The organism is Paenarthrobacter sp. GQ52, assembly GCF_059759005.1.
On record NZ_JCAXEJ010000003.1, the window covers coordinates 171603 to 229273 of the forward strand.

Consider the following 57671-nt stretch of genomic DNA (forward strand, 5'->3'; position numbering starts at 1 on the left):
AGGTTTCGAAGTGCGCGTGGCAACCTGTCGAGTTACCCGTGCTGCCCGAGTATGCGATGAGTTGCCCCGCCGATACTTGCTGGCCGTTTGCTACGACAATGCTGCTGTTGTGGTAATAGATGGTGGTCAGCGAGTTGCCTTGCACCACACCATGGGACAGTTTTACCCGCCATCCGCCGCCGTCGGCCGAGTTCCAGCCCGAGTTGAAGACCTCGCCCGCCGCCGCTGCGTAGACGGGCGTGCCACATGCCGCACCGAAGTCGATGCCGGTGTGCATGTAACCACCGGTGCCATAGAAATCAATGGTGCCTGGTGGCGTTGCACGCCAGCCAAATCCGGAGGTGATGGGGACAGCACTTGCGAAGGGGTGCCGAAGGCCGAACGCCGACGGCGAACCAGCTGGCGGAGGAGAATACGGCGGTTCCGGAGGTGCAGGCCTACCTTGCGCTGCTGCTGCAGCAGCAGCCGCGGCCGCAGCCTCTTCGGCAATCCGGCGCTGTTCCGCTTCCCATGCTTCCCTCAGCTTCCGGTCACGCTCCACGATCTCGGCGGCCACCGTATTTTGTTCGGCCTTCACCCGGGCAAGATTGGCTTCGATGCCCGGCTTGGCGGCCTGCAGTTGCCCGTTGAGGCGGGTGGTGTCTTCAATGAGCTTGTCGACTTCGGCTTTCTTGCTCGCCGCTTCGTCCCTCGCCGACTTTTCCCGGTCAAGTGCGGCGTCCGCCTTGGCCTTCAGGTCCTGGATTTCTTCCTCGACAGCAACAAGCCTCGCTTGGGAGTTCACGTTGGTGGCGTTCTGCTGGGTGAGTTTGGTCATCGCCGCGTTTTGGCTGCGCATGGCCTGGTCAGCCAAATCCATGGACTCGGTCAAGCTTCCGGATTCACTGGAGCCGAACAAAAGTGCAATGTTAGTGGGAACTCCACCGGACTTGTAGGCCTGCGAGGCGATCTGTCCGATCAGCTTCTTGGTGTCAGTGATCTTCTGCTTATCGCTCTCCAGCTGCTCCGTAATTTTGGCCTTGTTCTGCTGGGCGAGCTCAACCCTGGCAGCAAGTGCCTCGACTTCCTTGACCGCACTCGCCACCCGACCCTGCGCTTCAAGCAGAGCCTGCTGGGCGCCAGGAAGCCGCCCCTGGTAGATCACCAGGTCACCGGCAGCCTTTGCGATGTTTGAGTCAACAAACTCGAGCGAAGCCTGGACCCGGGCCGCTTCTGCTTCCAGCGCAGCCTGCTGGTCCTCAAGGCTGTCTGCCTGGGCTGATGGAGCACCTGAAAGGAGACTGACAGCCAGGCCAACAGCAAGAACCGCCCCCAGAAACCGAGCATGGCCCGACGCAAGGCGCCTGCGCAGGGGGTTCGGGTCCAACGTGGTCATCAGGATTCCTTTTCGCTTGTCAGCATGGCGGTTGTTTCAGTCAGGGCGTTCACGGTTAGACCTTCAGGTAACGCCGGAGAGTCAGGAGGGAAGAGATGCCGGCAAGACCAGCGCCAAGGGCAATCAACACCGGCGCGATCACCAGGACCTGCGTGGAGGAGATGAACGGGGTGTTGAGGAACTGCCTCGACAAGTCGCCGTTGAGCCAGAAGTGGGCCATAAGCCAGAGCGTGACGGAGGCCAGCAGCGCTCCCACAACGGCAGCTATGACACCTTCAAGGATGAACGGCAGTTGAATCACCGTCTTTGACGCACCCACCAGCCGCATGATTCCTGTCTCCCGGCGTCGACTGAAGGCCGACAGCCGGATGGTGGTGGTGATCAGGAGGACTGCACAGAAAATCATCACGGCTGCCACGCCAATGGCCGCAACCGATGCCCCGTTCATCCAGGAAAAAATGCGCTCGAGCACCTGCCGTTGGTCACTGACCGTTTCAACACCCGGTTGCGAGGAAAACGTCTCACTGATGATTTCGTATTTTTCGGGGTTCTTCATGTTGATCCGGAACGAGGCCGGCAACTGGTCCTCGGATACGGAATCCACTATCGGCGAGTTGGAGAACTGCTCCTTGAAGTGCGTGTACGCCTCGGCTTGGGACTCAAACTGGAAGTCGTTGATGTACGGCTTGATTGCCGGGGATTCGAGCATTGCCTGGAGGTTATCCTGCTGTTCCTTGGTGGCCGACCCCGAAGCGCAACCGACCGCCGTCGAACCATCATTACAGAGGAAGACAGCTACCTGGACTTTGTCGTACCAATAGCCCTTCATCTGGTTGATCTGCATCTGCAGCATTCCCGCCGCGCCCACGAACGTCAGGGAAACAAAAGTCACCAAGACCACGGAAATCACCATGGAGAGGTTCCGACGCAGGCCACCACCGATTTCCCCGAGGATAAACAAAAGCCTCACAGCTGTGCCCCCTGCGCACGGTTGAGCTCTTCCCCGCTGGCGTCCCGCAGCCGGCGCGATTCCCCAACCACGGGAATCATCGAGGTGTACAGCGCCTTGGCTTCGTCGCGAATGACCTTGCCGTTCTTGAGTTCCACCACGCGGCGGCGCATTTCATTGACGATGTCGTCGTCGTGGGTTGCCATCACTACCGTGGTGCCGTTCTGATTGATCTTGTCCAGGACTCCCATGATTCCCATCGACGTGATGGGGTCAAGGTTTCCGGTCGGTTCGTCCGCCAGCAAAATGCCGGGGCGGTTTACGACGGCGCGGGCGATCGCCACGCGCTGCTGCTCACCACCGGAAAGTTCATGAGGCATGCGACGTTCCTTGCCCTCAAGTCCAACCGTCTTCAGGACCTCAGGTACTGTCTCCCTGATAATCGAGCGGCTTTTGCCGATCACCTGCATCGCGAATGCTACGTTGGCGAATACGTTCTTCTGAGGGAGCAACCGGAAGTCCTGGAAGACAACGCCGATTCCGCGCCGGAGCTTCGGGACGCGCCAACTCGAAATGTTGGCAACATTCTGGCCAGCGACATAAACGGATCCGGACGAGGCTTTGTCCTCTTTCAGGATCAACCGCAGGAACGTGGACTTGCCTGATCCAGAAGCGCCCACCAGGAAGGTGAATTCGCCGCGGTTGATCTCAAGGCTCACAGAATCGAGCGCCGGTCGGGCATTCTGCTCGTAGACCTTGGTGACATTCTCAAATCTGATCATGGCCCTTTAGAACCCCGCCGGACATGACATAGTCGCCCAGTCCAACAGCCGGAGCGCGGGCTTTCGATGGGGGAAGTGAGAGCACCGGCCACTCGACTATACGCACGGTTCAGCCGCTATTCCGCGGCTTTCAAGGGCGTGTCGCGGAATCCAAAGCCCTGGGTGACCCGGGCCGCCTTACACGGTTCCTAGTTGGCCGCTGCATTTCGGTTGCCGGTACGCCAGCGAATGCCGGCGTCGATGAAATCATCTATATCTCCATCAAGCACCGCCGAGGTGTTGCCCACCTCGTGTTCCGTCCGCAGGTCCTTGACCATCTGGTAGGGATTGAGGACGTAGGAACGCATCTGGTCACCCCAGGACGCTTTAACGTCTCCGGCCAAAGCCTTCTTTTCCGCGTCTTGCTGTTCCTTCTTCACCAGAAGCAATCGGGACTGGAGCACACGCATGGCGGCCGCCCGGTTCTGAAGCTGCGATTTCTCGTTCTGCATCGAAACCACAATGCCCGTGGGGATGTGAGTCAGCCTCACTGCGGAGTCAGTAGTATTGACCGACTGGCCGCCCGGGCCCGAGGACCGGAAGACGTCCACGCGGATTTCGTTGTCCGGGATCTCGATGGAGTCTGTTTGCTCGATCAAGGGGATGACTTCTACCGCTGCGAAGGATGTCTGACGGCGCCCTTGATTATCAAAAGGACTGATGCGGACCAACCGGTGGGTTCCGGCTTCAACACTTAACGTGCCAAAGGCGTATGGTGCCTTGACTTCGAAGGTGGCGGATTTCAGACCGGCTTCTTCGGCATAGGACGTGTCCATCACAGTGGTCGGGTAGCCATGGCGTTCCGCCCAACGCAGGTACATCCTCATGAGCATCTCTGCGAAGTCGGCAGCATCAACGCCGCCGGCTCCTGCCCTGATGGTCACTACAGCTTCGCGTTCGTCATACTCGCCCGACAAAAGGGTTGTAATCTCGAGTTCCGCCAGCGCCTTGCGGATAGAGGAAAGTTCTTTGGCCGCTTCCGCCATCGAATCCTCATCGCCCTCGTCCTGGCCCAGTTCCACCAGGACTTCGAGGTCGTCAATCCGGGATGCGAGCTTGGACAGGCGCTCAACGTCGGACTGCCGGTGCGACAACCGGGAGGTGATCACCTGAGCAGAAGCGGGATCATCCCAAAGGTCCGGAGCCCCTGCCTGCTCGCTCAGCTCAGCGATCTCAGCCTTGAGGGCATCGATATCGGTGACGTTCTCGATTGAGCTGTACGTTGCTCGAAGTGCGCGGATTTCCGCGGGAAAATCAATTTCAGCCATGATCTTCCCAGCGTACGCTATCCGTTGACCTCGCTCATGGCGTCCTCGCCCTGCCCGTGGAAGATGCACTTACTGGGTCAGCCGGGAACGGGCCGTTGACCTCGCCTCAATGAGAATCCCTTCGGGGAGTAGAAAGCTGATCACCGGCGGATGCGCCATGGCGGTGAGGACTACCACCGCTGTACCCCCCGGCTCGCTACCCGTCCCCGCTGCCACAGCAAGCTGGTCATGGCGGGAAAAAGCGTTGCTGTCGTCGAGGTAGGAGACGGTCGCGGCCAGGACCCTCGCATCCACCAGCGAGGTAGAAGGAGTAGTACTTCCCCCAATATCCCCCACTGTGTAGGAATCCGCGGCCGCGAGAGCCGCTCCGTCAGCCAGGGACAAGAGCTTCTTGCGCTCCAGATAGATAGCTGAAGCTCCCATGACCACCGAGGCCAGGAGAAGCGACAACAGCACGAACCCCAGGATGAGAACCGTTACCTGGCCATCCTCCCGAGAGTGTCCACTCGATGACCCCACTGTCATTGGTAACGCCCTACAACCTGCGATGCCGAGGCACTGAGTCGACTCGCGTGCAATTGCAGCACGTCCCCGAACGGCATCAAGGGCAAAGACACCTCCAGGCGCACTGTCACGGTTACGGTCGCACCGGCCGCCAAACAACTCCCACGATCACAATCGATGGTGATACTGGCCTTCTCGAGTCCATGGCCGTGGTCCTTGAGGGCCAGAAGAACACTGCGCTCCGCTGCGATCCTTGCGCTGGCGGGATCCCCTTGCGTCACGAAGACTTTAGCTGCCTGGTCAGCAGCACCCACCACAGCAAACGATCCGCCCTGAATCTGGCCTACGGTCACCACGAAATAGACCACGGGGACCATGAGCAACAACGCCAGGAAGGTGAATTCCACCGTGGCGTTGCCCCCTTGGGCTTCCTGTTCCTGATGGGGAGCGTAAGTCGTTGCTGTCCCAAGCGGCTCCGTCCGTAAGCACAAGGCCGCCCGCAGCCTAAGCCGGAAAGCGACGAGTAGTGACCTTGGCGTGTCACCCCGGGAGGTCTGCATGACCCTTGACCTCCAAGGTTTGGGCGGGGCCGATCAGGCCAACCACCGGCAGAGGTGCCCTCACTGTCACTTCCAAGGTTCGGATCCCATCCATCGTGATTTCAGTCGACGTGACATCGCGGGCAAAATCACCGCTCAACGCGGCACCAATCAACTCGGCAGTCCGGGAACGGGCGTCCGCGGACGTTCGATCCGACAACGCCCCGTACCCCGCTCCGGAAGCGGCAGCATCAATAAGCGTGTTCCGAACGTGCAGCACCAGCATTAGTTGAACAATCGCCAGGAAAAACAGGGTCAGCAATGCGCCAACCAACACGAAGTCAACAACCGCTGATCCGCGCTCGTTCACATGTCCAACACTTGCCGGCTTGAAACAATCACCCACGGGGCCCTTGATGTCCATCCCGACGCCCTACTTGCCCACCTTGCTCATTGCTTGATTGAAGAGATCGCCCAACGCCGGTGTGGCGATGGCAAGTAGTCCAGCCACGAGGATCGCTGACATCAGGGTGATCATCACCCAACCAGGGACATCCCCGCGCTCGCGATTTTCCTTGTAGGGCAGTGCCCTCAAAGCAATGGCCACGAACACCCATGAGGGGCAAAGCAGAGGGAGAGAGACAGCGGACAGTTTGTTTGTAACTCGTTTCATGGTTTCCCCAATGTGTTTCCAGCAGGCACTGACGTAGCGTCGCTGGTTGAATGTACGGATAGGACAGATTGATGGCTGTGCGTTAGAGGCTCATTTCCAGAGCCGCGATGGCCGGGAAAGCAGCGAAGACTACGGTCAGAGGAAGCACGCCAAAGACAAGCGGCACCATCATGGCAATCTCTTTTCGGCCTGCAGACTCCATAAGTTCCCGTTGTGCGGCGTCGCGGACGTCTGCCGCTTGCGCCCGTAGGACGTCCGCCAAGGGCGTTCCGCGTTCGACAGCAACCACCAGACCGTCGATGAACCTAACGAGGGGCGGCAATTCCGCCCTTGATGAAAAGGCCTGAAGTGCTTCCGTCAGTGGTTTCCCCGACCGTGTATCCGCCAGGATTGTGGCAAATTCCCCGGAAAGTTCACCATTCGAGCTACGGCTCACCCTGTCCATTGCGCCCATCGCGCTCTCTCCCGCAGCAACAGCGAGCGCCATGAGCTCCGCGAGACTGGGGAAACTCGGACAACATCCTTGATTCCCTCCGTTTGATCCTCAGTCCCAACACAAAATCGCGAAGCAGGTAACCTCCTAGCGCGCTTCCCAGGACTGCGATACAAGAGCCGGCCGGACTGAATCGCCCGGAGGTCGCGCCCGCGATAACCACGAGGACAGCGAGCACGAAAGCGGCGCTGGCCCACAGAAGCTGCTCAGCCCGGAAATCCAAGGTGGATTTTGTCGATCCGGCACGGGCAAGCCTCTTGCCCAGGGCTGTTAAACCGGGATTGAAGCTGGACATAGCGATGATTGCATCGCGAATGACTGGACGGAGAATCCGTTCCAACGGGCCGAAGGGCGTGAGATTCTGTGTTGGCGCGCGGAGCAGGCGCGAATCGAGATTTTGCGACTTCAACTGCGCTTCAATGCGGTCAGAGAATCTCGGTGGCCGCATGAACGGGAGCCGCACCAGCATTAGCCAGCATCCGGCTCCGAGAATCAGGCCGCACAACATGGCGATAGCAACCGAGGTGTTCATTGAAAAACCCGCTCATCCTCTGGCAAGGCACCAACGCGAAGCATCACGGAGTAGCAAAAAACTGAGATCAGCAGCCCTCCCAGTAACACCACCGCGCCCATGCCGGAGTTGAAAGCCATCATGGCTTCTGGCCGGCTTGCCATGACCACCAAAACTATCCAGGGAGCAGCTACAGCAAGCCGGGCAGCATTGATGGTCCAGGACTGCCGGGCCTCAAGCTCACTGCGGGTCCGGGCGCTGTCACGCAGGAACACCGAGAGGGTACCCAGCATGCGCCCAAGGTCTGAACCGCCCACTTCGCGGGTCATTCGCAGGGCCTCTATGATGCGGTCGGCCACAGGGTCTGCCAGCCGACCTTTGAGCCTGTTCACCGCCGCCTCAAAATTCCCGGCAGCTCTATAGTCGGCTCCAAAGTCCAGGAACAATTCCCTTAGCTCTTCCGGTCCATTGTGTCCCAGCTGGATCAACGCCTCCGGCAGTGCAAGACCCGCACGAATCGCGGACCGCAAGTGGTCCACAACATCCGGCCACAGTTGCCGGAGCGCAGTCCTGCGCTTCCGGGCCCGCCAGCGTACAGCCGCAAACGGAATCCAGGAACCGAATATCGCAAAACACGAGGCAACCGGCGGCGACCCTGTCAGAACGTAAAACGCCAGCAGGGCAAACAAGCCGAAGCCGGCGCAGGTGGCAAGGAGTCCGCCGCCCGTTACTTTTTCGATCCCTGCTGACATCAGAAGGAGGTCCAAGCGACGGGGCCTGCTTCTTCTGGATTCAACCGGTGGCTCGACCCATGCGGACCACCAAACGAGGAACACTCCCAAACCACCCACGATCCCAAGCAACGGGGCCATCAGTTCAACTCCAAGAGGGCAGCCACGTCAAAGCCTGCCCTGGCAAACTTTTCCGCTGCCGGCATGGAGTTTGCCCTGGGCTGCAATTGACCTGCAACCAAGCCGAAGACACCAGTGGATTCGATGATCCCGTTTTCCACCCTGCGCCCCAGGGAGAGAATTTCGGTTACCTGCCTACGCCCGGTTGAATGTCGGCCGCAGTGCACCACGAGGTCGATGCAGGATGCCACTGTGGGTACTACGAAAGCGCTGGAGATATTCGCTCCTGCCAGGAGTGGTAGCGTGCAGATCTTAGTGACGGCATCATGTGCAGAATTGGCATGCACAGTGCACATCCCAGGCAACCCGGAATTCAGGGCGATCAGCATATCGAGGCTTTCGGCTTCGCGGACCTCTCCCACCACCAAGCGATCCGGACGCATCCGAAGCGCTTCCTTAACCAGCCGCCGCAACGGAATTTCCCCTCCCCCTTCGAGATTCGCCTGGCGGCATTGCAGCCCGACTACGTCGCGCAGCGGGAGCTGCAATTCAAAGATCTCCTCGACCGTGATGACACGTTCACGGGAACCGATGCTTGCGGCAAGGCAGTTCAGCATGGTTGTCTTTCCCGCCTGGGTGGCTCCCGACACCAGGATGTTGAGCCCGCTGGCTACTGCCGCGCCAAGGAACCTGGCAGCTTGGGGTGTCAGACTTCCAAGCTCAACGAGGTGTTCGAGTCGGTTTGCCCGCGCGATAAATTTCCGGATGTTGACAGCCCAGTGCTGACGGGTGATGTCCGGGATCGCTACGTGCAACCTGGATCCGTCGGGAAGTGCCGCATCCACGAAAGGGGATGAGAGATCCAAACGGCGCCCCGAGCTCTTGAGCATCCTTTCCACGAGATCCCGCACCTGCTGCTCGGTGAGTGTTACGGTCGTCAGCTCGGATTCCCCATTGCGGGCCACATAGATCTCGTGCGGCGCATTGATCCATACCTCTTCGATTCCGGCATCATCCAAGAGCGGCTGCAGCGGCCCAAACCCTGCTACGGCATCGAAGATGTGTTGTCGGGCGGCCTCGAGGTGTCCGAGTGACGGCAGGGGGCCCAGGAGTGCCCGCTCGTCGTAATCGTTGACGGCCTCATCCACGAGGAGCCGAACGTCCTTTGTTTGTTCCAGCGGATCCAGCCCGCGGCGTCGTATGAGTTCCCGGACTTCTCCTTCGACGATTTTTACAGCATCCACATCTCTCCCCATGATCACGAACCGTAAATGAGAGGCGCATCTCGAGTCATTCACGCTAGGCGAGCCAGTCGCTTCGCCCAAGTCACCGAGGAAACACGTGTGGATAAGTGCCATCATCTGTCACACAAGCAACCTGAATCCCACTAGTCACTCCAGTTTCGGAATGTTAGGGTAAAGCCCGTTAGGAGCTGGCCTTTGGTCTCATGCGCAGGCGCCCGCCCTGGAGCTTGTCCGCAAGCCACACCATGCGCCGCTAAGCCGCGGTACAGGGCCGGATGTGAAAATGAAAACTAATTCGATGGACCCGGTCCACCGCATCCCTCTTGCACGTGCCGGCCTGGCGCTAACTGTCGCATTGCTGGCGGCTTGCAGCCTTGGAGTTCCCGCATGGGCGCAGCCTTCCGGACCTCAACCGGCCCCGCATTCCAACACTCAGGAAAGCCCGCCGCCGCAAGGCCCCCGGCCGGCCGGTGACGGCTCCGGGTCCGCGCCGGACAGCGAGTTGCCAACGGATGCGCAGGTGCCCGAGCAGCAAGAGCGGCCGGCCGCCGTCGAACCCTCACCCGTGGTGACAAGCCCAACCGCCTCCGGTCAGCCCGAAGCACCTGTCGCAACACCCAAATCCATGCCCGGCAACGCCCCGGACGCCGAAGCCATGAAAACGGCCATGCGAGCCGCCATTCCAGCCGGTGGTGCAGAAATGGGGCAGCGCTCGCCGAGAGTAATGGCCAAGCAGCAGAAGGCGGCTTCGCAGCCTTCTGGAGCGAAAGCAATCGGCGGAGCCGTGGACTCAGCGTTCCCCATGGCGGCTGACCCGGGACACTGGCGCCCCTCCATCGGCATTGCCGGACAGGACGTCAGTGCCCACCAGGGCAACGTCAACTGGCAGAACCAATGGAATCAAGGTTCCCGATGGGCATACGTCAAGGCTTCTGAGGGCAACTACTACCTCAATGAGAACTACACACAGCAGTACAACGGCTCCCGCAGCGTAGGCATGGTCCGGGGCGCCTACCACTTCGCCATACCCAACTGGTCATCAGGTGCTGACCAGGCCCGGTATTTCGTGGCAAACGGTGGCGGCTGGACAGCCGACGGTTACACGTTGCCTCCCGTCCTGGACATTGAGTACAACCCCTATGCCGGACGGACCATCAACGGGTTTTACTTCGGCAACACGTGCTATGACATGTCCAAGGCGCAGCTCGGACAGTGGGCGGCCGACTTTGGTAACACAGTCAAGGCCCTGACCGGCCGTTTCCCGGTGATCTACAGCACCACTGACTGGTGGAACACCTGCGTGGGAAACTCCACATTCGGAAGCTACCCCCTGTGGATCGCGTCCTACTGGAACAACCCAACCAACTCCCCGGGCAACCTGCCGGTCAGTTGGGGCAACTACACCATGTGGCAGTACAGCAGCACCGGCCCCTTTGAGGGTGATTCAAACATTTTCAACGGCACCTATGACCAGCTTCGGACATTTGCGCGCGGAGTCCCCCGCCCATCCAGCCCCTCCATCCGGTCCGGGGCTGACGTGCTCGCTGCCATGCCCTCCGGACGCCTGGACAATTTCCCCGCAGACGGCCAAGGCCGCATCACGGGCCCGGTAACGATTGGGTCCGGTTGGGGTACTGCGCAGTCCGTCCACGTCGTTGACTGGAACCAGGACGGAGTCCAGGACATCCTCGCCCAGTGGCGGGACGGCTCGCTCCAAGTGTTCCGCGGCGCCTCCGGCGGCGGATTCCTTTCGCCTTTGCTGGTGGGAACAGGGTGGCAGGAGATGTCACTCACGGCTGGGTGGTGGAACTCGAGGGACGGTTATCCGGGTGTCATCGGCCAGGATGGCAAAGGAAACCTTTACCGCTATACGAATGCGGCAGGAGGCGCCCTCAACGGAGGCGTGCTTATCGGAACCGGCTTCGGAGGGCACCAATTCAATCAACTGGACTTCGACGGTGACGGCAACCAGGACATCGTCTCCCGGACGGCCGACGGCATCATGCGTCTATACCGCTCCAACGGTGTGGGATCGTTCCTCTCCGAGTCGAGCCGGGTGATTGGCAACGGCTGGTCCGGCATGACATCGGTGAGCTCCGCGGCGGGTTTCAACGGATCCGGTTCGCAGGGGCTCCACGCCCGGACTGCCAATGGTGACCTGTACTACTATCCGGCAGTCTCCGGGTCCTGGGGCAACCGCTTCCTCATCGGAGTGGGATGGAACGACGCGAACGTGATCAGCGGCGCACCGGTCAACGTTGAGAGGACTCTCGGCGTCGACGCGCAGGACGTCGTGGCCGCACGTCAAGACGGCAACCTGTACCGTTACGCCGGGTCCGGGTCTACTTCCTTGATGCCAGCCGAGCTTATCGGCACGCAGTGGACCGGCCTCAAGGCGGGTTTCCTCGCAGACTGGAACAACGACGACGCTTTGGACATCGTTGCGCAGTGGACCGATGGGCGGCTTAGTGTCTACCCAGGATTCGCGGGCCGGGGCTACGGGGCGCCGATCAGCCTCGGGACCGGTTGGAAGGACTGGACTCTTACAGTTGGTTCGTGGCGGAAGTCTGATGCACGACCGAGCATCGTTGGCTACGATCCCGCTGGTCGCTTGTTCCATATCAGCAATCCATCCGGAACCTCATTAGGCGCCCGGGTTCAGATTGGTACAGGTTGGGCCGGATTGGACATCGCCCAGATGGACTTCGACAAGGACTCCAACATGGACCTCCTGGCCAAGAATTCCGCCGGTGACCTGTTGCTATACCGGTCAAACGGCAGTGGAGCCCTGGTCCAGGAAGCGCCCGGCATAGTGGGAACCGGTTGGAACGTGGTCAACAGCTACGGAGCCATCCGTGGTTTCGCAGGAGTCGGTTCCACCGGAATCCTGGCGCGGACCACCGGCGGCGATCTGCGCTACTACCCGGTAGGACAGAATCGCAGCTGGGGCTCACCCACCAAAGTTGGCACTGGTTGGGGCGGGCTGAGAATCCTCGCACCCGCCTGAAGGTAGACCCCGGCACGCTCCGAGTCCGAAATTCTCCAAGGGCCTGCACACTCCGAAAAGGAGTGCGCAGGCCCTTTCGCATTTGGAAAAACTACGTAAAGGAAACAAATAATGTTTAGGCCAACGGACAGGTCTAAATCCCGGGATTGCGTGATCTAATGAAGGTGGTCTCACGTATTGGCTGTTCAGCGCATTCGGGAAACGGGCTTTGTTTGGGGGCAAGCGAAGGTCACCAATGCGCACAATCAAGGAGTGATCTTTCATGGCGTTTACCGTTTCAACGGCCAAGGTCAGCATTTCGCCGCCGCTTTCCGTCAATCCCTACATGGCGGGGTACGGGACCCTCGACGGCGGCCGGGAGGCCACCAGCAGTGCACCCTACGAATCACTGTGGGTTCGGGCGATCATCCTTTGGGAAAACGGCTCCCCCAACCTGATCATGAGCGTGGATATTCTTGCCCTGCCCAGATCCATCCATCAGCGGGCCCGGCAACGGATCCTGGAGTTGGCAAGCTGGTCCAACGGCGACATCCTGATCCAGTCCACCCACACCCATAACGGGCCGGCCATAGTTGACACCCTCCACCCGTTCATGTGCTATGGACTGTCAGATTTGTCAATGGTGGAGACCTACAGCCAGCACTTGGAGAACGACCTCGTGGACGCTGCCAGTGAGGCGCTCAACGCCTCGCAAACCGCCGTCACCCTGGATTACAAGGTCACTACGGCCAGCATTGCGTACAACAGGGTGGGCCTTCCCTACCTTGAGAACACAGTCCCCGTCATCGTGGCACGCAAGCCAAACGGCAACGCCGCGGCGGTGATCTTCAATTACGCATGCCATCCGGTCGCGGCAGGTATGCGCACACTCTTCGACGGCGATTTTCCCGCCGGGGCGTGCAACTACATCGAAAACACCAACCCCGAGTGTTTTGCCTTGTTCCTGCAGGGAGCGGCCGGAGATCAGAATCCCATGGGAGTACCCAGTTGGGAGTTAAGGGACGAGTACGCCACCAGGCTCGGGGCTGCTGTTGATGTGGCCATGCAGACCCCGGGAAGGATCATTGGCAGCCCCCTCCAGACCAGCTACCGGGAAGTGGATATACCCTTGGATATCACGCCCACGGCAGGCAACATGGCCGCGGTCCGGGCCGCATATGCATCCCGGCTACCCAACCTCGATGGCAATCCCGCTTGGTATGGACGCCACGCCCAGGTCATGATGGGTCGAATTGATAGCGGCAGTTATGAAACGTCAGTCGTTTGTCCCTTCCAGGTGTGGAAGTTTGGAGGCAGCCCTCAACTGAGGATCGGGATCGTCGGTGGCGAGCTGGTGAGCGGCTATGCCGCATATTTCAGGGCAAGGTTCGGCGGTGCAAACGGCGTGATCGTTGGGGGCTACGGAAACGAATCGTGCTACTACGTGCCTAGCGCACAGTTCCTACCGCCCTACTCATCCGGCGGCAGCTATGAGGGCGGCTGGGACCCGGACCATCCCGGGATCGCTGGCGGCTCCATGACCGTTTACGGACACATCGGCCACTTCCGTGGCGGAACAACGGGCGTAGAAGCAACTGTCATCAACACGCTGAACTCGATGTTCGCCTAAGCACCGTATCGTCGAAGGCCTTGGTCCCCGGAGCAAGGCCTTCGGCGAACACGGATCGCCTTTTCGTAGCGGTATCGATACCCGATTCGCAGCCAAATTCATTGACCGGCCTTCGGGTTATGGCAACCATGGAGGTGGAGGTCACCATGCGAACCCTGTACCCGGCCGCTGCGGCGCTGCTACTGCTTGTGGCTGGTTGCTCAGGCGCAACGACACCAACGACGACGCCTTCGGCTGGGGCATCGTCCGGTTCTTCTGCATCGGCACCTCCCACCACAACACCCTCATCATCAGCAGCCTCGAGTCCCGAACCGACGGAACCAGGCGAAGGCAGCGGACAGGGTGTCGGCGCGCCTGATGATTCAGGCCGGTTCTCGTACTTATGTTCAAGCCTGAACGAGGCCGTTCCAGACGTTGCGTACACAAGCCTCGCCGAGGTTTGGGCTTCCTCGGAATATGTCCGGCTGGCTTCCTGCTCGGCAAACTACGAGGGGCCTGTCCCGTTCGAACCCACCGAAGATGAAGCGAGGATCATCTCCATAGCTGAGCCCGGCGTGCCGCCATCCGAAGGACTCGAAGCCTACCTAACTGCATTGTCGCTTTGTAGCCGCGTTAGCGACGAAGCAGCTTCCGAGCTCTTCGGACGCAGCAGCCGGCAGATGCTGCAGGCAGCCAGCGAACTATGTCCCAGGGCGCCGCAAGGAAGAATCATTGGATTTTGGGCGTCCGGCGAAAGAGCCGCGGACGGCGAGTATGCGGTGACGAACGACGGCCTGGTTCCCGGAAAGTTCCATCTCCGAAAGACCCCGCCGGAGGGCTGCACGTGGTCGGTGACGGCCTCTGACGGCAGCACGAAGGCCAGCGGCGGCGCAGCTGAAGGCCAATCGGGAATACTCCTGAAAGAAAAAGACGTACTAACTAGTGACAAATGCGGAATTTGGGAGAAGATAGAGTAATGCAGCCGGCAACGGCTGGGGCGAAAATCCAACTGCATGCGGAGCTGGGGAGCATCCGAATGAAGTGGGGATCCCTCGGTGGACATGCCAAGACGCGCTATCGTCCAGCTTGGCCTAGCCGGTCTCGTTCTTACAGGCTGCTCGGTCAAGGTCGTTGAAAATGTTGAGCCATTCAGGCTGGGCGTGACGAATGCCGGCGATGCCGACAAACCACGCGTCGAAAGACCCGAACCAGTAAAGCGCTATCAATTTGAGTGCCGCGGAATAAATGGAAATCCGCTCATCATCTTGTCGAGCCTTGAAGAGGTCTGGGCCAACACTCAATACAAGAAATTCGCAGATGTCGTGGTGACATATGTGGGCCCTCAACCCCAGGTTTTGGTGGCGGAAGAAAATGCCGCGGTAAATGTCGCTCTGGAAGCGGGCGCCGTTGGCACCCGCAATGATATTTGCCTTTTGATTATCAAAGCCTGCACCAGAAACAATCCGCCAACCATAAGTACGGCACTCTATGGGCTTGGCGGCGTTCCCATCGTCAAGGGAGCGCTCACCCTGGCACCCATGGCACCACAGGCCGCAGTCCTGACCAAGTGGCTGAAGGAAGTGGCGTGATGGAACGGCAGATAAGGCGCGACGGCGGTTGGCGGCTTCGCGGCCACAAGCTCACCACAGCATTGGCTGCGGTTCTTCTGACGGTGGCAGGTATGACAGCGGTGGTCTCCAGTACCCCAGCGCACGCCGACCAACAGAAACAAATTATAGGAATCGGGCTCACCAAGCCGGCTGGAACGGTTCTGGACCCCATCGGCAGGATGTGGGTTTCAGACAGCGTGGCCGGATTCTGCCGGATGTCCGAACCAGTTAATGGCAACGCGGGCACCATTGAGGAAGACACATGCTTGGGCGGAAGCCTGTCCGGAGCCGGACCGGGCCCCAAAGTACCCGGGGTTTCAATCGTGCTCGACCCGACGCCAGGCTCCATCGGTAACGGCGACGAAACCGTCTTCATCCCGGACTCAGCCGTTGGGAGTTCGCATCTTGTACGGGCTGTATGGAATCCGCCGCTGGACCTCTTTGAATACAGCAGTACACTGACGGTCCTCGACGGCGACGTCCGCCCGAACGCAGTATCGGACGGCCCGGACGGCAACATCTATCTGTCGTTCGCCAACGCCCGATCAATCATCAAGATCGTTGATCCGACCATCATGCACCCAAGCATCGAATCCATTGCGTCGGTCAGCACCCGGGCACTGGGCCTTGTGGCGGCAGGTTATGACAGCAATGGATATGTCAGTGTGTATGTTCTGGAAACCACTGGCCTACGGGCGTTCTCTGCCCCGGGCAATGGAGAGATGACAGATTACGTACCCCTGGCTTCCTACAACGTCGGCGTCGCGGCGTCGATCTTCTACGACTACGACGCCCACGTCATCTACACGGGGACGAGCAGCGGCACGACCGCAGGCACAGACAAGGTGTCACGCCTCAACCTCGCCACCGGTGCAGTAGACAACCAATGGGCCCTGGGCTTCAGCAAGATCAGCGGCCTGGGTATGCGCGCTGGCCAACTGCTGGTCCTGGACGATCCCGGACAGTTGAGCTCCCCAACGGGAACCGGCAGGGGGAGCATCAGCATCCTTGGTGGCGCTGTGGCCAAAATTACTTCCGGCCCCACACTGGCGAGTGGTGCACAAGCTCCCAACCCCGAATTCACCAACGACACCACTCCAACGTTCGGTGTGGCAGCGGAACCAGCAGGCAGCGCTTTGGAGTGCTCCATGGGCGGCGCTTGGGTGGCCTGCACTGGCGGAACGTACACGTCAACTGCACTGAACAACGGACCGCAGACGTTCTCCGTCAGGCCGGCCCCCGGCGGGGTTCCGGTTTCAAGGACCTTCACAGTGGACACGGTCGCCCCGGCTGCGCCGGTCTTCACTGCCCCGAACAGTGGTCAAGTGGTCAACGGCAAACCGGTCCTCGGTGCCACTTTCGAGCCAGGAACAACACTCTCCTGTTCTGTTGACTCCACTGCCGATACCGCTTTCCAGGCCTGTGTACCTGGCGACACCTTCACGCTCACAACTGCGGGCACCCATACCTTGAGGATCCGCAGCACAGACTCAGCCGGGAATGTCAGCCTTGCTGCTGCACAGACCGTGACGGCTGATCTGACGGCCCCCCAGGTAGCCATCACGGCTCCGGCCAGCGGGGCCACAGTGGGAGCCGGGTACCAGTTCCAGTTCGCCTCCACCTCTCCGGATGTGGCGGGATTCCGCTGCCGCCTGGGAACCGATGCCTTCACCGCATGCACCTCACCCAAGGTCTATGCAGACATCGCCAACGGACCCAACAGGTTCGAGGTAGAGGCCCGGGATGTTGCCGGCAACACCACCGTCGCAGGCGTCAACTTCACAGTCTTCGTGGCTGACACGACACCACCTACAGTGACAGTCAATCCCTTGGGCGGAACGTACGGACCTGCAACCAAGGTCACGCTGACCGCGAATGAAGCCGACGCCAAAATCTACTACACGGAAAATGGCACGACTCCGACCACGGCCAGTACCCTCTACACCGGTCCCATCACGATGGGAAGCAAGACCATCACGTACATGGCGGTCGACGCATCCAACAACGCCTCCGCACCCCAAGCCCAGGTATACGTGTTGGACAATGTAGCGCCTACCGTGACCGCCAGCCCACAAGGTGGCAACCTCACCCTTGGGCAAAAGGTCACACTGACCACAGAGACCGGCGCGAAGATCTACTACACCACGAACAACTCCACTCCAACGGTTTCGAGCCCTAGCGGGACCACAACAGTAACGGTGACCCCAACAGCAACCACTACGGTCAAGTACTTCGCCGTTGATGCTGCAGGAAACCAATCCGCAGTAGCCTCGCAGACGTACACGTTGCCTGCGGCGCCAACCAACACCTGGAAGGACTACAACTCCGACGCCAAGAATGACGTCTTGGCCAGGGACGCCGCCGGTACTTTGTGGCTCTACCCGGGCAACGGCACAGGCGGATGGCTGGGCAAGGTCAACACGGGTACTTCGTGGAACAACTACAACCTGATTATCCCAACGCGGGACTTCAGCGGGGACGGACGAAGTGATGTCCTGGCCAGGGACGCGTCCGGGCAGATGTGGCTCTTCAAAGGAAACGGCGTGGGCGGCTGGCAACCCCCTGAGGCAGCGGGCGCAGGCTGGAGCGGTATGACGTCCGTGATCGCCCCCGGGGATTTCAGCGGGGACGGCAAATCCGATGTCCTGGCGAGGGACTCCTCTGGAGTCCTGTGGCTCTACAAGGGCGACGGCCTGGGTAAGTTCAGCGCTGGCCGCACTCAAGTAGGAGCAGGGTGGAACGTCATGAATGCCATCTTCAGCACGGGCGATTTCAACGGCGACGCGAAGACTGATGTGCTGGCCCGGGATACTGCAGGCGCCCTGTGGCTCTACCCTGGCAATGGCAGCAGTGGCTGGGGCAGCCGCTCCCAAATCGGAAGCGGATGGAACGGCATGACAGCGCTGCTCGGCCCGGGAGACTTCAACGGGAATGGCAAAGCTGATGTACTTGCCAGGGACGCCAACGGCAACTTGTGGCTCTACCCAGGCAACGGTTCCGGGGGCTGGCTGGCTTGGGGCCAGGTAGGCAACGGATGGCAAGGATTCACGTCGCTCCCCTGATAGGGACCGGACATAGCTTGCCGTTTTGAGGGGTGCATCGGAGAATATCCGGTGCACCCCTTTCGTCTGCTGCCAGCGGTGAAGCCGGTTCCCTTCCACAGAAGGTATCCAACAATGAACTAGACTGAGGGTTTGCAAGGAACTCGTGACAACAGCGTTGCGGGCTGCGGCTGGCGTTCAAGAATTCGTCGGCACGAACTACCGAGGAGAGTCTTGACTTTCGACCAGGCAGGCCAACCGGATCTCTCCGTTGTGATCCCGGTCTATAACGGAGAACGGATTTTGGCGGCAACAATGGCCCGTCTTTCCGGCTACTTGACCAGTGGCACCTCCGAGATCATCATCGTGGAGAACGGTTCTTCCGACAACACACTCGAGGTCGCCCTCAAGCATGCGGTGGACACTCCCAACGTGACGTTCCAGGTTCTCCAGAGCCAAAAGGGCATGGGCAATGCATATCGCCGGGGCATCGAAGCCAGCTCCGGCCGTAGAGTGCTTCTCACCGCCGACGATCTGCCGTTCGGCACAGATGATCTCGACGAAGACAAGAAGCTGGAAACCAAACCACACATCGTCATCGGTTCGAAAGCCCATAAGGACTCGATCACCGAGCGCAGTGTCATTCGCGGCATTACCACTTTTGGTTTCAAGACGCTGCGACAGGTAATACTCGGGTCAAAGATTGGTGACTCCCAAGGAACGTTGATCGTCGACGGCGACTGGCTTCGAAGCATGGTTGACCGCTTCGATGACCCCGGGTTTCTTTTCAGCACCCAGGTTGTGTACGCCGCTGAGAAGCAAGGTTTCAGGATTGTTGAAGTGCCCGTCACGCTGGCTCCCGACGACGAACCAGGCGAAACCACCATCCGGACTGCCGACGTCGTAAAGATGTTCAAAGGGCTGGTAGCCATGCGCCGCCGTCGGAGTGAGTTTGCCGTGGCGCCAAGCGCGGGAACGCATGCCTCATGACGGGTTCAATCGCGGAGACACCTTCAAATGACAACGATCTGAATCCGGAACAGCCCGCTGCAAAGAGCACCAAGGCAAAGCTGGTCGACTTCGCCCGGCGAGCCTTGGTAGTGATCGTGTTCGCCGCCGCGGTGTATTTCATTGCAGTCCAATGGCCGCAAGTCCAAGCCACTGTCTTCGCCCTGCAATGGTGGCAGGTCCTGCTGTCCCTGTTGGCGCTCATCCCTGGTGTTCTCCTCGGGATGTACATGTGGCGGGTTGTCATGGCGAGTCTGCTCAGGTCAGTAGACATTGAACCCCAAGGTTTGGTGCTCAACCAGATCTACCTGGTCGGCCAGATCGGCAAGTACCTGCCCGGCTCTGTGTGGGCATTCGTGCTTCAGATGGAGCTGGGCCGTAAAAACGGCATTGCGCGCGCACAGGTTTTCGTAGCATCCCTGGTGAGCACCGGAATCACCATTGGCGCAGCATTGGTGGTTGGAGCTTCAGCTCTTCCAATCCTGGTGCAGCGGCAGCCCAATCTGCAGTGGCTTTACGTCATACTCCCGGTGGTGATCCTGGCGATGAACCCGAACGTCGTGACGTTCCTGGTCAACATCGTTCTGCGAGTGTTCCGCCGGCCACCGCTCCCCGAACGAATTCAGGCCAACACCATGGTGAAGGCCTTCATTCTTGGGGTTCTCATGTACCTGTGCTTCGGCCTGCACCTGTGGATCCTGGTTGGTCATGAGGCCACCCTCGACCTCGCAACGTTCCTGGTACTGACTGGTGCATTGGCTCTTGGAATGACGCTCGGAGTGCTGGCATTCCTGCTTCCCGCCGGCGTAGGTGCCCGCGAAGCCATCTTGATCCTTGCCCTGGCCGGAATGATGAGCGCCGGTGCCGCGACGGCAATCGCCGCCCTTTCGCGAATTATGTTCACGATCGCCGATCTGCTGTGCGTCGGTATCGCCTTCGTTCACTTCCGGTGGCGGCAACAATCCGCTTCCAAGACCTCCGTAGACTCCGCCTCCGAGGCCAAGTAGCAGGTGGTAACGGAGGCCCTCCGGCTTTCCGTTACCACGGTAGTCTTTCTGGCCCATATCCAAACTTATGCCGCGCGCTAAGGAGCAAGCTAAGACCATGACAGCAGGAACCTCCGGGGCTACTGCCCAGCGCCCCCCGGTCACTCGGCGGCGCTACTTCATGCAGCACGACTGGCATTGGGGAATTGTTACTGCCGCTATAGCGGCCGTTGCCTCCATTATTCCGCGACTGTTCAATCCCACGTTCTACTACTGGGATGACATGATGCAGTCGTTCCTCCCCTTGTGGCGGCATATGGGCGAGGAGATACGGTCCGGTCGCTTCCCATTGATGGAACCAGGCGGCTGGGTCGGCGGCAACATCGTGGCCGAGGTGGGCTACGGCATTTTCAACCCGGTCAACATCGTCAACTCAGTTATCGTCTCGAACTTCGAGAACTTGTCTCTGGCCAGCTATTTCATCATCGTGCAATTCATCGCGTTGCTGGCGTTCGGGACGTTCATGCTCGCCCGCGACTACGGCTCCAACAGGCCGCTCGCCCTGGCTGCCGGTGTAGCCATTCCCTTCAGCGGATTCACACTCTTCTACGAGGCCGCCCGCTGGCCAGGCGGCCTGATGGCTTTCGCTTGGATTACCGTTTTCTGGTGGTCTGTTCGCCGCTACGCGCGTCGCAACACCTCACCGTTCCTGCCGTTCTTCTTGGGTTTCCTCACGATGACAGCAGGAAACCCCTACGGTGCCATTGGCGTCATCCTGGTTCTCGCGGCAGTCGCTGTCGAGCTGATGCTCATGAGGCACTGGCGTCGGCTGATTCCCATCGTCATCGTGGGTGCGCTGGTGGGTTTGACCGCCGTCCTGGTCTACTTCCCCTTGCCCCTCAGCTCGGCCGTCACCGTAAGGCAGCAGAGCGAAATCCTTAATGACCTCTTCCTTTCCCCGGATATGTCCTCGCTGCTGACCATGAGCACCTCGTCCATGAGGCCCCGGATCAACAACTTCTGGGCCCCCATAGACAACGTCCCCTCCAGCTATTTGGCGTGGTTTGTCCTACCGTTGCTTCCGTGGCTTGATTTCCGCAGTTTCAGGAACCGCTCGCGTCAAATATTCAGTATCTACATCATTACGGGAATCTACTTCCTGCTGACCTTCGCTCCGTCCCAGGTGCTTGTCTTCCGCTGGCCCATTCGGCTCATCGAGTACGTATACCTCGGAGTCATCGTCCTCGTCGCAGTCGTGGCCTCAGCGGGCCTGAACACCACGTCATGGAAAAAGCGGTTATTCATTACCGTGGCCATCCTTGGTTTTGGAACCTATCGGGCGTGGTCCATGGTGCCTGAGGGCGGCAAATGGCAGGTCTTCACCCTGGGCGTGACTTTGGGTCTGGTGGGGCTGGCGGTCCTTGGCTGGAAGCGATTCGGCTACCGCGGCCTCGCAGCCGTCATGGTGGTCGGAACAATCGCTACGCTTGGAATGCAGTCCAGGCAGTTCGTTCCCAACAACGCTGTTGCCGGGATCGGTTCCCCCGTGGATGCAGACACGCTCCGTGACTCAACCAGTAGTTACAGGGGTAACACCATTCAGATCTTCAACACCATGAAGATCACGGGAGAGGAATTCACTGAGGGCCGCCTTCTGTACGGCAACCAGATCCTCAATGCCGACGTCAACAACAGCATGGGGCGGTACAGCGGGATCAGCTTCACCACCTATGTGAACGCCTTGTGCATGAACTACCGCGGCGAGACTTGCCCACTGGCCTACACTGAGTTGTTCAAGCAGGCGTCAAGTGAAATTGACGTTACTTTGGCAGACGTCCTCCAAGTGGAGACTGTAGCCGTCCAAAAAACGTTGATCGCCCCGGACCAACTGAACGTAGCCCCGGGCTGGAGCATCGTGGCCTCGGATGAGACCAGGACAATCCTCCAGCGGGAGAACCCGCTACCCTATCCTGGCACCGTTTCCTGGGCTTCCGACGGTATCTCCGTGCAGGATGCTGTCAAGAACGGCAACGACGAACACATCACGCTGTCCGGCGACGGCAGCGCTGGAAAGCTGACCCTCGCCCGTCTCGCTTGGCCCGGTTACACCGTCACGGTCGACGGTGAACCACAGAAGCTCACACAGGGCCCGGCGGGAGTAATACTGGTGGACGTTCCGGCCGGCGCAAGCTCTGTGGACGTTACCTTCACGACGCCGGGTCTCACCATGGGCCTTGCTGCTCAAGCAGCCGCGTGGTTCGGGATATTGGTGTTCACTGTCTTCCATTACGTTCGTCGGCATCGCCGGACTAAGTCGGAAGAGCATGTCATCCAGGCGCCGGCTGAAAAGGTTTCTGTCTAGCCGCTGGGCATGGGCCCAGCGGCACCTGCGACTCAGAAGAGCGTCCTTCCCTCACAGGGAAGGACGCTCTTCTTTTGTGTCCTTCCAAGGCCCTCTGGAACCATCACGGGAGGTGGGGGTGTGCTGATGGAATGGGTGCCTCCGGCACGTCAGAGCCTATCCGTATCCGATGCACCTACTAGTGTGCTGCTGACGCTTCCAATGCTGCTCCGACCTTCTGATTGCTGCTCCGGGACACGGCAAAGGCCACCTCCCATCTTTTGAGAAGATGGGAGGTGGCCTTCAATCCACCCTATAGCGTGGTCACATAAGGAGTATCGGCTAGTTGCTATCCCGCAGCCAAGCTACAGCTTCCTTGGCGGGGCCTTCGAATTGCACCGTGCCGGAGGCAAGGACAACTCCCCTGTCGCATATGCGCGAGATCATGTCGAGGTCGTGGCTGACAACCACCAGAGTCCGGCCTTCCGCCGAAAGTTGCTTGATCTTGGCCAAACACTTTTTCTGGAATGGTTCATCGCCCACGGCCAGGATCTCATCCACCAGGAAGATGTCCGGTTGCGTGTGGACCGCTACGGCGAAAGCCAGCCGCAGAAACATGCCGGAGGAATAGAACTTCACTTCAGTGTCGATGAACTGCTCTATCTCAGAGAACGCAACGATCTCGTCGAACTTCTCGTTGATTTCCTGCTCGCTCATTCCCAGAATGGCGGCATTGAGGAAGACGTTTTCACGCCCGGACAAGTCCGGGTGGAATCCTGCGCCAACCTCGATGAGCCCAGCTACGCGACCCTTTGTGCGGACCGTTCCCTTATCGGGCAGGATAACGCCCGATATCAGTTTGAGCAGTGTGGACTTTCCCGAGCCGTTGAACCCCAAAAGTGCCACGGTCTCCCCCGGCTGAATCTCAAAGCTCACATCGTGGAGAGCATCGAACTTCCTGCTGAGGTCGCCTTTCCGACCCTTGACCAACCAAACGAGAGTCTCCTTGAGGGAGTGCGAATGGCGGAGGTTGAACGTCTTCTTAAGGCCCTTGACGATTATTGCGGCGCCCATCTAGACCTCCTGCGCAAAGTGGCCCTCAAGTCGTCGGAAGACGAGTTGGCCGATGATAAGGAACAGGGCTGCCATCCCGAGACCAATCAATCCCGTCCACATGAGGTGCGGAGGCAGTTCGACTGGGCGGTCAACAGTGGGAAACCAGAAGGCCCAGTGGAACAATTCGACAGCGACTGTGATCGGGTTGAGCTGATAGATGACCAACACCCAAGGGGGTGCCAGCCGACGGATCATTGTCCAGTCATAGAGCACCGGCGACGTCCACGTCACGATCATCATCAACATATCCACGATGTTTTCAGCGTCGCGGAAGAACACATTGATGGCGCCAGCCAACAGGCCCAAACCCGTTGCCGTAATGGCCACAATGACGAAGCCCAAAGCAGCTCCAATAAGCTGCATGATGTCTGGCTTCCACCCGTTCAGCAGCGCAGCTGCCAACAAGACCACCAGTTGTGGGAGGAAGTGAACTGCTGCCACCCACACTGACGCAACGGGGAACAGCTCCCTCGGCAGATAGATCTTTTTGACCAAAGCAGCATTCGACACGATGGATCTCGTGGCATTCGAAAACGCTTCGGAGAAAAAGTTGATGACAATGACGCCGGAGAACATGTACAACGCGTAGTTGGGAATCTGATCCCCGACGCGCAGGACAATTCCCAAAGCGAAGAACAGCACAACGTACTGAACCAACGGCTTGACGTAGGACCAGGCAAGTCCCAGGACAGAGCCCCGGTACCTTACACGGAGCTCCTTACGGACTATCAATTTGAGGAGGTACCGGCGCCGGTAAACGTCCAGCAGCCCGGCCCCTACCCCGGGAACAGCATAAGTATCTGTGGAAGTCGTCATTGCTACTTGCTGGGCTCCGAAGCTTCGAATGTTTCCCGCCACGACTCCATGGAGGTGATCTCGGGAAGAGCCTCACGGTACTGAGCCCGGAGGGTCTCCCAGTTGGAGAAGAGCTGGGCATGGAGTTTGGCCGATTCGACCACCAATTGACGGGCCATCCTGGGGTTACGCAAGTGCCATGAAGCACCTGTGCCGTCGGCATTGGACACCACTGCGCTATCCAAGTGCGCCAAGCTCCACCATTTGCCGTCCTGGTGGGCCACATGAGCCTCAGGGTTGGCTTTCGCGGTATCGCGGACAGGGGCCAGCGTCTGCTTGAGGACAGTCTTAACCGCCCAGGGAAGCAGGCCCAAAGCACCTGGCTGCTTGTAGGACTGGGGCTTCTTGGGGGGACGCTTGAGGAAGACCTCCGGGAAAGCTGCAGGGTCGGTCTTGACCTGCGAGTCCGGGAACTCCTCACGCATGGCACGGAGTTTCGGCATCATGGTCGGCAGTTGCTCGTGCAAATTGCCTGGTCCGGCGAGAACGTCGCGGAGAGCCATGACACGGGCCTGCTCCGGGTAGTACTGCATTGACACCAGGTGCTTTACGTCCGTGTTCAAGCTTTCCCGCAGGATGCGTCCGCCCTTGGGGAACGGGGAGTGCAAGAGGGTCGCGATAAGTCGGTTTCGCTCGTGATAGTAGGCTTGCCAGTCCACCGAATCGTCCTTGTCAGCCCAGGAGACGTGCCAGACTGCTGCCCCGGGAAGGGTCACGGTGGGGAAGCCCGCTGCGCGGCCGCGAAGGGAGTACTCAGCGTCGTCCCACTTGATGAACACAGGAAGGGACAGGCCGATGGTTTCCACAACGGTTTTGGGAATGAGGCACATCCACCAGCCGTTGTAGTCTGCGTCCCAGCGACGGTGGAGTTGCGGAGTGGAGCGCAAACCTGCGGTGGAGAAGTCGTGATTACCGAGTCCTTCCACAGGACCCCAGAGGAAGCGGTAGAAGTTGACTACCTCTGAGTAGGCGTGCAGGACGGACTTGTTGTACATATCGAACATGTGGCCGCCAACAATGGTCGGCTTCCGGCAGAGGTCGGCAAACGCCACTGCACGCATGACGCCCTCTGTTTCCAGCTCGATGTCGTCGTCCAAAAGCATGACGTAATCGCTCTTGTCAGAAACGACCATCTCATACATGTTTCGGGCAAAACCGCCCGAACCGCCCAAGTTGCCCTGGTTGATGATCCGCAGTTGATCGCCCATGGACTCCGCAACTGCATCGAAGCCAGCTTCGTCGGCAACTTTCTTGTTGCCTTGGTCCACGATGATGAGTTCAGCCAGGATTTCCCGTAGACCAGCGTCACCATCAATGGATTTGATGGTCTCGAGGCAGTAATCGGCGCGATTGAACGTTGTTACGCCCAGCGTCACGCGGCCTTGGGGCCGGCCTTCATCGGGGACGGCCCAGTGAGCGCTTTTCAGCGTCATGCCATCGCCGCCCGCGATGAGGTCGAACCAGTACCAGCCGCCGTCACCAAACGGCGCCAAGGTCAGTTCGAAATCATTGACGGAAGTGCCCTCAACCAGGATCGAGTCGACGCGCTGAGATGCGCCACGAGCGTTGGAGCGGTAAACGATGACCGTCCCCTCACCCTCGGTTTCAATGTGAAGAACGGTTTTGGTGGCAATGGTCCACTTGCGCCAGTAACTTGCAGGGAAGGCGTTGAAGTAGGAGCCGAATGAAAGACGCTCACCCCGGCGCACCTGAACGGAGCCGCGGTTCAAGATATCCTCCGGATGGAGTTTCCTCGCCATGCCAATCGCCTGAACATCGGCGCTGCTGTCGCTCCTGTGGACCTTGTTGGTGTCAGGATCCACATACAGGGGCAGCGTGTCGAGGTCACGGTTGGCCGGGAAAACCACGCGTTGGACAATCCGCAGGCTCTGTTCCGTCGAAGCGGGGATTTCAGCGGCAGTTGTGGCCGTCATGGCGATCTCCTGGCTTTCGTTTGTTGTAGCGGTCATGCGTCTACTCCCCCACTTTCAAGCTTGGCGCCACCGGTGAAGTGCGGCTTGATCTTGTTGTCGAACATGGACAAGGCGGAACCAATTGCCATGTGCATGTCGAGGTACTTGTAGGTTCCAAGGCGGCCACCAAACAGAACAGACTTCTCGCCCTTGGCAAGGTCGCGGTAGGCCAGCAGTTTCTGACGGTCATCAGAGGTGTTGACGGGGTAGTAGGGCTCGTCCCCCTTCTCAGCAAAACGCGAGAACTCGCGCATGATGACGGTGGCGTCCTTGGTGTAGTCCCGTTCGGGGTGGAAGTGACGGAACTCATGGATGCGCGTGAAAGCTGCATCTGCATCCGGGTAGTTCATAACCGAACAGCCCTGGAAGTCCTCAATGGGCAGGACTTCTTCTTCGAGATCGATCGTGCGCCAGGACAGATCGCCTTCTGCGTAATCGAAGTAGCGGTCAACCGGACCCGTGTAGATGACGGGTACCTGTCCGAGGACAGAAGACCGGCCGTACTCACCGTCGTCGAAGAAGTCCGAGTTCAAGACGACCTCGATGTTCGGGTGATCCGCCATGCGTTCAATCCAAGCCGTGTAACCGTCTACCGGGAGACCTTCGTAGGTGTCGTTGAAGTAACGGTTGTCATAGTTGTAGCGCACGGGAAGCCGCGAGATGATTTCAGCCGGCAGGTCCTTCGGGTCCGTCTGCCACTGTTTGCCCGTGTAGTGCTTGATGAAGGCCTCGTAAAGAGGACGGCCGATGAGCTGGATGCCTTTGTCGTTGAGGTTCTGGGGGTCTGTTCCCGCCAGTTCGCCAGCCTGCTCGGCAATGAGTGCCTTTGCTTCGGTGGGGCTCATAGCCGAACGGAAGAACTGGTTGATGGTACCCAGGTTGATGGGCATTGGGTACACCTCGCCCTTATGGCTGGTGTAAACCTTGTGCTGGTAGCTCGTGAACTTGGTAAACCTGTTCACGTAGTCCCACACTCGCTCATTCGAGGTGTGGAAGAGGTGGGCACCGTACCGGTGCACCTCAATTCCGGTCTGCGCCTCATTCTCGCTGTAGGCGTTTCCACCAATATGGTGGCGGCGATCAAGCACCGCAACCTTCAGCCCCAACTCGGTAGCGGCGCGTTCTGCAATGGTCAGGCCAAAGAAACCCGAGCCGACGACGACGAGATCAGCGTTCACAAACTCTCCTGTGTATTGGCGTGCGGGCACAGAGATGCCCACGTCTACTGGTCAAGGCTACCCGACGTTGCGATCGTTCCCCGATTCGGCGGCGCCTGGCAGCAAGGCTGCATTTGTTCCGGAAAAAACGAACGGGAGGCGTGGCCCATAGCCAGCCTCCCGTTCAATACTGCAAAAAGAACAATGCCTAGAGCGAGACCACGGAGCCTGTCCCTGCGGACTCGAGCACTGCTTCGGCAACGCGAAGGGTCTCAAGCCCCTCCGCCATTGTGACAATGTTCATGGACTTTCCGAGTACAGCATCACGGAAGGCCTCGTGTTCCATCTTCAGCGGTTCGCGCTTTGCCAGGGCAAAGCGTGTGGATGACCCCTCGGACACGCCACGGAATGCCGCTATGGAATCCCAGTCTGTCTGGAAAGTGCCGTTTTCAATAAACGTCAGATCCGCCGAGATAGTGTCCGCGATGTATGCACCGCGCTCACCCAGAACAACCGTGGTGCGCTCCTTCATGGGGGACAGCCAGTTGACGATGTGGTTGGTGACTACGCCGCTCTTGAGGTGGCCAATTGCGGTGACCATGTCCTCGTGCTCGCGCCCGCTTCGGGAGGTGGTGTGCGCAACTACATTCACGAAATTGCTCTGTGCAAGCCATGCAGTCAGGTCGATGTCGTGAGTTGCCAGGTCCTTGACCACGCCAACGTCCGCAATGCGGGAAGGGAATGGCCCCTGGCGGCGGGTCGAGATCTGGTAGACCTCTCCCAGGTCGCCGTTGCCGAGCCGTTCGCGGAGGCTTTGCAATGAGGGGTTGAAGCGCTCGATGTGGCCTACCGCCCCGATCAATCCCCGCGAATCGAACGCTTCGGCGATCCTGCGGCCCGAAACGGAATCGTTGGCAATGGGCTTTTCCACCAGGCAGTGCACGCCGGCTTCGGCCAATCGCAGTGCCACTTCCTCATGAAGCACGGTGGGCACAGCGGCCACGGCCATGTCAATGCCCTGTTCGATGAGCTGTTCAACCGAACTGCACACCTCGAGGCCGCTGGCTACGTTGTGAGGGTCACCGAAGGAGTCAGCGACGGCAACGAGGTCCACGCCCTCCAGCTCGCGAATAACGCGGGCGTGGTGGCGACCCATCATCCCCAGTCCGATGAGGCCTGCACGCAGATTTGCCACTAGCTTCCTGCCTTCGCAATGGCGTTGACCGCAGCTACGATGCGATCAAGGTCGTCCTGGCTCAGCGACGGGTGTACAGGCAGCGACAAGACGCTGGCCGCAGCTTCCTCCGTGACGGGAAGGTCATCAGAAGTCTGGAAAGGAGCCAAACGGTGGTTCGGGATGGGGTAGTACACGCCACAGCCCACGTTGTATTCCTCACGCAGCGCCTTGGCGAAGCCGTCGCGGTCCTCAGCGATGCGAATGGTGTACTGGTGGTACACGTGCTCGTAGCCTTCAGAAACCTTGGGAGTGACAACGCCTTCGATGTTTGCATCGAAGAAGGCCGCGTTCTCCTGCCGGGTCTTCGTCCAAGCGTTGATTTTGGTCAGCTGCACGCGGCCAATGGCAGCATGGATGTTCGTCATTCGGGCATTGAAGCCGACAAGCTCATTCTCGTACTGGCGCTCCATGCCCTGGTTACGAAGCAACCGGAGCCGACGCTCGACGTCGGCCAAACCGGTGCTGACCATGCCGCCTTCGCCGGACGTCATGTTCTTGGTGGGGTACAAGCTAAACATTGCGAAGTCACCGAACGTGCCCACCTTCCGACCGTTGACGGCGGCACCGTGCGCTTGGGCTGCATCTTCGAAGACCTTCACGCCGTGCTTGGATGCGACTGCGCCGATGCCGTCCACGTCGAACGGGTGGCCATAAAGGTGCACCGGCATGATGGCGGCCGTACGGTCCGTGATTTTTGATTCGACGGAGGCCGGGTCAAGCGTGTAGTGGTCCAGGTCCACGTCAGCGAAGATGGGCGTCGCCCCCGTCAAAGCTACGGAGTTGGCCGTGGCGGCGAACGTGAACGACGGAACGATGACCTCGTCACCAGGACCAATCCCCGCAGCCAACAGGCCAAGGTGCAGGCCGGAAGTACCGGAGTTGACCGCTACAGCAGCCCGGCCGTCGAGGAGCACCTGAGAGAACTCCTGCTCAAAGGACGCAACCTCCGAACCCTGTGCGAGTTGGCCGGAGGCCAGGACGGCCTCTACTGCCTTGCGCTCGTCATCACCGATGATGGGCTTGGCGGGGGGAATGAATTCGGGGCTCATGCCTCTACCTCTCGAAGGGTCTCGTTCTGTTCAACATATGTGGCGCCGGTCTCCGGGCATACCCAGTTCTCGCCGCTGCGCTGCAACGGGAAACCAGCTTTACCGACCCAACCATGGCGTTTGGCCGGCACTCCGACCATCAGGGCAAAATCAGGGACGTCTTTAGCCACAACAGCTCCTGCAGCTACTGTGGCCCATCGTCCGATGGTCACTGGGGCCACGCAGACGGCGCGGGCACCGATTGATGCACCTTCACGAATGGTGACGCCAACCGGCTCCCAGTCGTGAGCGCTCTTTAGACCGCCATCCGGGCTGACCGCCCGGGGGTAAGTATCGTTCGTGAGTACTACGGCCGGGCCGATGAACACTCCAGCCTCCAGCACTGCGGGCTCGTAGACAAGAGCATAATTCTGAACTTTGCAGTTGTCCCCCATCTTGACTCCGGTGCCAATATAGGCCCCGCGTCCTACGATGCAATTAACACCCAACTCGGCCTGCTCGCGGACTTGGGCCAGATGCCAAATCTTTGATCCATCACCAATAATCGCCTTGTCTGAAACATCGGCGCTCTCCGCAACCACTATCACCGGTGAAGGTCCTTCCTCATTGAGCACACGCGACAACGTGATTCATCTTAGCTGAGACACCATGCCCCGGTGTCAAGGCGGCGTCTGCATGAGCCTTGGCGAGAGTTTTCCACATAGGGCATTACGGCCGCAGCGCCTAAATTCGGACGGCCGTAGCGTCATTCTTGTCAATCCGATGTTCAATGCCCTACGAAATGCGGAGGAAGAGCCCATGGCCTTGGAGTGCACATTGGTCTGCGCCCCCGGAGCCGCTGGAACAAAGGGCCCGGAGGAACTCAGCATCACCGTCCCGGAAGGCACGTCCGGCGCCCACGTACAGCAACTTCTCAGCGAAACGCGTGGAACTGGCGTGCTCTCGGTGGGTGGACAGATCTTGGCTACTCTCACGGTGGGAATATCGCCGCTTGTTTCTGGCGCCGTCATTGTGGATGGTCCTCCGCATCGAGACACGGAGAACATGTCCATGCCCCTAATGTTGCTTACCCATTCAGGCCCCGGCGCAGGCTCCGCCTTCCGGATACAACGGGGCAGGTACTGCATTGGCAGGGGTCCGTTCGATATTTCGTTGCCGGATCCAGGGATGTCCAGGGAACAGGCTTTCTTAGAGGTTTCCAGCACGGCGCTGATGTTGAAGGCGGTCGAGGGCGCGAACCCGGTTCTCGTCGATGGTCAGCCCGTTCATCGAAAATTCATCACGTCATCGTCATTGGTGCAGTGTGGGAACTCCACCTTCACCGTCGTCACGGGCAGTGCTCCCCTTACGGAGATTTCAGTTGATGCAGGTCGTTCGGTTGACGTACCACTCGAAGTACCTCATGTCGGTCGCGCCGGAAACCGTCTGGCAATGGCCTTGGCTGCCGGGCTGCCATTAGTTGCCGGTATCGGCCTGGCAGTTGCCACAGGAATCTGGATGTACTTGGGATTTACAGCCATCTCAGCGATCACCCTTCTCGTCCCGCTGATCGCCGGGCAAAAGGGCCGCCGGGAACGCAGGCTGGCCGTTGCGCTCGCGGTGCAGCAAGACATTGAACGACGCCGGCAGTGCTCGCCTTCAGCTGCAGAGCTGATTGTGGCAGCTCACCGCGGTTCCAAGGTGGGACAGGTGACGATGGAGCCCATCACGGACCACGCCGTTGTCACTACAGTTGCGGTGTCGCCGGCAGGGACCATAAGGCCGACCGGGATCAGTAGTCCGGGCTATGATGTGTGGCTCCGGCTCGGCACCACGCAGGCGGCAGCAAACATGCGCCTTGTTCCCGACGATCCCCAGTTCCGGCCGCCGTCCATTGGCAGCGCGGCAATGACTTTGGATCCCAAACATTCCGTGGTGACACTCTGCGGCCACCCGGATCACACGGAGGCAATGCTTCGATTCGTGTTGATGCAACTAGCCAGCTTTTCGGGCTCGGCGGAGACGCCCGTCATTATTTTTGGCAGGACAGGAAGGTTGCCATTGAGCGCCCGGTTCCTACCCCGGGTCACGCTCACAAGCACGCTGGCCACCGTCCTCGCTGCCCTGCAGCGCGCGAACGGCAAGCTGAAGGGGATGCTCATCATGCTCGATGATCCACCGCACGATCAAGAATCCGTGTCCGAGCTCTTGAAGACTGCTCAAGCCGCCGCGTGGCGGGTCATCAGGTGCTCCGTACAGTTTGAGCTTTCCGGGGGCGTCATCGAAATATCGCCATCCGGAACAACAGGCTATCTGGAGACGGACGGCGAGCGCCGGCACTTCATCCCGGATCTCGTGCCAGCCGAAGTTTTCGATAGGTTCTGCCGTAGGGCGCGGGGTACAGCTTTCGGTGAAGGACTTGGAATCAGCAACGCGATTCCGGAGGAATGTTCGCTCGCTGATTTGCTTCCTTACGGCCAGCGCAGAGTGCTCCGGCGGTGGGCAGAGTCATCCAAGCAAGACGGCCTCACTGCGGTCTTGGGCAAAGGCCACCGCGGGCAGTTGACCTTCGACTTTAAGCTCGACGGTCCGCATCTGTTGGTAGCCGGAACCACTGGTTCCGGTAAGTCCGAACTTCTTCGGACACTAGTAGCTTCGCTTGCACTGCGTGACTCACCCGATCGCACAACATTCTTGTTCTTTGATTTCAAGGGCGGATCGGGGTTGCGGCCACTAGCGGGCCTACCTCACTGCGTTGGAATGCTGACGGACTTGAGCAAGCACCATTTGGACCGCGCTCTTGTTTCCCTCCGTGGGGAGATACGGCGTCGAGAAGAGCTATTCGTTGCGGCCGGCGTGTCAGATCTCGCCGGATATCGGCGATTAGCGTTGGCAAGCGATCCGAAAATCCCGTATCTGGTCTTGGTTATTGATGAGTTTCGCATGCTGGTTGACGAAGCCCCGAGCTCTCTCCGCGAGCTCATGCGTGTCGCCACCATCGGGCGCTCCCTGGGTATTCATTTGGTCATGGCTACCCAGCGGCCCCAAGGAGCCTTGTCAGCCGATATCCGGGCGAACGTGACATCAAGCATTGCCCTGCGGGTGCAGTCTGAGGCGGAGTCCACGGACATCATCAATACGAAGGCTGCTGCCTCTATAAGCGTGGGAGCGCCGGGACGGGCCTACCTAGCCAAGGCTTCATGCAGCCCCGAAGAATTCCAGACAGCGTCCCTATCGGTTTCCCCGAACATGACTACGGCTGGCGTCTGGCGTAACAGTTCCTTGCCGGCCGTGCAGTCAGCTTTGCAGGCGTTGGAGCCCCTTTCTACCGCAGCCAATACGTCCGCCAAACAGGACTCCCTCCAGGATGCTGGCGCCGAATGGGTGGTTTCAGCAGTCGACGAGGCATGGCAGCGCCTCTGCAAACCCGTTCCCAGACGTCCAGTAGCCCCACCACTGCCCTCAACGATCCTTTGGCATGATGAGCTACCTGGAGTGGAGGGCCCCAAGTCCACGACGGAAGGACAGTGGGCGGTGGGACCATTGGCGATGCTCGACAGACCGACTCATCAAGTTGTGGAACCGCTGCTATGGTCACCTTCCAAAGACGGACATCTGGCAATGATCGGCAGCGACTCGAGTGGCATACGGGACTGCTTCAGGGCTACGTCCGCGATGCTCGCGACCCAGAAGCCCCAACCGGACCTCTATATCCTGGATGCAAGGGGCATCCTTGGCCATGTCATCGAGGGAGGCCGAATCGGTGCCAGCGTGGGCCTGCACCAGCTGCACCTCGCAGTGCGGGTCTTAAAGCGCCTCGCTGCGGAGATGGAGTGTCGACGAAGTGCCGGCGAAGCCGGGACGGCCAATTCACCCCTGGTCCTCATCGTGGCCGGGTGGTGCTCGTGGGCCACAGCGCTCCGGAGTGGGCCGTTTGGTTATGCAGAAGCAATTCTGCAGGACATCGTCAGGGACGGTTGGTCCGTCGGCGTCACTGTTTTGATCTCCGGCGAGCGGGAACTCGTCAGCTCACGGTTTTTTGCCTCGATACAGAATCGCGCTTACTTTCCTTCGGGATCTACTGAAGAGTCGCGGTTCCACTGGCCACGCCTCCCGGATATGGAATCCCTCCCTGGGCGCGCCGTCGTCATGGGAAATCTTGCCAGCCAACACGCAACGGTCGCTCAGTTTCGTGTGGCTCCGGACAATGGACGCTGGCCGTTCGGTGATCTAGCTCCATCTGAACCGCCGTTCCGTGTACGACCACTCCCAGAGCTTCTGGGAGGTGAGGAATTCCTTGACCTTGTGGCGGAATTCCAGGAACAAGGACTGCCGTCGGGATCAGGTTCAGGCCCGGCCCCCGGCAACGTAGCGCGAGCCTGCACCGCGGAAAGCAGCGCGTTGGCTCCACTGTGGATCGGCGTCGGAGGAGACGAAGCCCTCCCGGTAGCCATGCCGCTGCGGGAACATGGGGTCAGCGTCATCCTGGGCAGTCCTCGCTCCGGAAAGAGCTCGCTCCTGGCATCGCTGCACGCGATGAATCCTTTGGTCCCATGGGTTTACCCGCCGGATACAGCTTCTGCCAGCCCATTCTGGGCCCTGGTGGCAGCCCAAGCCGCGGCGAAGACCCTTGCCTCCAACAGCATCCTGCTGGTGGACGACGCCGATTTGCTTGATCCCCAAGGACGCCAAGCCCTGGCGGGCTTGGTCGGTAAAGTGCGTGGCATCGTCCTGGCAGCAACAACGAGACCGGCCTTGCTACATCATCTGCCGCTGGCAAAGGAAGCACAGGCGTCAGGTATGGGGTTGGTTTTAGCCCCCGGAACACCCCACGATGGCGAACTGCTCGGCGTGAGGCTGGAGTCCGATCGGGGCGGACGCCCGGGCCGCGGCTTTCTCATCAGCGGAGCGGAAGTAAAGCCCTTTCAAGGCGTACTCGCCACAAGCTTTCCATCGCAAGCCAAGGGCACTGAACGAGTGCCAGGCTCAGTCCATGCTGCCGTGTGTCTGGAGCAGCCCGATGACTAAAGCGCCCCGGTAGCTCCCCCAGTACGTGAGGCAAAAGCCACGACGTCCTTTTGAAAAAGGAAAACAATCGCAGCGAACGCCGGAATCAGCATCGCCGCTCCCTGCAACACCAGTCCCCCGGTTATGGTGGGGAAACCAATGGTGAGAACAAACAATTGGGCCACCAAAGCTGCGGCACGCGTCCACCTATAGCCGCGGAACAAGAAGTGGCCTACGGCGAATAGCCACGCAGAGAAGGCCAGCAGCAGCCCAAGAGTGAAGATTGCCCCCCAAAAGGTCAGCACTGGGGCACCCGTCAACAGTTCGAATGCGTACCAAGCAGCTGCCCCGAGGAGGGCGAGGGCTTCAAGCGCTACAACCACTGAGATGATGACGATTCCCAGGGGACGGCGACCAGCACCAAGTCTGTTGGCTGCGAGGCTCGCTGACGCATCAGGATCATCGCTTCCGTCCGGGCCGGACTCGGGTTGGGCAGGGTTCACGGGAGGTCTTGACACACTGGCACACTACCGGACATAGTCATCTAGCAGTGAGGGCACTGGCGGCTGATGTGATGCATCGCTCACGGATTCCGGGCATTTCGACCACTAACACCCCTTGTTTACAAGGCGTTAACATGAAACGCTTGACTCAGACGACCAAGGGGGCCCATGCGGGCCCCTTTCCTTTGGAGCCTCTCGTGAATGTTTTCACAAAAGGCCCTTCTAGTTCTCACGAATGGAGTGACTGATCAGCATGGATTGGCGTAATCGCGCAGCCTGCCTCGAAAAGGACCCGGAGCTCTTCTTCCCAGTAGGCAACACGGGACCAGCACTTCTGCAAATCGAGGAAGCCAAAAGCGTCTGCCGCCGCTGCCCCGTTGTAGACACCTGCCTTCAGTGGGCGTTGGAGTCCGGACAAGACGCCGGTGTTTGGGGCGGCATGAGTGAAGATGAACGACGGGCACTTAAGCGTCGCGCTGCACGCGCACGCCGCGCTTCCTAGCCCAAGGACAGTGAAGGCCGCGGACCCTTGGTCCGCGGCCTTCTCCGTTAAGTGCTGCTCGTGAGATACGCGAAACCTGGCTTCGGGAGCTACGCCCGAGCGAGGTTGAGGACGATCTCGACAGCGGTCCCCCCGCCTTCGCGCGGGCTCCACTGGATGGACCCGCCGAGCTCGCTGGTCACGAGTGTACGAACAATTTGCAGGCCCAGCCCTTCGGTGTATTGGCCATCCGGCAGGCCCACGCCATCGTCGGCTATGGTCACCGTCAGGAATTCGTCGTTGCCGTCGCCATCTGCCCGATCGGCCAGCAACCACACCGTTCCTGTGCGTCCCTCGAGTCCATGCTCAACGGCGTTGGTGACAAGTTCGTTGATGACCAAGGCCAGTGGGGTGGCAAAATCGCTGGGCAACTCGCCGAACAAACCTGAGCGTTCTGTTCGCACTTGCTGGGACGGTGAAGCTACTTCAGCTGACAGCCTGAATTGCCGCCCAATCAGTTCGTCAAAGTCGACACTCTGAGTCAGGCCTTGGGAAAGGGTCTCGTGTACGAGCGCGATCGTGGCCACCCGCCGCATCGCCTGTTCCAGACCCTGCTTGGCTTCGTCGCTGACCATTCGCCGCGATTGCATACGCAGGAGAGCTGCAACGGTTTGAAGATTGTTCTTTACCCGGTGGTGGATCTCCCGGATGGTGGCGTCCTTGGTAACAAGTTCCATTTCCCTGCGCCGCAGTTCCGAAACGTCACGGCAAAGGACAAGTGCTCCGAAACGCTGCTGCTCATCGCGCAGTGGAATGGCCCGAAGTGACAGACTGACACCTCTGGACTCAATCTCGCTGCGCCAAGGCATCCGCCCTGTCACAACCAAAGGCAGCGTCTCGTCCACCATCCGCCGGTCCTTCAGAAGGCCGGCAGTCACCTCTGCCAGCGAACGCCCCTCCAGGGATTCCACTTCCCCCAGTCGACGGAAGGCAGACACGCCGTTGGGGCTTGCATACTGCACAATGCCTTCGGCGTCTAGCCTGATGAGCCCGTCGCCCACTCGGGGGGCGCCACGTCGGGAGCCTGTCGGAGATGCGAAGTCGGGCCACAGGCCCAGGGTTCCCATCCGTAAGAGATCATAGGCGCACTGACGATACGTGAGTTCCAGCCTGGATGGCATGCGCGAACTGGACAAGTCCATATGCGATGTCACAACAGCGAGTGTTCTGCCGTTGCGCACCATGGGGACAGCCTCAACACGGAGTGCCATCTCACTGCTCCAGCTTGTTTCACTTGATCGCTCGATAGAGCGACTGTTCCACGCCTTATCCACAATCGGGCGGAGATCCGAGCGGATGCCCTCCCCCACGAAGTCCGCATGGAACACCGTATGCGATGTTGACGGACGGACGTGGGCGAGGGCAATATAGCCGAACTCCGGATGCGGGAACCACAAAGCGAGGTCCGCGAAAGCCAAGTCAGCGACCATCTGCCAGTCACCGACGAGGAGGTGCAGCCATTCGGCATCTCCAGGCCCGAAATCAGCGTGTTCCCTGATGGGGTCTGTAAAGATTGCCACTGCACCTCCATTTGCGACGCCGGGACGGACCCTAGCGTCGAACGATTGACCTCAAGAGCCTTAATGCTACCGACAGTGAAGCCATGTCGTCGGCTTCGAGCGCGTTGACCTCATCAAACATCGTCTTGGCACGTCCCAGCTGTTCGGCATTCTGCCCTTCCCACGCCTTCAGGCGATCCTCAGCCGAGGCGCCGGACTCTGTGGACTCAAGGACCGACGTCGTCATATCCGCCACCGTGGAGTACAAGTCATCACGGAGAGCTGCACGCGCCAATGCCTGCCAGCGGTCATCGCGAGGCAAGGAACTGATTCGTTCCAGCAGCGAATCCACATGGAAGCGGTTGAATACTGTGTAGTAGACGTGTGCAACGTCCTCGACGCCCTCGCTTCCGGTCTGGGCAATCCGCGCGATGTCCAAGAGTGCGTAGCTCTCGAACAGCTCAGCCCACCTGTGCGCAAGATGCTCCGGCAGTCCCCAGGTTCTGGCTTTGTCCAACCAGCCGGAAATTCGGATCTTGTCCTCACCCCGGAGGTAGTCCAGAAGCTTGGCCCTCAGCGGGGCCAACATGGGTTTGAAGGATTTAACGACATCGGAAATAGGCTGTGACCCCATCCCCTGGCCCAGCACCCAGCGTACTGCCCGGTCGAGCAACCGCCGGATGTCCAGATGGACTTCACTCCAGTGTTCGGTGGGGAAGGAAGCCGGAAGTGCATTCAGCTCGGCAACCATAGGATCGAGATCATAGATTTCACGCAGAGCCACGAAAGCCTTGGCAACGGCCACCTCATTGGCCGACGTTTCTTCAATGGCCCGGAAGGCGAAGGTGATGCCCCCAAGATTGATGATGTCATTGGCGACCACAGTGGCGATGATCTCGCGCCGCAGCGGGTGAGTGTCCAATTCAGCGTCAAACTTTTCCCGCAGTTGCTTCGGGAAGTACTCACGGATTGTGTCCGCAAACCACGGATCGTCGGCGAGGTTGCTGTCCCGCAACGCGCCAGCCAGCTCGATCTTTGCGTATGCAGCCAGAACCGCCAGCTCGGGAGAGGTAAGTCCCTGGCCCTGTTCCAACCTCGACCGCAGGGTTTCCGTGGTGGGGAGTGCTTCAAGATCACGCTTGAGGTCGGCAGACTTCTCCAGCCAGTCCATGAGGCGCTCGTAACTTGGGCTCCAGTCCGCGACTCGGGTCCGGTCGTTGAGCAGCAGAATGTTCTGGTCGATGTTGTCCTGCAGGACAAGCCGTCCCACTTCATCGGTCATGTCGGCGAGGAAGCTGGCTCGTTCGGCGGAGTCTAGTTTGCCGGCCGCGACCATCCGATCCACAAAGATCTTGATGTTGACCTCATGGTCAGAGCAGTCAACACCGGCGGAGTTATCGATTGCGTCCGTATTCAGAATGACACCTTGCAAAGCGGCCTCGATACGTCCCCGCTGCGTCAATCCCAGGTTTCCGCCTTCGCCCACGACCTTGACCCGCAAATCCCGGCCGTCCACGCGGATAGCGTCGTTGGCTTTGTCGCCCACGGCTGCATGGGTTTCAGTACTAGCCTTGACATACGTGCCAATACCGCCGTTATAGAGAAGATCTGCCGGGGCCAGCAAAATCGCGCGAAGAAGCTCCGGCGGGCTTAGCTGCGTCGTTCCATCCGGCAGGCCCAATGCCTTGCGTACTTGCTCCGAGACCGGGATGGTCTTGGCTTGACGTGGATAGACGCCGCCACCTTCGCTGATAAGGGTGCGGTCATAGTCGTCCCACGAGGATCGGGGCAGTTCGAAGAGCCTCTGCCGCTCGGCAAACGATGCAGCAGCATCAGGCGAGGGATCAAGGAAGATGTGGCGGTGGTCGAAGGCGGCCAGCAGCCGGATATGCCGGGAAAGCAGCATGCCGTTGCCGAAGACGTCACCAGACATGTCGCCCACGCCAACCACCGTGAATTCCTCAGTCTGGGTGTCCAGGTCGAGCTCACTGAAGTGCCTCTTGACTGATTCCCAGGCTCCGCGGGCAGTGATGCCCATGGCTTTGTGGTCATAACCGACTGACCCACCCGAGGCAAACGCGTCACCGAGCCAGAAACCGTATTCGGCCGCAAGCCCGTTGGCGGTGTCGGAGAACGTTGCGGTGCCTTTGTCCGCTGCAACTACAAGGTACGAGTCGTCATCGTCGTGCCGAACAACGTCCGACGGCGGCACCAGCCTCTCGCCGTCTGCTGACGTAACGAGGTTGTCTGTGATGTCCAGAAGGCCTCGAATAAAAGTCTTGTAGCTCTCAATTCCTTCGGCCATCCAAGCAGCCCTGTCTACTGCCGGGCTGGGGAGCTTCTTGGCAAAGAAACCTCCCTTGGCGCCCGTTGGGACAATGACCGCGTTCTTGACGGTCTGCGCCTTTACGAGGCCCAGAATCTCCGTCCGGAAGTCCTCCCGTCGGTCAGACCAGCGAAGGCCACCGCGGGCTACCTTCCCGAAGCGCAAGTGCACGCCTTCAACTCTCGGAGAGTAAACCCAGATCTCGAACATTGGGCGTGGGAAAGGAAGACCCTCAATGGACGTGGGATCCAGCTTGAAGCTGACGTATTCCTTGTTCTGGTAGTAATTAGTCCGCAGAGTCGACTCAATAAGGTTCACGAAGGTACGCAGAACGCGATCGGCATCCAACGTGGCCACCTGCTCGATCGACTCAGCAAGCGCTGCCCGCGCTACGGCTTGGCGTTCGGGCCGCTGTCCTTCCGGAACGGCGGGGTCGAAGCGTGCAGAGAAGAGCTCATTGAGTCCACGTGCAACATCGGGGTTGCCCAGCAGGGTATCTGCAATAAATCCGAAGGAATTGGTGTTGCCCATTTGCCGCATGTACTTGGCGTAGGCACGGAGTACCACCACTTGACGCCAATGTATGCCTTCACGCAGAACCAGCCGGTCAAAGTTATCTGATTCGACAGCACCCGTGATGGCTGCACCGAAGGAGGCGCCCAGCAGGTCTCCCGTAGCCAGGGGGTCGACGCCCGCGGGGTACTTGAGTCCGAGGTCGTAAAGGAAGAAATCGCGATGATCCGAGGTTTCGATCTCGAACGGCCGCTCATCCAAGACCTCAAGGCCGAGGTTGTGGAAGTAGGGAAGGATTTGGCTAAGGCTCTTGGGCTCCATCAGGTAGAGCTTGACTCGGGCATCCTCCTCCAAGGCCTCACCGGCACCTTCCGGAAGATACACATGGACACCGGGCTTGATTTGCTTGGTGACCCGTCCTGCCCGCTCCGCCTCCGCGCCGTATTTCTCGAAGCGTTCAATGTCCTCAAGAGCGTCTTCCACTTCGTAGTCCACGCGGTACCCCGCGGGAAACGCCTCAGCCCACAGCGCAGACAGAACATCAGCGTCCTCGGCAGACCGGTGCTCACGGAGCACCTCTGCGATACCTTCGCTCCAAGACCGGGACGCACGCATCAGGCGTTGTTCCAGTTCTTTTACGTCAACTTCCGCCAGTTCAGCCGTGCGGGGCAACCTGATCCTGAAGAAGACACGAGCCAATGCGGATTCAGTGATCCGGGCCTCGTAGTCAATGCTTTCGGCGTGGAACGTCTCGCGGAGTTCCTGCTCGATCCGGAGTCTGACGCTGGTGGTGTATCGGTCACGGGGCAGGTAGACCACGGCGGACATGAACCGGCCGTAGATGTCCGGGCGCAGGAACAGCTTGGTCCGTCGTCGCTCCTGGAGACGCTGGATGCCGGTGGCAGTGGCGGCAAGATCCGGTATCTCGATCTGGAACAGTTCGTCGCGGGGATACGTCTCAAGGATTCCCAAAAGATCCTTGCCCGAGTGGGAGTCAATGGGGAACCCCGCGTTGCGCAGGACAGCATCCACCTTGTCCCGAACGATTGGGATGTTGCGCACCGATCCGGTGTAGGCACTAGTGGCGAAAAGGCCGATGAACCGCCGTTCACCGTTAACGTTGCCCAACGCGTCGAAGCTCTTGACGCCGATGTAATCAAGGTAGGCGGGCCGATGCACAGTGGAACGCGAGTTCGCCTTGGTAATCACCAAGGCACGCTTCTCCCGCGCGCGCTTGCGGCCGGCATCCGTGAGGTGCTGGACTTGACGCGTGGTGTCGCCGGCACGCAGGAGGCCGAGCCCGCTGTCTTCACGGAGTTGAAGAACGTCCTCGCCGTTTTCGTCCACGAGGTCGTATTCGCGGTAACCCAGGAAAGTGAAGTTTCCGTTGTCCAGCCATCGCAAAAGGTCTTGTGCCTGCCGGAGTTCAGCGACTTGCTCCGGGTGCGTGATGCCGGCCAACGCCTCGGCTAGCTCGAGAGCTTTGCTGCGCATCTTGGGCCAGTCCTCCACCGCCGCCCTGACGTCGCCAAGGACGCGTTGCAGCCCGGCGATCAACTCTTCCCGCGCATCGTCACTTACACGGTCAATTTCAACAGCGATCCATGACTCCATATGCGACGCGTTATCGCCATCGCCCAAGAGGTGGGCCACGCTGGGGAGTGCGGCGGTGTCGCCGCTGGAGATGCCAACGTTGGACGGGACCCTGGAAATACCGCTCAGCTCACCGGACACACGGTCGCGGGTGACCACGAACAACGGGTGCATCACCAAACGGATCGCGCAGTTCTGGCGAACAAGTTCTGCATTGACAGAGTCGACGAGGAACGGCATATCGTCCGTGACGATATATACAACGTTTCGCTCGGGTTCGGCGGCGATCTGGACGACGGCATTTCCGGGCCGTCGGGACTGGGCAACGTCCTTGTGCTTTGTGGCCCGCGCAATCAGAAGTTCAGGTGAATACGCACGCGAGTCTTCCTCTGCGAGGTGTTCATAGTAGTCACCGAAGAACCCTTCACGGACAACTGTTGCATCGGACCGATCCTCCACGCTGGATCCTGACGACATCTACAAACGCCTCCATCACATGTTCATTGCTGCGACTCTGCAGCCCACATGGCGAGCCTAGCGCTTAAAGAGGCGCAAAGCTCTGATAGTTTGACCAAACGAATTGCGATTTTGCTGGACGGGTGCACAGACCAAGCTGGCTATCGCCATCCTAAGAGGCGAGTCAGGCGCCACTTCCAGAAGGACTGCACCTGCCAGCAAAGCTGCATCACACGCCACAGAGTCTGCCGGAAGGTAGGCGTCCACGCCCGCTCCCGGACCATAGCGGTCCCAGGCGTCACCCAGTTGCTGTCTGGGCGAATGACCCACTGCCGAACGCTTCACCTTGTTCAGCACGACACGGGGAGATACTTCCGGAACCGCGGACTCAAGCTCCGCCAGCCCTCTCACCAATCGCGGCACTCCAATGGCATCCGCCGCTCCTACGGCGAACACAACATCAGCCATTTCCAAACTTCGAAGCGTCGCGGCGTTCCGCCGCGGAGCCATGGTGTCAAAGCTGAGCTCTTCATCGGCTTCAAGGCAAAAACCTGTATCCACCACCACATGGTCCGCAACTTGCCTTGCCCTTTCGAGGACCATCGAGACAGCCCCCGCCCTTAACTCCGTCCACCGGTCCGCCCTGGTAGTTCCCGTGAGTACCCGAAAGGTACCGGCCTTCGTGTAAACAGGAATGGCCGCCGACTTGAGTGCCTCGATATCGAGCAAACCCTGGTCCGCCAGCCTGCAGGCCTGGGCAAGACCCGCGGACTCGTCCAGCAGCCCAAGCACCGCTGACACACTTGCCCCATAGCTGTCAGCATCCACGAGGATGACGGACTCGCCGGCCGCGGCCAGCTCCGCCGCGATGTTGACCGCCAGAAGAGTCCTGCCAGGTGCGCCGACCGGTCCCCACACGGCAGTTATCTGGCCTGACCCCCGTGGTGTGTCGTCGACGGATTCCGCCGCAGCCTCCAAAAGCACACCTGCCCCGGGGTCTGCGAATCCTGCGTCCCGACCAGCCAAAGGCTGGCTACGTGGCCCTACGCGGTCCACGGCCTCCAATATTTTGGCCGCCAGGTCCGCGGCATCGATGCCGGTCGAAGCTGTCACGGCGCCTATGGAGTGCAGGCGGTTGGCCTCAGCGGGATCATCGGTCAAGGCAACGATGGAGACGCCGACTGCTCCGAGGCGATCAACCAGTGTGGTGGTGAGTTCCTCGCAACCTTCCGCTACCACAGCCGCCACTGCGAGGCCGCTTTGGCAAGCAGCAATCAGTTCAGCTAGCTCTGAACACCGGCGCACCACCGTCACCGGTCCGTGCAGGCGTTCCAACCCGCCGACTACAGCTTCCTGAGCGGAACCAACGGTAACGACAGGAATGCTCACCGAACCACGCCCGCAGGATTCCAAACAACCGACACCTTGGCCTTGTTTGCTTGGGCACCCAGCAATTTTGGCATTTGCTCATCAGTTACCAGCACCATCACCACGGTTGTTTTCGCAGCACCCAACGCAGAAGAGCCGCTGGTCATTCCGGCAATCTCCGCACTGGGCAGAAGTAGCCGCGGTTCCTCAAACGCTTGATTCGAACCCGGCATGGCAACCCAGACATCAACCCTGGTGCCTGGAACGGCCTGCGCGGGCAGCTCTTCCTCCATGGCAATGGCTACCGGCTTACGGTCGACGGCATCGGCAGACCCCAGGCTCGCCTGTGGGACCAGCTGATTCTTTGCTACCCGCTGCAGCGCAACCTTGCCCTCAGCGAAGCCGTGTTCGACTGTGACATAGCTGGGCTCGACCTCATCCAAACGGACCTTGACAATGGATAAGTCCGCTTCCGTAACCACCTGTCCTACGGCTATGTCTTCCCGGGCCGAGTAGACCTGCGTAGTCCTGTCGGCCGAACCAAGCAACGCAATGACTCCGGCCACAGACCCCAAAACCAGCAATACGCCGATGAGCAGCCGGGGATCCTTCCACGATGGCTTCTGTAGCCTTGGAGCTGCAACGCCCTCACTCTGACCCATTTTCTTGCTCCCCCACTTTGAGTACGGCACGGCGGATGGCACCTGCCTCCTCATTCTTACCGGCGTCTTCCACAGCGCCAAAGCCATTGGCCGTAAACAGGCCGAAACTGTGGATAACTACCCCAAAAGCGGACAAGGGTGGCAAAATGAAGCCATGCCCCGATTCCTGACTCTTGCGGATGTCGCCGAACAACTCCAAATCAATTCGCCTCAGGCCTATGCTCTGGCTAGAAGCGGCGAACTGAAGGCCATACAGGTAGGAGGGCGGGGACAATGGCGCATCGAGGAAAAGATGCTTGAGCAGTACATCGAGGATCGCTACACAGAGGCCGGCCGCATGATCGAAGAGGCGAAGAACAAGGTTCATCAGCCTTAGTTGCCGCTACCCCCTGAAGTCTTGGCTCGCCCCAGAGCAAAGCGCTGCCAATGAGCTGAAAGGGATGGTCAGGACTGCGGCTACATTGCCGGCCCGGCGTACTTCACCTTGCGGAACAACCGTGAGATCGAAATGGTCACGCCCCACCCTGTCTATGACTCCATGCAACTTGTACCCATCGCCCGTCCGCACCTTCAGATGAACTACCAGTCAGAGCGGTCCTTTGACAGTGCCCTCAGTGCTGAGGCGATCCCTAATGACTGCTGTATCCGTGACGAGGTCTTCAGTGCCAGCCGCCCCAATCCTTGATAGGAGAGCACAGACGCGTAAGGCACCAGCCACTGTCGCGCACCCTCGGTCAGGACCAGCCACTCGCTGCCCACATGACCTAGCACTCCTCGGATAACGTTGCCGTCAACCAGAACGATCTTGATTTCGGCACCGTCGGCACCGCGGAGGCGATCGGCCAGATCGATTCCCGCGAGCTCTACCCTGGCCCGATCTGTTATCTCAGATTCCTTCTCCAGGGCACGCCCTGCAGAGAATTGTGCTTCCAGATCACCAAAAAGAGAGTCCCATCTCATGTAATCAGACTAGGCTGCAGGAAGAAGCAAGGGCAACCCGTCGGTTCGGGAAACATCGCGATTGGACAAGAAGGGGCAAGTATGGTCAAAATAGGTCCGGTAGGACAAACTGCATCAAATTGCGTCAACTAGAGCTTGGGGGCTTTTGAATGGCACGAACATTGCGTAGTGACTTCACCCTCGCAGCGTCTGTTCTTGGTCTGGGACTGCTCCTGGTTCTTGTAGGAAACCTGCTCCTTGCACAATGGCAAGCTGCTGAGCGACTTAATCACAGATCCACGTTTGAACATCTTCTCGGTTTTGTTGCCTGCGCTGCCGGGATTGCGACAGTAGCTTGGTGGGCACTCTCCTTCTTCATCGCCTTCATGGCGTCGCTACTGCAACATGCAGGGCACAGGAAGCGTGCCGACTCACTTTCAAAGTTCAGCCCTGGCTTCATGTTGCGAATCGCCGTGGCGCTCATGAGCCTGAACCTTCTGGGCACAGGGGTCGCTCAAGCGGATACCAGCCCGCCTGAACCAGGTTGGCATCATGCTTCCTCCGGCAACACGGCCAAGGCGCAGCCGGCGTGGAAGCCCTCTTCCGTGGAGCGCGCATTCTCCACCCCGGCACCTGTAGACGAAAACGAAAAGGCCGGCAGTCCCGCCGCTGAACCGCGCTGGCAGCCTCAACCTCCCGTGATTGATCCAGGACTTCTGAGCCGCCAGTCCTCACGTTCATCGGCACCAGCCGGCGATGCCAGCGTTGTCGTCAAGGGCGGTGACTCGCTGTGGTCTATTGCGGCGTCCAAGCTGGGACCCTTCGCAACTGACGTGGACGTCGCACTGGCCTGGCCCAAGTGGTACGCCGCCAACCGTGAAACCATCGGAAGTGACCCAGCAGTGCTGCTTGCCGGGCAGGTTCTGCAGCCGCCCTCGCCGGGCTAGCAGTAAAGGGCTCGTGCCCGCCATTTCCACACAAGCGCCCACTCAGGGGCAGCCTCCACCTATCAAAACCGATTCCTAGCGTCATCCCAGCAGAAGCCACCGAGCAAAGCGTCCCCACGCTGAAGCTCATGTAGTGAATGCCTGAGGTATGACCATGACTGTTGCAACAGCGAACCGACCATCAAGCCGTCGGAGCACAAAACGAACAACCCCGGCTTACGGCCCGGCGGGCCCGGACATCGATGTCCGGCTTGTGGCCAGGAGCATCGCGCAGGCAGCCTTGGAGGTGCTGGCCGGCACCCGTCCACTGCAACAACTCTCCCGTTTACTGGATTCGGAGTGCTACCTGTCCCTCCAGCATCGGGCAGCCCTCACACGAAAGCACGCAGCCAGGACCAGGGGCAATCCGCAGCCGCACCTGAGCCCCATGGTCCGCTCTGTTCGGGTCTGTTCAATATCCGAAGCCATTTGTGAGGCAAGCATCGTAGTGGCGGAAGAGCAACGTTGCCGTGCCGTAGCCATGAGGCTGGAGCGGTTGGACGGAGTTTGGCAGGTTACCGTACTGGAAATTGGATAACTTCAACGGCAATATTGCGCCGAGGCAGACAAAAGCCGAGGCAGACAAAAAGGGTGAACCCTGGACCATTAGCCAAGGTTCACCCTTTTCATTGCTGCTTTGCGAGATCGGTTCAGCGGCGCTTCTTCTTGGCCTGCTTGCGCTGGTCCTGGCTTGCCGCTTTCGCAGGATTGCCGGAGCGGCCTGAAGCCCGCCCCTCGATGCGCGTCTGGGTTGCTCCGTCTTCACCTGGCGCGGTGTACTGCAGCTGCGCCGGCTTTTCCGGCGCTTGGAGGCCTGCCGCACGGATTTGCGGGTCGTGGTGTTCGGTGTGCGTGCCAGCGGCGTCCGCCACCACCACGTCTTCGGCCGGTGTTACCTCAACTTCGAGGTTGTAGAGAAAACCGATGCTCTCCTCACGGATGGCTTCCATCATGCTTTGGAACATCACGAACCCCTCGCGCTGGTATTCCACCAGGGGATCACGTTGGGCCATTGCACGAAGACCGATGCCCTCCTTGAGATAGTCCATCTCGTAGAGGTGTTCCTGCCACTTGCGTCCGAGGACCGAAAGCACAACCCGGCGCTCGAGCTCACGCATGCTCTCAGAGCCGATTGCCTCTTCACGTGCCTGGTAAACGAGCCGGGCATCAGAGAGGATTTCCTCCTTGAGGAATTCCGCAGTGACCCTGGACTTGCCGCCGGCTTCGTCAATGATCTCCTGGGCAGTCACTGTTGCCGGGTACAACGTCTTGAGGTTCGCCCACAGCTGGTTGTAGTCCCAGTCGTCGCCCGATCCTTCAGCAGTAGCGGCGTCAATGAGTGCGTTGATGGTGTCTTCCAGGAAGTACTGGACTTTTTCGTGCAAGTCATCGCCCTCAAGGATCCGACGCCGGTCGCCATAAATGGCTTCACGCTGACGATTGAGGACGTCATCGTACTTGAGGACGTTCTTACGCTGCTCGGCGTTGCGGCCCTCCACCTGGCCTTGCGCAGATGCGATCGCACGGGAAACCAGCTTCGACTCAAGGGCAACATCGTCAGGCACCGAACTGTTCATCAGACGTTCGGCCGCACCTGAGTTGAACAACCTCATGAGGTCGTCTGTTAGCGAGAGGTAGAACCGGGATTCGCCAGGGTCACCTTGCCGTCCGGAACGTCCACGCAACTGGTTGTCGATCCGGCGGGATTCGTGGCGCTCGGTTCCAAGCACGTAAAGTCCGCCAAGGTCCAGAACTTCTTCATGCTCGTCCTTGACTGCCTGTTTGGCTGCGGCAAGTGCCGCCGGCCATGCGGCCTCGTACTCTTCGGAGTTTTCCTCTGGATCAAGGCCGCGCTTGGCAAGTTCGGCAATGGCAGTAAATTCGGCATTGCCGCCGAGCATGATGTCAGTACCGCGGCCAGCCATGTTGGTTGCTACTGTAACCGCGCCCTTTCGCCCGGCCTGCGCCACGATGGACGCCTCCCTTGCGTGGTTCTTGGCGTTCAGTACTTCGTGGCGGATGCCTTCTTTCGCCAAGAGTTTGGAGAGGTACTCACTCTTTTCGACGCTGGTAGTACCTACCAGCACAGGCTGGCCGTGCTCGTGACGTTCGGCGATGTCTTGAACAACAGCATCGAACTTAACCACCTCGTTCTTGTAGACGAGGTCCGGCTGGTCGATACGCTGCATGTCGCGGTTAGTGGGAATGGGAACGACACCGAGCTTGTAGGTGCTCATGAACTCAGCGGCTTCGGTCTCAGCCGTACCCGTCATGCCGGCCAGCTTCGAATACATGCGGAAGTAGTTCTGCAGCGTCACCGTGGCGAGAGTCTGGTTCTCCGCCTTGATCTCGACGTTTTCCTTGGCTTCAATAGCCTGGTGCATGCCTTCGTTGTAGCGCCGCCCGGCAAGGATGCGGCCGGTGTGCTCGTCAACGATCAGGACCTCGCCGTCGAGGATGACGTAGTCCTTGTCCCGCTTGAACAGTTCTTTGGCCTTGATGGCATTGTTGAGGAAGCCAATCAGCGGGGTGTTGGCAGATTCGTAAAGGTTTTGTATTCCCAGGTAGTCCTCAACCTTTTCAATACCGGCTTCCAGCACGCCCACGGTTCGCTTCTTCTCATCGACCTCATAATCGACGTCAGGCTGCAAACGGAGCACGACTTTGGCAAATTCGCTGTACCACCGGTTGGTGTCGCCTTGCGCGGGACCCGAAATGATTAGCGGAGTACGCGCTTCGTCGATCAGGATGGAGTCGACCTCATCCACGATCGCGAAGTTATGGCCGCGCTGGACGAGCTCACTCGAGTCCCAAGCCATGTTGTCGCGCAGGTAATCGAAGCCGAATTCGTTGTTGGTGCCGTACGTGATGTCAGCGGCGTATTGTTCGCGGCGGACGGTGGGATCCTGGTTGGACAGGATGCAACCACTGGAGAGACCAAGGAACCTGTAGACGCGGCCCATGAGTTCGGACTGGTACTCGGCAAGGTAGTCGTTCACCGTGACAACGTGGACACCCTTGCCCGAAAGAGCGTTAAGGTAGGCAGGCGCTGTAGCAACGAGGGTCTTGCCTTCACCTGTTTTCATTTCCGCGATGTTGCCCAGGTGCAGGGCGGCGCCACCCATCAGCTGCACGTCGAAGTGCCGCATCCCCAAGGTCCTGGACGAGGCTTCGCGCACAGCGGCGAAGGCTTCCGGAAGGAGGGATTCCAGGGATTCGCCGTCTTGGTGACGGGACCTTAGCCGGTCCGTTTCCTCGCGGATTTCAGCGTCCGAGAAGGACTTGAAGGTGTCTTCCAGGGCATTGATGGAATCGGCATAGTTCCGCAGTGTCTTGAGTGTCTTTTTGTCACCCGTGCGGAGAAGTTTTTCGATTAGTGATGCCACGTGAAATTGCTCCCAGTCTCATGCTGCCGAATTCTGGCTGTTTCAGTCTACGGGAGAGACCAGCGCCACGTTGCCGGGTTCCCCTCTGAGCGGACTGCCCGGTTGGACGCCTTCTTCCGACGCAGCATGACCTTTTGCCACCGCCTCGGAAAGCTCTCCGGCAAGGTCCCCGACCGGCCACACCACCACTTCCTGAAGGCCGAGCCATGTAGCCATGAGCCTAAGTTCCTGGGCTAGTTCGACGGCGGTGTCCACCGGCGCGTTCATCTCACCAAAAGCGGAGCGCACCAGGAGCTGACCGGATGCCCGGTCCGCTTTAAGGTCCACTCTGGCTACGATGGCGTCCCTGAGCAGGAACGGTAGAACATAGTAGCCAAACCGTCGCTTGGCGGCAGGGGTGTAAATCTCAATCCGGTAATGGAATCCGAACAGTTCCTCGAGTCGCCGTCTTTCGAAGACCAAGGAATCGAAAGGACTCAGCAGCGCCCGGCCCGCGGCCTGTCGTGGCAGCTTGGCATCAACATGCTTGTAGGTTTCCCGGTCCCATCCACGAACCACAACAGGCTCAAGGCGGCCGGCCCGGACCAAGCGTTGTACAGAGCCTGCACCTGCTTTCAGGGGTGTCCGGAAGTAGTCTGAGAAGCACCTCACCGTGCCTATGCCGTGGGCTTGGGCGGCTGCTTCCATCAGACGATCCAGGGACGCTTCGGCGTCGACTGCGGACGGAGTGACGTGTGGAATGACCCGTGAGGTCAGGGCATACTTGCGTTCAAATTGCGATGTTCGCGACGCAGCGGAAATCCGCCCTTCTTCGAACAGGTGCTCCAGCACACGCTTGACGATGTTCCAGTTCCAGCCCCAGTTGTCACGTTCCGGGTCTTCATCGTGTCCGAGCTTTACAGTCAGTTCGGATGCTGTCATCGGGCGTCCTACGGTGAGGGCGTCGAGGATTCGATCCTCCATATCGTGACGTACGGCCGGATCCAGGCCATGGGCACCCACCCAGGCCCGCTTTTGCCATACGAGCAAATCCTGAAAGTGCTCCGGTCGGATAAAGCTTGCCTCGTGTGCCCAGTACTCCATCATTTTGCGTGGGTGGCGGCTTGCCATTGATTGGAGGATGAGGGGATCGTAATTACCCAGTCGGGAAAAGAACGGAAGGTAGTGGCTACGTGCCACGACGTTAACAGAATCGATCTGGACAAGCTGTAATTGGGCAAAGGTCCGGCCCGCCGCCCGTGAAGTCACGGAGCCGGCGGGCCGGACCTTTGCCAATCCTTGAGCTGCCAATGCGATCCGCCGTGCCTGGGACAGGCTCAGCGAAGCGGTCATTGAAGTCCCTTCGTACTTAAGGTGGGGCTTTACTTGGCTGTGGCGGCCTGATCATCGGATCGGTAGGCGTGGATCTTCTCTTCCACTGCTTCCTCGCCGGGCTCGCACGTGGAATCGAGGGTGATGACACCGTAGGTCCAGCCACTACGCCGATAAACAACCGACGGTGCGTTGGTTTCCTTGTCCAGGAACAGGTAGAAGTTGTGTCCGACGAGCTCCATGTTGTCCACAGCGTCATCAAGGGTCAGCGATGCTGCAGGGAAGACTTTCCGGCGGATCAAGACGGGAGAGTCACCGGCCGGGATGTCGTTCTCGATGTCATAGGGTGAGCGCTCGCCTGCCTGCGGCGCGGACTCCTGGTGGTTGCTTGCCTCTACATAAAGCGGCTCACTCGCACTGGCTGGCTCAAGTGTTGCCGTGGCTTCCCGCACAGCCTTAGGCGTGTGGCGGCCGTGGTGCACCTTCTTGCGGTCCTTAGCACGACGAAGCCTCTCAAGCAGCTTGTTGTACGCGAGATCGAATGCAGCAAACTTGTCAGCGGCTGTGGCCTCGGCACGGATAACGGGGCCTCTGCCCAGGACGGTCACTTCAACGGTGAGTTCGCCAGGCGTCTGCCTGGGATTGGTTTCCTTGGAAACCTTGGCGTCAACCCGCTGGACTTTATCCCCCAGCGATTCAATCTTTGAGATTTTTTCGCCGGCATATTCGCGAAAGCGGTCAGAAACTGTGAGATTTCGTCCGCTGATCATGAACTCCATGGTGCCCTCCAATAACTCAGGTGACACGACAACGACGCTGTTGGGGGCTTGTCTGACGGACAGTCGAGCCCCTTTCCGAGCCGCTATCGACAGGTACATCTGTTCTTGGTACCCACAACCGACGTTAGTTCATCGGCACCCGTTATTCATCCTTTAGCCACTTAATTTTTGATTGAGTCTTAATGCCTGCATCAGGTGGTCCTCTGCAGCGACGGAGGCGTAGGCTGGTGGCCTCGTGGCCGCGAGCACAACAGCGCCGGAGACTACCCCGCCGGCAAGGGTAACCGCCCGCGCTGCCTCAGCAAGCGTTGCCCCGGTGGTGAGGACATCGTCAACGAGGATGCATCTCCTGCCCCTCAATTCTTTGCCTCTTCCCCTGCGTACCCTCATGGATCCCCGGACCCGGCGAGCACGTTCGCCTCTTCCCAGCCCCTTTTGACCACCGCTTCCACGTTCCACGGCGATACGTCCCGACACTTCCCCAAAAAGCCGGGCTGCCGCTTCCCGGACGGCTTGTGGGGCAGCCTTAATCACTGACGGATCCCCCCGCCGCTCCAACACGTCAATGACTGGGCAAAAGGGCAGCATCCGGCGCATGCGTATGAAAAAGAGCAGAAGATGCAGAGGGCTGAATCCGCGCCTGCGGTAGGCCTTTCCGCTACTGGGGACAGGGATGAGGCAATAACCGGACCGACCACCGATGGCAGTCACCACGGCTTTGCCAAGGCAAGGACCCAGAACAGCCGCCAGCCGCCATTGACCGTGATGCTTGAAAGAGAGGAGGCACTGCGCCAGCTCATCCCGGTATGCCCCCGCTGCTACCACTTCGATCTTTGCCGTGCCGTCGACGTCAACCAATGCCGGCGACTGCTGCTCAGCCCTGAACGGCTGCTTGCATAGGTGACGGACCTTCCTTGCACAGCTGCCACAAAGTACCGCGTCTTCCATCTCACAGCAGACACAGTCGACGGGAACCAGCACAGCCAGAAGGTCAACCAGTGCCCCCTGCAGAGCGGCAAGGGCCTTACCCGTTCTTCGTTGGTCCGGGCCACGACGACGCGAACTGCCAGGTTCGGGCGGATCAAGGTCAGGGTCGACATATTGCCGGGTCTGCCGTGCACGGAACCATGAGCTAAGGACGGTAAAGGTCACTCTTCAGCTTTACCGTCTGGTCTTTCCCGCAGAAGGCACACAGCACGCTATGTGCATAAATAATCGGGTTGAATCCATGGAGCGGAGCCCCTGATACAGAAGTCAGCCTGGAAACGCCGGTTCTGTTGGGCCTTTTAACTGAAGCTCCCAGCCGTTTCCGACGCGTTGGAAGATGCCGGCAGCCGACTGTCCATAGATTTGCTCAGCTCCGTTTCCGACGCTGAGGCTGGTCAATCCGTCCCACGGTGCCAACTGCTGCGGTTCACCCGATGCCAGCGACAGCAACTCCGGAACCACGGTCGAAGAGGCCGAACCGGACATCACGGCCACCGTAGAGCCATTGACCCAGGCGCCTTGGTCCGCGGCTGTATTGCTCAGCAGTGTGATGGGAAGCGTGAGGTCCTTCGGAACGCCGTCGGGGTTCCGGACTATGCCCGTAATCTGCACAGCGGACTTACCGTTTGCCTCGGAAATGACCAGCGCCCTGGTCCCCTCCCTGGAGACCCGGAAGTCCTTGACTGTTCGTCCCGTGAGCCAGGCCGGCGTCATGGTGACGCTGGGAACGCCGGTACCCGGGGCTGTGCCTGTGGGCTTGTAAGCTACAACTTCGGCTGCCCCGTTGGCACCAGGGCCCGCTGTCCACACCCAATCATTCGGGCTGAAGGAAGGACCAGTGAGGGTACTTCTGGTGGTTAGTTGTCGCGCAGGTTGCCCCGGTTCGATGGAGTAAAGCGTGGTCTTATCGCCGTTGAGGAAAGCGGCTGTCTGGGACACCGGCGACTCAGCGGGCGAGTGCGGCCCCAGACCGGCCACCGATTGAATGTCCGGCAACGGAGTAATCCTGTTGTTCTCGTACCGCACCAGATCGCCGTTGTTTACTGCGATCTGGCGGGCAGGAACGCTCTTGTCCAGCACTGGCGGCAAAACGGTACCGTTGTCTTCCACGCGTACCAGGTCCTGATCGGCGCGAAGTTGAACGTTGATGACATCGGGCTGGCTACGGAAGGTCAGCGCCAATTGGTTTTGCATCCTCTGACGGTCCTCCGCAGAGGCGTCGAACAGCTCCTTGGCGGAGAGGTCCACCTGGGCTGCACCGGAGACAACCGGAACAGATTCGCGGGCGAGCTTCATTCCCGATGGGAAGGCACTGACCACTGCCCCGCGCAGGTAGGGCGCGGGGCCGGCAAGCAGGGCACTGGTCATGGACTTCACTGTGTTCTTTTTAATGAACCAACGGTAGTCCGGCACTGCGTAAGTGAACGTCGGGTCATAGAAGTAGATGGGATTTGCCCCGTAAATAACCTTGAATGTCTCCTCCGGAATGGCCGTACCGTCAGGGACCTTGGAGATCCGCCATTCGCCTTCCACCTGCTCAACCGTTAGCGGAATGGTCTCTTTGGTACCCGGCGGGAACTGGGTCGCAACGCCGTCTGCATCCACCGAATATGCGAGATCGAGTTCGTAGAGGTATTCGTTTTCACCCGCTGCTTTGACTACCTGTGCCTCGCGGAAAACGATCGCACGTTTGTCCGGTTTCCACGTTACAGACTGCGCTTGCGTCAGGTACTGACGAGCCACGGGATAGTCATCCTCGTAGCCGCTGCCAGCCATGTAGAAATCCTCGATCACAGTCTCCGGACTGGAACCGGCGCGCGGTGCTGCAGGGAAAAATACCGGTGCGTTGGGGTTACCGGCGCCTTCGTCTTTGCTCTTGCCGACGGGGCCGGAGCGTGGAATCTGCGCGCAGGAAGCCAGCATGACCATCAGCACAACCAGCAGCGCGACGATTGCCCTGGTACGCCCGGGACGCAACGTTCTCACGACTTCTCCCCTGTTCCATCGTCGTCAAGCGCCGGCATCCCGCCGACAGAGGGAGTCGGCTGCGGAGTCTCGCCGGAATCCTGGCCCAGTACCAGCATTTGCCGTTCGCTTGCCGCCCCGGGGAATCCTATGTCCGCAGGTTCCAGCTGAAGCGGAGACTTCACAATGGTGCCTCCTTGCCGCAGTGGAAGCGTCAGTCGGAAGTTGGAACCGGAACCCTTTCGGCCCCAGGCCTGAAGCCAACCGTTATGAAGCTTGGTGTCCTCGGCTGCGATGGAAAGGCCCAAGCCACTTCCTCCGGTGGTCCTGGCGCGTGCAGGATCTGCCCGCCAGAAGCGGTCGAAGACCCTGGCAGCCTCAGCCTGGGTCATTCCGATGCCGTGGTCCCTTACTGACACCGCTACAGCTTCATGATTGGCCGCGACAGATATATGGACAGGCTTGCCTTCACCGTGTTCGAGGGCATTGAGCAGCAAGTTGCGGAGAATGCGGTCGATCCTGCGGGAGTCCATCTCCACGATGATGCTCTTTTGCCGGGCGTTCAGCCGGACTTCCGAGCCGTACTCCGCGGCCACCGGTGCGGCACCTTCCATAACGTGAGAGATCACTTGGAAAATGTCCTGCGGTTCTGCATCCAGCACGGCGGCGCCAGCGTCGAATCGTGAAATCTCCAGCAGGTCCGAAAGCAGCGATTGAAAGCGCTCAACCTGGTGGTACAGCAACTCCGCCGATCTCTTGTTCATGGGATCGAAATCGTCCCGTGCATCGAACAGGACTTCGGCCGCCATTCGTACCGTGGTGAGCGGGGTACGCAGTTCGTGGGAAACATCAGAGACAAAGCGCTGTTGCATCTGCGACAACGTGGCCAACTGGGTGATCTGTTCCTGGAGGCTTGCGGCCATGTGGTTGAAGGAAGCGCCCAATCTCGCGACTTCGTCTTCTCCCTTAACCACCATTCGTTCCTGTAGTTGGCCGGCAGCAAGCTTTTCCGATACGACGGCAGCATGGCTGACCGGACTGACTACGTTACGGGTCACGTACCAGGCAATGGCACCGATCATGAGGACGAGAGCCGCACCGCCTGCCCACAGTACGTTCTGAATCTCGTCCAGTGTTTGCTGGGCAGTATTGAGGTCGTAGATCAGGTATAGCTCGTAAGCCGTTCCATTGAACGTGACCATGTTTCCGACGGCGATGCCGGGCCTGTCCTCGTTCCCCACCGGAAACTGCGTGGAGGCCCAGAATTGCTGCTTGCCACCGCTTTGAACAGCCTTACGCAGCTCGGGGGGAATGACGCGAACCGTCAGCTGGTCCGAAGCGCGCGATTCAACCCAACGGTTACGTGGTTTGGTTTGTTCCGGAGCAGCTTCGAAGACATATCTACGCTGGATGACCGAGCCCCGGCCTTCCACGGCTGTCAAGGTGTCGTAAACCAAGGTGATGACGCTTGACTGGTCGGTGACTTGGGCGCCGTCGAACGTGTCCTGGACTTGCTTGACGTTAAAGCGCGACTCGGATTCCGCCTGTGCCAGCCTCTCCTGGAAGAGGTTGTTGGCGATTTGGTTGGATAAGTACGCGCCAACAATGGCGAACGACGTCACAGCGAGCAGCAATGTGGTCAGGACCGTGCGGAACTCCAACGACCGCCGCCATCGCCTCAACAAGGAACGCCAAACGAAGCGCAGCCCCGGTCTTATTTGGCGCACGCCAATGGCGACGAGTCGCGAAACCCGCAGAACCAGGATCAATCCGCGCCGTGTCCAGATCCGCCCCCGGGTCAGGACCCAGGAAAGGTCCCTGGCCTCCCGAGCGGACTGATCAGGGGACTTATCGGGTTGCTCAGGGGACGTTTCCGGGGTCTCAGACTCAGCCGGGGTCACCTGCTGGACACCGGCCCGATCGGGAGTTTTGGGGCCCGGCCCCCCGCCTGCCCCGCCGGTCTTGCCGACCGGGGACTCAGGAACCTGCTTTATATCCGACACCACGCACCGTCAAAACGACCTCGGGCGCTTCCGGATCACGTTCAATCTTTGAGCGCAGACGCTGGACGTGAACATTGACCAGCCGGGTGTCAGCCGCGTGGCGGTATCCCCACACCTGCTCGAGAAGCAATTCGCGGGTGAATACTTGCCACGGCTTGCGTGCCAGCGCTACCAAGAGATCAAACTCCAGGGGCGTCAAGGAGATCCGCTCGCCGCCACGGGTCACCAAATGACCGGCGACGTCGATGGTCACGTCTGCGATACGCAAGGTCTCGGGGGCCTTCTGGTCACCCGGCCGCAACCGGGCTCGGACGCGTGCTACAAGTTCAGCAGGTTTGAACGGCTTGGGCACGTAATCATCGGCGCCGGATTCAAGCCCGCGAACAACGTCTGAAGTATCGGACTTGGCGGTGAGCATGACGATGGGCACATCCGACTCGCCACGGATCTGCCGGCAAACCTCAATTCCATCCGAGCCCGGCAACATCAGGTCAAGCAGCACCAGATCCGGCTTTGAGGAGCGGAAGACCTCCAAAGCCTGGCCGCCGTCTGCGCAGAACACCGGCTCGAAGCCATCGTTGCGCAGAACGATTCCAATCATCTCTGCGAGTGCTTCGTCGTCGTCAACTACCAGAATGCGTGCCTTCATAGTTATATATTCCCTTATCACCA

44 protein-coding genes and 1 pseudogene (1 of these 45 only partly in view) are annotated in these 57671 nt (G+C 59.6%); 14 read left to right on the plus strand and 31 right to left on the minus strand.

Features of this window, described 5'->3' with window-relative positions:
• From AC6CH8_RS06315 to AC6CH8_RS06365, 11 genes and pseudogenes are all read right to left on the minus strand, one after another.
• On the minus strand, nt 1-1375 hold the 5' portion of the coding sequence (locus AC6CH8_RS06315) for a M23 family metallopeptidase (protein WP_091468498.1). It extends 41 nt beyond the left edge of the window; 1375 of the gene's 1416 nt are visible here — the first part of the coding sequence; its start codon is at nt 1373-1375; its stop codon lies beyond the left edge, outside the window.
• Nucleotides 1376-1430: 55 nt separating this feature from the next.
• Nucleotides 1431-2345, minus strand: coding sequence for a permease-like cell division protein FtsX (gene ftsX / locus AC6CH8_RS06320; RefSeq protein WP_017198500.1), 915 nt, complete (start codon nt 2343-2345; stop codon nt 1431-1433).
• On the minus strand, nt 2342-3106 hold the full coding sequence (gene ftsE / locus AC6CH8_RS06325; RefSeq protein ID WP_017198501.1) for a cell division ATP-binding protein FtsE: 765 nt from the start codon (nt 3104-3106) through the stop codon (nt 2342-2344). Before ftsE ends, ftsX begins: the two co-directional genes overlap by 4 nt.
• A 188-nt stretch (nt 3107-3294) precedes the next feature.
• Complete coding sequence (gene prfB, locus AC6CH8_RS06330; RefSeq protein WP_498189422.1) at nt 3295-4413, minus strand: peptide chain release factor 2; 1119 nt, start codon at nt 4411-4413, stop codon at nt 3295-3297.
• Between the two features lie 69 nt (nt 4414-4482).
• Complete coding sequence (locus AC6CH8_RS06335; RefSeq protein WP_498189424.1) at nt 4483-4938, minus strand: pilus assembly protein TadG-related protein; 456 nt, start codon at nt 4936-4938, stop codon at nt 4483-4485.
• Nucleotides 4935-5324, minus strand: coding sequence for a hypothetical protein (locus tag AC6CH8_RS06340; RefSeq protein ID WP_498189426.1), 390 nt, complete (start codon nt 5322-5324; stop codon nt 4935-4937). Before AC6CH8_RS06340 ends, AC6CH8_RS06335 begins: the two co-directional genes overlap by 4 nt.
• A 133-nt stretch (nt 5325-5457) precedes the next feature.
• Nucleotides 5458-5880, minus strand: a complete 423-nt coding sequence (locus AC6CH8_RS06345; RefSeq protein ID WP_498189428.1) for a TadE family protein — start codon at nt 5878-5880, stop codon at nt 5458-5460.
• A 9-nt stretch (nt 5881-5889) separates the two neighbouring features.
• The gene (locus tag AC6CH8_RS06350) at nt 5890-6129 is read right to left on the minus strand and encodes a hypothetical protein (RefSeq protein ID WP_498189429.1); all 240 of its coding nucleotides are present in this window, start codon (nt 6127-6129) and stop codon (nt 5890-5892) included.
• An 82-nt stretch (nt 6130-6211) separates the two neighbouring features.
• Nucleotides 6212-7154, minus strand: a pseudogene (locus AC6CH8_RS06355) (type II secretion system F family protein).
• Complete coding sequence (locus AC6CH8_RS06360) at nt 7151-8005, minus strand: type II secretion system F family protein (protein ID WP_420178446.1); 855 nt, start codon at nt 8003-8005, stop codon at nt 7151-7153. Before AC6CH8_RS06360 ends, AC6CH8_RS06355 begins: the two are co-directional and overlap by 4 nt.
• Nucleotides 8005-9228 carry a TadA family conjugal transfer-associated ATPase gene (locus AC6CH8_RS06365; protein WP_498189431.1) on the minus strand — a complete coding sequence of 408 codons (1224 nt, stop codon included), beginning with the start codon at nt 9226-9228 and terminating at the stop codon, nt 8005-8007. Before AC6CH8_RS06365 ends, AC6CH8_RS06360 begins: the two co-directional genes overlap by 1 nt.
• 283 nt (nt 9229-9511) lie before the next feature.
• On the opposite strand from AC6CH8_RS06365, the gene AC6CH8_RS06370 reads away from it, so the two are divergent.
• The 8 genes from AC6CH8_RS06370 (at nt 9512) to AC6CH8_RS06405 (ending at nt 22830) form a co-directional block, all read left to right on the plus strand.
• Nucleotides 9512-12235, plus strand: coding sequence for a GH25 family lysozyme (locus AC6CH8_RS06370; protein ID WP_498189433.1), 2724 nt, complete (start codon nt 9512-9514; stop codon nt 12233-12235).
• Between the two features lie 262 nt (nt 12236-12497).
• Complete coding sequence (locus AC6CH8_RS06375; protein ID WP_420178449.1) at nt 12498-13844, plus strand: hypothetical protein; 1347 nt, start codon at nt 12498-12500, stop codon at nt 13842-13844.
• Between the two features lie 119 nt (nt 13845-13963).
• Complete coding sequence (locus AC6CH8_RS06380) at nt 13964-14800, plus strand: hypothetical protein (protein ID WP_420178450.1); 837 nt, start codon at nt 13964-13966, stop codon at nt 14798-14800.
• 84 nt (nt 14801-14884) lie between these two features.
• Nucleotides 14885-15412, plus strand: coding sequence for a hypothetical protein (locus tag AC6CH8_RS06385; RefSeq protein ID WP_498189565.1), 528 nt, complete (start codon nt 14885-14887; stop codon nt 15410-15412).
• The gene (locus AC6CH8_RS06390; RefSeq protein WP_498189435.1) at nt 15412-18495 is read left to right on the plus strand and encodes a chitobiase/beta-hexosaminidase C-terminal domain-containing protein; all 3084 of its coding nucleotides are present in this window, start codon (nt 15412-15414) and stop codon (nt 18493-18495) included. Before AC6CH8_RS06385 ends, AC6CH8_RS06390 begins: the two co-directional genes overlap by 1 nt.
• A 213-nt stretch (nt 18496-18708) precedes the next feature.
• Nucleotides 18709-19464: a glycosyltransferase gene (locus AC6CH8_RS06395; RefSeq protein ID WP_243836811.1), complete on the plus strand. Its 756-nt coding sequence runs from the start codon at nt 18709-18711 to the stop codon at nt 19462-19464.
• A complete protein-coding gene (locus AC6CH8_RS06400) occupies nt 19461-20489 on the plus strand; it encodes a lysylphosphatidylglycerol synthase domain-containing protein (RefSeq protein WP_091468530.1) in 1029 nt (342 codons plus the stop codon). Before AC6CH8_RS06395 ends, AC6CH8_RS06400 begins: the two co-directional genes overlap by 4 nt.
• 97 nt (nt 20490-20586) lie before the next feature.
• A complete protein-coding gene (locus tag AC6CH8_RS06405; RefSeq protein ID WP_498189438.1) occupies nt 20587-22830 on the plus strand; it encodes a hypothetical protein in 2244 nt (747 codons plus the stop codon).
• 321 nt (nt 22831-23151) lie between these two features.
• Here the strand turns inward: AC6CH8_RS06405 and AC6CH8_RS06410 are convergent, their stop codons facing one another.
• The 7 genes from AC6CH8_RS06410 to AC6CH8_RS06440 all read right to left on the minus strand — a co-directional run bounded on the left by AC6CH8_RS06410 (nt 23152) and on the right by AC6CH8_RS06440 (nt 30810).
• Nucleotides 23152-23883, minus strand: coding sequence for an ABC transporter ATP-binding protein (locus tag AC6CH8_RS06410; protein ID WP_091468535.1), 732 nt, complete (start codon nt 23881-23883; stop codon nt 23152-23154).
• The gene (locus AC6CH8_RS06415) at nt 23884-24741 is read right to left on the minus strand and encodes an ABC transporter permease (protein ID WP_166660296.1); all 858 of its coding nucleotides are present in this window, start codon (nt 24739-24741) and stop codon (nt 23884-23886) included.
• 2 nt (nt 24742-24743) lie between these two features.
• Complete coding sequence (locus AC6CH8_RS06420) at nt 24744-26750, minus strand: glycosyltransferase (protein WP_420178454.1); 2007 nt, start codon at nt 26748-26750, stop codon at nt 24744-24746.
• Nucleotides 26747-27931: a UDP-galactopyranose mutase gene (gene glf, locus AC6CH8_RS06425; RefSeq protein WP_091468543.1), complete on the minus strand. Its 1185-nt coding sequence runs from the start codon at nt 27929-27931 to the stop codon at nt 26747-26749. Before glf ends, AC6CH8_RS06420 begins: the two co-directional genes overlap by 4 nt.
• A gap of 187 nt (nt 27932-28118) precedes the next feature.
• A complete protein-coding gene (locus AC6CH8_RS06430; RefSeq protein WP_091468545.1) occupies nt 28119-29105 on the minus strand; it encodes a Gfo/Idh/MocA family protein in 987 nt (328 codons plus the stop codon).
• Nucleotides 29105-30196, minus strand: a complete 1092-nt coding sequence (locus tag AC6CH8_RS06435) for a DegT/DnrJ/EryC1/StrS family aminotransferase (RefSeq protein WP_091468547.1) — start codon at nt 30194-30196, stop codon at nt 29105-29107. Before AC6CH8_RS06435 ends, AC6CH8_RS06430 begins: the two co-directional genes overlap by 1 nt.
• Nucleotides 30193-30810 (minus strand): acyltransferase, encoded by a 618-nt coding sequence (locus AC6CH8_RS06440; protein WP_091468551.1) that lies wholly within the window; start codon nt 30808-30810, stop codon nt 30193-30195. Before AC6CH8_RS06440 ends, AC6CH8_RS06435 begins: the two co-directional genes overlap by 4 nt.
• A gap of 184 nt (nt 30811-30994) precedes the next feature.
• Between AC6CH8_RS06440 and AC6CH8_RS06445 the strand changes: the two genes are divergently transcribed.
• A complete protein-coding gene (locus tag AC6CH8_RS06445; protein ID WP_498189442.1) occupies nt 30995-35203 on the plus strand; it encodes a type VII secretion EssC family protein in 4209 nt (1402 codons plus the stop codon).
• Here AC6CH8_RS06445 and AC6CH8_RS06450 read toward each other — a convergent pair.
• On the minus strand, nt 35200-35700 hold the full coding sequence (locus tag AC6CH8_RS06450; protein WP_420178456.1) for a hypothetical protein: 501 nt from the start codon (nt 35698-35700) through the stop codon (nt 35200-35202). The two genes, AC6CH8_RS06445 and AC6CH8_RS06450, sit on opposite strands and share 4 nt — an antisense overlap.
• A 238-nt stretch (nt 35701-35938) precedes the next feature.
• On the opposite strand from AC6CH8_RS06450, the gene AC6CH8_RS06455 reads away from it, so the two are divergent.
• Nucleotides 35939-36187, plus strand: a complete 249-nt coding sequence (locus AC6CH8_RS06455) for a WhiB family transcriptional regulator (protein ID WP_015937605.1) — start codon at nt 35939-35941, stop codon at nt 36185-36187.
• A gap of 89 nt (nt 36188-36276) precedes the next feature.
• Here the strand turns inward: AC6CH8_RS06455 and AC6CH8_RS06460 are convergent, their stop codons facing one another.
• Genes AC6CH8_RS06460 through AC6CH8_RS06475 form a run of 4 tightly spaced genes read right to left on the minus strand, consistent with a single transcriptional unit; the run spans nt 36277 to nt 44643 of the window.
• Nucleotides 36277-37746, minus strand: a complete 1470-nt coding sequence (locus AC6CH8_RS06460; protein ID WP_091468558.1) for a sensor histidine kinase — start codon at nt 37744-37746, stop codon at nt 36277-36279.
• A 31-nt stretch (nt 37747-37777) separates the two neighbouring features.
• Nucleotides 37778-42634, minus strand: coding sequence for an NAD-glutamate dehydrogenase (locus AC6CH8_RS06465; RefSeq protein WP_498189445.1), 4857 nt, complete (start codon nt 42632-42634; stop codon nt 37778-37780).
• A gap of 57 nt (nt 42635-42691) precedes the next feature.
• A complete protein-coding gene (locus tag AC6CH8_RS06470) occupies nt 42692-44002 on the minus strand; it encodes a CpaE/TadZ family protein (protein WP_498189447.1) in 1311 nt (436 codons plus the stop codon).
• Nucleotides 43999-44643 (minus strand): flagella basal body P-ring formation protein FlgA, encoded by a 645-nt coding sequence (locus AC6CH8_RS06475; protein WP_420178460.1) that lies wholly within the window; start codon nt 44641-44643, stop codon nt 43999-44001. Before AC6CH8_RS06475 ends, AC6CH8_RS06470 begins: the two co-directional genes overlap by 4 nt.
• Nucleotides 44644-44797: 154 nt before the next feature.
• Between AC6CH8_RS06475 and AC6CH8_RS06480 the strand changes: the two genes are divergently transcribed.
• Complete coding sequence (locus AC6CH8_RS06480) at nt 44798-45019, plus strand: helix-turn-helix domain-containing protein (protein ID WP_420178461.1); 222 nt, start codon at nt 44798-44800, stop codon at nt 45017-45019.
• Between the two features lie 203 nt (nt 45020-45222).
• On the opposite strand, the gene AC6CH8_RS06485 is transcribed toward AC6CH8_RS06480, so the two are convergent.
• Nucleotides 45223-45603 carry a hypothetical protein gene (locus AC6CH8_RS06485; protein WP_498189450.1) on the minus strand — a complete coding sequence of 127 codons (381 nt, stop codon included), beginning with the start codon at nt 45601-45603 and terminating at the stop codon, nt 45223-45225.
• Between the two features lie 149 nt (nt 45604-45752).
• On the opposite strand from AC6CH8_RS06485, the gene AC6CH8_RS06490 reads away from it, so the two are divergent.
• Nucleotides 45753-46529, plus strand: a complete 777-nt coding sequence (locus tag AC6CH8_RS06490; RefSeq protein ID WP_498189452.1) for a LysM peptidoglycan-binding domain-containing protein — start codon at nt 45753-45755, stop codon at nt 46527-46529.
• Nucleotides 46530-46683: 154 nt separating this feature from the next.
• The gene (locus AC6CH8_RS06495; RefSeq protein ID WP_498189454.1) at nt 46684-47106 is read left to right on the plus strand and encodes an Rv3235 family protein; all 423 of its coding nucleotides are present in this window, start codon (nt 46684-46686) and stop codon (nt 47104-47106) included.
• Nucleotides 47107-47218: 112 nt separating this feature from the next.
• Here AC6CH8_RS06495 and secA read toward each other — a convergent pair whose 3' ends face one another.
• From secA to AC6CH8_RS06515, 4 genes are all read right to left on the minus strand, one after another.
• On the minus strand, nt 47219-49954 hold the full coding sequence (gene secA / locus AC6CH8_RS06500) for a preprotein translocase subunit SecA (protein WP_091468578.1): 2736 nt from the start codon (nt 49952-49954) through the stop codon (nt 47219-47221).
• A 42-nt stretch (nt 49955-49996) separates the two neighbouring features.
• A complete protein-coding gene (locus AC6CH8_RS06505; RefSeq protein ID WP_498189456.1) occupies nt 49997-51286 on the minus strand; it encodes a winged helix-turn-helix domain-containing protein in 1290 nt (429 codons plus the stop codon).
• 29 nt (nt 51287-51315) lie between these two features.
• Complete coding sequence (hpf, locus tag AC6CH8_RS06510) at nt 51316-52044, minus strand: ribosome hibernation-promoting factor, HPF/YfiA family (RefSeq protein WP_498189566.1); 729 nt, start codon at nt 52042-52044, stop codon at nt 51316-51318.
• 153 nt (nt 52045-52197) lie between these two features.
• Complete coding sequence (locus tag AC6CH8_RS06515) at nt 52198-52641, minus strand: ComF family protein (protein ID WP_364308840.1); 444 nt, start codon at nt 52639-52641, stop codon at nt 52198-52200.
• A 21-nt stretch (nt 52642-52662) separates the two neighbouring features.
• Here AC6CH8_RS06515 and AC6CH8_RS06520 point away from each other — a divergent pair, with 21 nt between their 5' ends.
• Complete coding sequence (locus AC6CH8_RS06520; protein ID WP_498189574.1) at nt 52663-52944, plus strand: hypothetical protein; 282 nt, start codon at nt 52663-52665, stop codon at nt 52942-52944.
• 354 nt (nt 52945-53298) lie between these two features.
• Here the strand turns inward: AC6CH8_RS06520 and AC6CH8_RS06525 are convergent, their stop codons facing one another.
• From AC6CH8_RS06525 to mtrA, 3 genes are read right to left on the minus strand one after another with little or no spacing between them, the layout of a single operon-like run.
• Nucleotides 53299-55008 (minus strand): LpqB family beta-propeller domain-containing protein, encoded by a 1710-nt coding sequence (locus AC6CH8_RS06525; RefSeq protein ID WP_498189568.1) that lies wholly within the window; start codon nt 55006-55008, stop codon nt 53299-53301.
• Between the two features lie 5 nt (nt 55009-55013).
• The gene (mtrB, locus tag AC6CH8_RS06530; RefSeq protein WP_498189458.1) at nt 55014-57002 is read right to left on the minus strand and encodes an MtrAB system histidine kinase MtrB; all 1989 of its coding nucleotides are present in this window, start codon (nt 57000-57002) and stop codon (nt 55014-55016) included.
• Nucleotides 56974-57648, minus strand: coding sequence for an MtrAB system response regulator MtrA (mtrA, locus tag AC6CH8_RS06535; RefSeq protein ID WP_014922244.1), 675 nt, complete (start codon nt 57646-57648; stop codon nt 56974-56976). The genes mtrB and mtrA overlap by 29 nt, the downstream gene beginning before the upstream one ends.
• Nucleotides 57649-57671: the final 23 nt, after the last annotated feature.

Coding starts and splice junctions, on each gene's coding strand:
- ftsE (WP_017198501.1), bottom strand. CDS start 3,106: ATGATCAGATTTGAGAATGTCACCAAGGTCTACGAGCAGAATGCCCGA.
- prfB (WP_498189422.1), bottom strand. CDS start 4,413: ATGGCTGAAATTGATTTTCCCGCGGAAATCCGCGCACTTCGAGCAACG.
- AC6CH8_RS06335 (WP_498189424.1), bottom strand. CDS start 4,938: ATGACAGTGGGGTCATCGAGTGGACACTCTCGGGAGGATGGCCAGGTA.
- AC6CH8_RS06345 (WP_498189428.1), bottom strand. CDS start 5,880: ATGGACATCAAGGGCCCCGTGGGTGATTGTTTCAAGCCGGCAAGTGTT.
- AC6CH8_RS06350 (WP_498189429.1), bottom strand. CDS start 6,129: ATGAAACGAGTTACAAACAAACTGTCCGCTGTCTCTCTCCCTCTGCTT.
- AC6CH8_RS06360 (WP_420178446.1), bottom strand. CDS start 8,005: ATGGCCCCGTTGCTTGGGATCGTGGGTGGTTTGGGAGTGTTCCTCGTT.
- AC6CH8_RS06370 (WP_498189433.1), top strand. CDS start 9,512: ATGAAAACTAATTCGATGGACCCGGTCCACCGCATCCCTCTTGCACGT.
- AC6CH8_RS06375 (WP_420178449.1), top strand. CDS start 12,498: ATGGCGTTTACCGTTTCAACGGCCAAGGTCAGCATTTCGCCGCCGCTT.
- AC6CH8_RS06380 (WP_420178450.1), top strand. CDS start 13,964: ATGGCAACCATGGAGGTGGAGGTCACCATGCGAACCCTGTACCCGGCC.
- AC6CH8_RS06385 (WP_498189565.1), top strand. CDS start 14,885: ATGCCAAGACGCGCTATCGTCCAGCTTGGCCTAGCCGGTCTCGTTCTT.
- AC6CH8_RS06390 (WP_498189435.1), top strand. CDS start 15,412: ATGGAACGGCAGATAAGGCGCGACGGCGGTTGGCGGCTTCGCGGCCAC.
- AC6CH8_RS06400 (WP_091468530.1), top strand. CDS start 19,461: ATGACGGGTTCAATCGCGGAGACACCTTCAAATGACAACGATCTGAAT.
- AC6CH8_RS06405 (WP_498189438.1), top strand. CDS start 20,587: ATGACAGCAGGAACCTCCGGGGCTACTGCCCAGCGCCCCCCGGTCACT.
- AC6CH8_RS06410 (WP_091468535.1), bottom strand. CDS start 23,883: ATGGGCGCCGCAATAATCGTCAAGGGCCTTAAGAAGACGTTCAACCTC.
- AC6CH8_RS06415 (WP_166660296.1), bottom strand. CDS start 24,741: ATGACGACTTCCACAGATACTTATGCTGTTCCCGGGGTAGGGGCCGGG.
- AC6CH8_RS06420 (WP_420178454.1), bottom strand. CDS start 26,750: ATGACCGCTACAACAAACGAAAGCCAGGAGATCGCCATGACGGCCACA.
- AC6CH8_RS06435 (WP_091468547.1), bottom strand. CDS start 30,196: ATGAGCCCCGAATTCATTCCCCCCGCCAAGCCCATCATCGGTGATGAC.
- AC6CH8_RS06445 (WP_498189442.1), top strand. CDS start 30,995: ATGGCCTTGGAGTGCACATTGGTCTGCGCCCCCGGAGCCGCTGGAACA.
- AC6CH8_RS06455 (WP_015937605.1), top strand. CDS start 35,939: ATGGATTGGCGTAATCGCGCAGCCTGCCTCGAAAAGGACCCGGAGCTC.
- AC6CH8_RS06465 (WP_498189445.1), bottom strand. CDS start 42,634: ATGTCGTCAGGATCCAGCGTGGAGGATCGGTCCGATGCAACAGTTGTC.
- AC6CH8_RS06475 (WP_420178460.1), bottom strand. CDS start 44,643: ATGGGTCAGAGTGAGGGCGTTGCAGCTCCAAGGCTACAGAAGCCATCG.
- AC6CH8_RS06480 (WP_420178461.1), top strand. CDS start 44,798: ATGCCCCGATTCCTGACTCTTGCGGATGTCGCCGAACAACTCCAAATC.
- AC6CH8_RS06485 (WP_498189450.1), bottom strand. CDS start 45,603: ATGAGATGGGACTCTCTTTTTGGTGATCTGGAAGCACAATTCTCTGCA.
- AC6CH8_RS06490 (WP_498189452.1), top strand. CDS start 45,753: ATGGCACGAACATTGCGTAGTGACTTCACCCTCGCAGCGTCTGTTCTT.
- AC6CH8_RS06495 (WP_498189454.1), top strand. CDS start 46,684: ATGACTGTTGCAACAGCGAACCGACCATCAAGCCGTCGGAGCACAAAA.
- AC6CH8_RS06505 (WP_498189456.1), bottom strand. CDS start 51,286: ATGACCGCTTCGCTGAGCCTGTCCCAGGCACGGCGGATCGCATTGGCA.
- hpf (WP_498189566.1), bottom strand. CDS start 52,044: ATGGAGTTCATGATCAGCGGACGAAATCTCACAGTTTCTGACCGCTTT.
- AC6CH8_RS06515 (WP_364308840.1), bottom strand. CDS start 52,641: ATGCGCCGGATGCTGCCCTTTTGCCCAGTCATTGACGTGTTGGAGCGG.
- AC6CH8_RS06520 (WP_498189574.1), top strand. CDS start 52,663: ATGCAGAGGGCTGAATCCGCGCCTGCGGTAGGCCTTTCCGCTACTGGG.
- mtrA (WP_014922244.1), bottom strand. CDS start 57,648: ATGAAGGCACGCATTCTGGTAGTTGACGACGACGAAGCACTCGCAGAG.